Raw genomic sequence first — 55,423 nt, 5'->3', positions numbered from 1 at the left:
GGTCGAAAAAGTCCTGACGGACTGCGAGCCCGGTGCTGCCGCTGCGAGCGGCATCGACGAACAGCGTGGCGAGCGCGGCCAGATGCTCCGCGCCGACCTTGATGGTATCAACCCAGCGCCGTTCGCGCTCGCCCAGCTCCGAGGTCGCGAGCAGCGAGCTGATCGCCAGAATGCCGGTCAGCGGCGTGCGGACTTCATGGGCGAAAGCGGCAAGCGCAGCTTCGACGATCCGGGCCTCGGACGGCGGACGCTTTGCGCGGGACGGACTACGTGGTCGCTTCACGATCTTTTTCGGCACGCGCTTTTTCGGCGCCGGCCTTTTGGCCGCGCGTTCCGATCCCGTTTTCCGGCGTTTTGCAGGCGATTTCGCCGCCATGATTCCCCGACCCATCCCCGCATCAACATGGCATGTCAGGGCATCGAGAGTCACGCCACTACGGATTTAAGGCAGGTTAATACCGACAAGACGCCGCACGTCGGCCGGCGTCATCCCGCCGGCCCGCAGTTCGCGGAGCGCTGTCGAACGGGTCGATTTCGACAGCTTTTGCCCGGCCTCGTCCAGCACAAGGGCATGATGACGGTAAAGGGGTTGAGGCAGGCCGAGCAATTCCTGAAGCAGGCGATGCACGCCGGTCGCCCAGAACAGGTCCTGCCCGCGGACCACATGGGTCACGCCCTGCAAGGCATCATCAATCGCAACCGACAGGTGATAGCTCGTCGGCGTATCCTTGCGGGCCAGGATGACATCGCCCCATTGTTCGGGCCGCGCCGGCACCTCGCCACTCTCACCCCGCGGCCCGGCACCCTGCTCTGCCCACGACAACCTGCCCGCGCGCGCGATCGCCGCAGCCATGTCGAGCCGCAGCGCATAGGGCGCGCCAGAGGATAATTTCTGGTCGCGCTCCGCATCCGGCAATTGCTTGCCAATCCCCGGGTAGACCGGAGCGCCATCGGGATCGCGCAGCCACGCGCCGGTCCGGTCCTGCTCCGCGACCAGCCGGGCAATCTCCGCGCGGCTCTCGAACGCCGGATACAGCAGTTTACCGCGCGCAAGACGATCGACGGCTTCACCGTAGAGCGCGAGATGTTCGGACTGCCGCCGCACCGGCTGTTCCCACACGATGCCGAGCCATGCGAGATCATCGTAGATCGCTTGCTCATAGTCCGGCCGGCAGCGAGCCGCGTCGATGTCCTCGATGCGCAACAGCAGCCGCCCGCCGCCTTGCTGCGCCAGATCGAAATTCAGCAACGCCGAACGCGCATGTCCGAGATGGAGAAATCCGTTCGGGCTCGGGGCAAATCGGAAAACGGGTGGCGGCATGGTTCGACTTTGCTCGACGCGCTGTTATTGTCCTGATCTGACGTTCGCTTCATTCGCAGCGCCTGACACGGAACACGCGTGAAATTAATGACAGTCCACCTCAACACGCAAGCCGACCTTGAAGACGCGATCCACGCGCTGGTGCGTTTAGATCCAAGGCTCGGGCCTGTTCTCGATGCCGCCGGGATGCCGACGCTGCGGCGGCGTGAGCCGGGCTTCGCGGGACTGGCAGCCATCGTGTGCGGCCAGCAACTATCGACCAAGGCCGCCGCCGCGATCTGGGGCCGCGTCAGCACGTCGTTCGATCCTTTCCATCACGACGCACTCAAAAGCGCGCGCGCCGACAGGCTTGGGCGTCTCGGCCTGTCCGCGGCGAAAATCAAGTCGCTGAAATTCATCGCGCGCGAGTTAAGCGCGGAGCGGCTCAATCTCGAGGTGCTGGCTGAAGAAGACGCGGATGCCGCGCACGCGACATTGACAAAGCTGCACGGCATCGGCCCGTGGACCGCCGACATCTATCTTCTGTTTTGCCTTGGCCACGGCGACGCGTGGCCTGCAGGCGATCTTGCGATCCAGGAAGCCATGCGGATCGGCCTCGGACTGAAATCGCGGCCGACAGTGAAGGAAATGCAGCCGCTGGCGGAGCCATGGCGGCCATTGCGGGGCGCGGCCGCGCATTTGTGGTGGTCGTACTATCACGCCGTCAAGAAACGCGAAGGCGTGATCGCAGGAACATCAAAGCCGCCGACGAACGCGGCAAAGAAAAAGGCATCGAAACCGAAACCCGTTTCAAACACCAAACCCGTTTTAAACAAATCCCGCGTCGCAAAAGCGTCAGCCAATACGGCGAAGAATGCGCTACGAAAGAAAGCAGCGACAAAATCGGGAGCTCGCAAATGACATCGTCCACTCAGTTCATTGTGGATCGCAACGATCTTGCAAAATTCAAGGTGATCGAAACGCCGTTGCCGAGCGTGATGCAACTGCCGGAAGACGGCCTGCTGGTGAAAGTCGATCGCTTTGCATTCACTGCGAACAACATCACCTACGCAATGCTCGGCGATCAGATGAAATACTGGCACCTGTTTCCGGCGCCCGATGGGTTCGGCAACATTCCTGTGTGGGGATTTGGGCGGGTGATCGAGTCGCGCCATCCGGATATCGCCAAAGGAGAAGTGTTGTTCGGTTACCTGCCGATGGCGACCCATCTGGTGATCGAAGCCGCCGACGTGAAGAAAACGAGTTTTCGCGACGCCGCCGCGCATCGCCAGAGCGTGTCGCCGGTCTACAACGCCTATTCGCGCGTCACTGGTCACCCGGCCTTTGAAGGCCGCGAGGGCGATTATCAGGCGCTGCTGCGGCCGCTGTTCATGCTCTCGTTCATGGTGGACGACTTCCTCGCCGACCAGGATTTCTTCGGCGCGAAAAGCGTGATCCTCTCCAGCGCATCAAGCAAGACGGCGTTCGGCCTCGCGTGGCTGTTGCATACCCACCGCAAGCCCGTGCGGGTGATCGGCCTGACCTCGGCCGGGAACCTGGGTTTCGTCACATCGCTCGGCTGCTACGACGAGGTCGTGACTTACGACAAGATCGAATCGATGCCGGACCAACCCGTCGCGTTTGTGGACATGGCAGGCAACCCGGATCTGCGCACCCGGCTGCACAGGCATTTCGGAGACCGGATGGTTTACAGCGGGCGGGTCGGCCTCACCCATCAGGATGCGGCGCCCGACGACGACACCCTGCCCGGCGCCAGGCCGACATGGTTCTTCGCGCCGGACCAGATCCGCAAGCGCGCCAAGGAATGGGGGCCGGGAGGAGTCGATCAACGATTCGGCGCGGTCTGGTCTGCCTTCACGGCGGCGATGGGACCGAAGCTGGAGGTGGTGGAAAGCCGGGGTTCCGACTCCGTCCAGCGAATCTACCTGGATACGCTGAAAGGCCGCGTAAAACCGGCCCAGGCTCACATGCTCTCCATGGGTGACTGAGGCGAAACGGACACCATCAGGTGAGCGGAAACGCTCTTCACAATCCCGTCACGCTGCCTGTAGTATGTCATCCCAAGCTGCTTCGCAGCCAATTGGGGTTGGGGCCAGGAGCGTTACTTGAACGCACATGTGTCACAAGGCGGTTGGCCGGTGTTGGTGTTGAACGCGGACTTCCGGCCGCTGAGCTATTATCCGCTGTCACTGTGGTCGTGGCAGGATGCCGTCAAGGCGGTGTTCCTCGACCGCGTCAATATTGTTGCCAATTACGATCACGCAGTTCACAGCCCGACATTCGAGATGCAGCTTCCGAGCGTGGTCTCGCTCAAGTCGTTCGTGAAGCCGACGACGCATCCCGCTTTCACACGGTTCAACGTCTTCCTGCGCGACCGGTTCTCCTGCCAGTACTGCACCTCGCAGGATGACCTGACCTTCGATCACATCATCCCGCGCTCCCGCGGCGGCCAGACCACCTGGGAAAACGTCGTCGCCGCATGCTCCCCGTGCAACCTGCGCAAGGGCAACATGACGATGGCGCAGGCGCGGATGCATCCGCGCCAGATGCCATTCGCGCCGACCGTCCACCAGCTTCATCGCAACGGCCGGTTGTTTCCGCCGAACTACCTGCACGAGAGCTGGCTCGACTATCTCTACTGGGACACCGAACTCGATCCGTAGCCGGTCCTGCGCCTCGTCTTCATCCCGGATGCCGCTACTTTGCCGGTGCCGATACCAAAGCATCGCCCATGGCACCCATGATCGAATAGCGGCTGCGCGTTGATTGCTGCTGGACAGGCAACAATGGGAACACCAGTTCCGCGAACCGGTGCGCTTCCTCGAGATGCGGCAGCCCCGACAGAATGAAATATTCGATCCCGAGATCGGCGTATTCTCGTAAGCGCTCCGCGACATTCTCGGGGCTTCCCACAAGCGCCGTGCCGATCCCGCCCCGCACGAGGCCGAATCCTGCCCACAGGTTCGGGCCAACACGCAGTCGTCGGCGATCACCCTGGTGCAATTCGTTCATGCGGCGTTGCCCCTCCGAATCAAATCGCCGCAGCGTGTTCTGAGCCGCAGCGATCGTGTCGTCGGTGACATGGTCGAGCAGCTTGTCGGCCGCCGCCCATGCCTCATCTTCGGTTTCCCTCACAATTGTCTGCAGCCGGATGCCGAAACGCACCGTGCGCCCCAGAGCGTTCGCGCGCCGGCGCATGTCGGCGATCTTCTCCCTGACAGCCTCCAGCGGCTCACCCCAGGTCAGATAGACGTCGATATGCTCCGCAATGAACGCGTGACCGGCGGATGACGAGCCACCGGCCCACAGCGGAGGAAATTTTTCGACAGGCTCACGCTCGGGAAACAGATAAAGCTGTGCGCCTTCGACCCGGACATGCTTGCCCTGAAAGTCGACACGCTCGCCTTGCTGGAGGCGTCGCCAAACCTCCAAGAACTCTGCGCCCAGTTCATAACGCTCATCGTGCCTGGCGAAGACGCCGTCTCCACCAAGTTCTTCAGGATCGCCTCCGACCACGACATTCAGCAGCAGCCGTCCATCCGACAGACGATTGATGGTGTTCGCCATGCGCGCTGCGACCGTGGGCGAAATCGTCCCCGGCCGCAGCGCCACGAGGAATTGCAGGTGTGTCGTAACCTGCGCCAGCGCAGCGGCGACACTCCATCCGTCCTCACAACTCCGGCCGGATGGGATCAGCACCCCGCGATAGCCAAGATCGTCACACGCCTCCGATATCTGCCGCAGATAGGAGAACGTCACAGGGCGCGAGCCGATGTCCGTTCCGAGATAGCGGCCGTCCCCAAATGTCGGCAGAAACCAGAAGATGTTCATGACGGCTTTAAAATCCCGCGGCCGGAACGGCCTCCTTGATGAGGATAGGCTTCGGGATCAGACCTTCTTTCAGGAAGGTATCCGCAAGGCGCTGCTGACTGGCGGCAATTTCGGCACTCAGCGGCTTCACGCCATAGCCCATGCGCCCCAAGGCGAGCGACACAGCCTCCTCTTTGATCCCGGTCGACTGAGTGAGCGTTTTGATGACAGGCTTCAGGTCGGCCAGCGCCTGCTGGTCGATCTTCGCGATCTCCTCGAGGATGATCTTCACCAGCGCCGGGTGCTTTTCGGCAATCGCACGCGTTGCGAGATAGAACTGATAGTTCGCCACATCCGCATATGTGCCGTCCGCGATGACGCGAACCTTCAGATCGGTCTGCACAGCGGCGAGGAACGGGTCCCAAACGGCCCAGGCATCGATCTTGCCCGACTCAAACGCGGGCCGCGCATCGGCCGGAAACAACCATGACCATTCTACATCCTTCGATGAGAGACCGGCCTTGGAAAGCGTCTGCAACGACAGGTAGTGGACATTGCCGCCCTTGCTCGACGCAATCCGTTTCCCCTTCAGGTCGGCCGCAGAGCGGATCGGCGAATCGTCCTTCACAATGATCGCCTCGCCGGCCGGTGCCGGGGGCTCCACACCCACATAGACAAAATTTGCGCCGGCAGCCTGAGCCACAATCGGTGGCGCGTCGCCGGTGCTGCCGAAATCGACCGCGCCGACATTCAACGCTTCGAGCAGTTTTACGCCGCCTTGAAACTCAGACCACGTCACTTTGATGCCGTTCGCACTCAGACGTTTTTCAAGCTCACCATTGGCCTTGAGTAGCACCAGCGTTCCATATTTCTGATAGCCGATACGCAGTTCGGTAAGCTCACTTGCATGAGACGGACTTGCCGCCGTTCCGAGAAAGGCCGCCAGCACCGTTGCACCGGCCAAGGCAGCGCGACGGATCGAAGAAAAGGAAAACGACATCGCGAACATTGCTCCATGATGTGCGACGAGATCCGAGATCAGGTCGTCGCGTGACAGCAGGCGTTGTCCCACACATCCGGCAAAATGAATTTTCGTACTTTCGCTTGGAGTTGAACATTTCATCCACCACGACCGCCGCACGGAGAAACGACGTCCGATAACACGCAGTGAAATCCTCAACGCAACAGCAGCGTGGCCGCCAGCGGCACCAGCAATGACGTCACCAGCGCATTGAGTCCCATCGCGATGCCCGCAAACACGCCCGCGACTTCATCGACCTGAAACGCCCGCGCGGTGCCAATGCCGTGCGACGCAAGCCCCGCTGCGAAGCCCCGCGCGCGAAAATCGGTGATCCCGAGCCGGTTCATCGCGGGCGTCACCACGATGGCGCCCATGATGCCGGTCAGCACCGTTGCAATCACGGTGATGGCCGGATTGGCGCCCAGCGTCTCAGAGATGCCCATGGCGACGCCGGCCGTGACCGACTTCGGCGCGAGCGCCAAAACTATATCGCGCGGCAGACCGGCGGCTTCGGCGAACAGCACCACCGAAACGATCGCCGTCGCCGAGCCGACCAGCAACGCAGCCAGCATCGGCAGGATCGCGGCAGCGACGAGTTTGCGATTTTCATAAAGCGGCACCGCAAGCGCCACCGTCGCCGGGCCGAGCAGGAAATGCACGAACTGCGCGCCGCCGAAATACGTCGTGTAGCTGGTGCCGGTGAAATACAAAAACACACCGATGATCCAGATCGAATGCAGCACCGGATTCATCAGCGGATTGCGATGGGTCGCGAGCGACACCGCATCGGCCACCGCATAGACCGACAGCGTGACCGTCAGCCACAGCAACGGCGTCTGGGACAGATACACCCATAACGAGAATGGATTGGCGGTCATATTAGCCGTCATGGCGATTTGCGCGTCCGTTCCATCGCCCGGTTGATGATCAGGAAGGTTCCGGCAGTGACCAGCAGCGTCACGACCACCGAGGCCGCAAGAACCGCGGCAATCGCAACGCCACGCTGCGCAAGGAGGTCCAGGTTCTGAACGACGCCGACACCGGCCGGCACGAACAGCAGTGACAAATGCGCCAACATGCCTTTCGAGGTGCCCTCCACCGTGCCGTCACGCAGCGGCCCGCGCGCCAACACCGCGAAACGATCCCGCGCGATGAGCGCTACGAACAGAAGCGCCAGCCCGAGCACCGGTCCCGGCACAGGCACCCGCAAACTGCGGACGACCACTTCACCGATCAACTGGCAGATCAGGATGACACTCAGGCTCGCGATCATGGGATGCTCCGCAATAATGAGCGCTTCATATCACATGATGCGCGTCACTGCTGCGTGCGCTGATAAAGACCCGAAACAGCCTTCCAGATCGTATCCTTCAGTTCGGTGACCGCCGGGCCCTCAAGAACCAGCGGCGGTGCGACGCGCCGGACGCAATCCTCGACCAGCCGCAGTACCCACACCTCACCGTCCGTGTAATAGAGATCGCCCTCGCCGTTGCGGCCGCGCAAGGTGGGACCGATTCCCGCAACCTTGTAGCGGGCTTCGACCATTCCCGCGGCCTGCAAGCCTGCCTCGATCAACTGCCGCTCGGCGTCGATGTCAGGCGCTGTGTGATGGGTGACGGCGCCGGTGTAGCGGCTGAACCCGACGCTGCGATCGAACGTCGCCGCGCCAAGCCAGACCGGCCGCTTTTCCTCTCCATCTTTCAGAACCATCCACAAACGGATGTGATGCCGCTGGTCTGCGCTCTTGCCGACCGGCTTCTCGAAGGCGAAGTCTTCCGGGTGTCCGTCGTAGATCAGCGTGCTGACCGGCGCGTTCGGATAGGGCTGATCCAGCAGCACGCTGCCGGATATTTCGAGGGAGGACCGCCATGTGATGGGATCGGCGGCATACCAGCCCGCCGCGCGCATGGCGCATAGAATATCTTTTGCCGATCCGACCATGCCGACATTGATCGGATCGGCGGGAATGCCTTGCGGCGTCGCCGTCACCATGGTCATGCCGTCGAGCTTCTTCTGATGCTCGTAATGCCGCCAGAGCGACGGAAGAAGAAGATAGGCGATCGCGCCATACACGATGAGACCGGACGCAAGCACCATGAGCGTTCGCTTCATGGTGCGCGATACCCGCCGCGCCGGACCAGACGGACCGGCGCCCGGCTGGTTCATTGCGTTACGACCGAGATCAGCCTTTCAGCCGCTTGGTGCATTCGCTGTAATAGCCGCCGCCCTTTTGAATCCACTTCAGGCCACCGTTGGCATTCGCAGCCTTGTTAGCGTTGTACTGATCGACGCAGGTGTGCATGCGCGCCTTGCCCGCGGTCTCGCTCGAATATTTCGGCGCAACGGCGGTCGGGAACACGGCGGCTCCTGCGGCAGCGGGAGCGGCGGCAGGAGCAGCGGCCGCCTTCGGCGTTTCCTTTGGAGCGGCAGCCGCCTTTGGTGCTTCCTTGGCAGCAGCCTTTGGCGCCTCCTTGGGAGTTGCCGTTGTCGCTGCGGCCGGCGTCGCGTCGGCGCCGCACTGCGCCTTGCGGAAGTCATTCCACTTCTGGTCGCCGAGCGTCCCGGCGGTCTTCGCAGCCTGATACTTGGCGCTGCATTCCTGCGCGGTCAAAGCTTGCGCTGGCATCGTCGCAAGGGTGGCCGCGCCGGCCAGCAACACGGAGCAAAACAGATTGGCTCGGATTGTCATCGAACTCTCCTGAAAAAGGGCTTCGAAAGCATCACATCCTAGCTCAGGCCGGTTGCGGTTCAACGCGCTGCAGCCCCGGACAATCAAAAAATAATGAGCGACCACGTTTATCCCGCGCTGCGTCGTTCACCGCCGGTTCATCCTGACGGGCAAAGGCTCGTGCCCATCTGCAACGCGAGACCCCAGCCATGATCACTCTCTCCTCACGCGCCCTTGCCGTCGCTTTCGCCTCACTCATGCTGGCCGGTTCGGCCTTCGCCCAAACCGCTGCGCCCACCGCTCCGGCTGCGCCGGCCGCCAAGACGGCGCCCGCCGCCAAACCAGCACCCGCGGCCAAGACGGCCGCCCCCAAAGCCGAACGTACCGCGGCTTCGCTCGAATGCTCGAAGCAGGCCGATGCCAAGGGATTGCACGGCAAGGAGCGCAAGAAATTCCGCTCCGAGTGCAAGCGGGGCGCCAGCAAGCCCAACTGATCCAGCGAACCTGAAGAGGGGCCGGTCATGACCGGCTCTTCTTCCTTGCGTTGTTGATTGCATTGCATGGCGCACGCAGAATTGTCGTGCGACCCATGCTCACTGCGCATTTGCGGGTGATGTCCGGATTTGTGATAACGGACCTCGCGCATCACATCCCGCTGCATCACACTCGCCTTCGGAACCTGTCGCGAATGCTTCGCCACATCACAGCGCGCGACGTCCTGCATACGCTTGAAACACTTCTGATCGGTCTGGCGGGAGGGCTGTTGTTTCAATGGCTGCAACTTCCGGGAGGCCTGATCTCCGGCGCCATGATTGCCGTCGGCGCCGCCGCCATCGCGGGACAGCCGATGGGACTGCCGCCGCTGATGGCGCACGTCATCCTCATGACGCTCGGTCTATCGCTCGGCTCGATGGTTTCGCCGCAAATGCTGACGAACATGGCCGCCTATCCGGTCAGCATCGCCATTCTCGCCGCGTCCACCTTCTGCGCCACGCTCGGCAGCAGCTTCTATCTTCAGCACGTCCATCAATGGGACCGCACGTCGGCCCTGCTTGCGGGCAGCCCCGGCGCGCTGTCCCAGATCATCATGCTTGCCAACGAGCGGCGCGCCGATGTCGCCGGAATCGCGGTGGTGCAAACCATGCGCGTGATCATTCTGACGGCGGCGCTGCCGCTGATCCTCGCCGCGTCCGGACTGGCGCAGCATGCGGGCGGGCCGTTGCGTGCAGCCCCGGCAACACCGCTCGCGCTCACCGTCCTCATTGTGGTCTGCGTGGCGACGTCGGTGCTGCTAAGGGTCCTGAAATTTCCCGCAAGCTGGATGTTCGGCGCGATGCTGGGATCGAGCGTGCTGCACGGCACAGGCTCAATCGAGGGCGGATTGCCGGCCTGGGCCTATGCCGCGGCCTTGATTGGCATCGGCGCGCTGATCGGCACGCGTTTTGCGCGAATTTCACCACGCACCCTGCTGAGCTACATGACGGCCGCGATCGGATCGTTCACCGTGGCGATCGTCATCTCGGCGATCTTTGTCGTCCTCGCGATGCTGACGACGCACGCGCGGTTCGGCGACATCATTGTCGCGTTCGCACCGGGGGCGATGGACGCCATGCTGGCGCTGGCCCTCACATTGCATATCGATCCGATTTTTGTCGGCGCGCATCATCTGGCGCGTTTTGTGTTCGTGTCGCTCGCAACGCCGGGCATCGTCCACCTGTTCGGACGGCCGCAGGTCGACGCCGACGATTAGATTGCCCTATCGGACCGACTTACCGATGCCCCATGCGGCGAGCGCCGCCATGGCCAGCGAGATCAGCGCGTTGTAACCGGCCAACGACAACCCGAGAAAGCGCCACTGCACCTCGTCGCAGCGGATCACCTTCACCTTGTTGAGGCCATCCAGCAAATTGCCCGTGTTGCCGAAATCGACGATCGGCCCGCTGCAATCCGTCGGCCCCTGCCAGAAACCCCATTCCACACCGGCGTGATAGGCGCCGAGCCCGGCATTGGCGAGCAAAGCGAGCGCCAGTACCACAAGACCGGCGACCAGCAGGCGGCGCGAAACACCCTTTGAAGCGCCAAGCGCGATCAAGGCCGCGAGCGGAATGGCGAGGTAATAGGCGTAGCGCTGCTCGAGGCAGAGCGGGCAAGGCCGGATATCGAGCACAAGCTCAAAGAACCACGCGCCCGCGATGGTCGCGGCGGCAATGACGGCCACGCCCGCGCCCGCGGCGAACACCGCGTCCCGCGAACTCTCCGAGCCTTTTGTGACAATGGTGCCGCTCGCCACGTGATCTTCTCCGGTTCGGAACGGGTCCTAGCTTGCCCGCCGCCCGCTGTCGACATATGGCACGATCACAGGCGGTTGACCGCGCGCGCGCGCGGGCTATATTCCGCCCGCTTCGCGATCCCTGCCCTCGGGCAGCGGTCCGTTGGCCCCTGTGGCGGAATTGGTAGACGCGCTCGACTCAAAATCGAGTTCCGCAAGGAGTGCTGGTTCGATTCCGGCCAGGGGCACCAGGACTTTCAGGCACCGTTATCTTTTCCAGAACGGCTATCTTTTCAGGACGGCCCTTAAGATCTTTTCCAGAAACTATTCGTGAGCAGGCAAGGCATCCGGCTTGCGGGTCGTGCCGATCTGCGGCAATCTTGTCGTGCGACGACCTCGGAAAAATCAATCAAACTTTCTCAATTCTTCTTTCGCCGGATGCATCATATCGCGGCGACGCATGTTCTGATATCGTGTGCTTGCGTCATGCCCGTCGCGACGTTGCGGCTTCATCTCGCATTCGGCGCATGACCCGCCTGATCTCGGGGCAATACCAGGCAAGCAATACCGGAATGACAACCCATGCGACACCAAGCCAACCGGCAGCCGGCTGAACGCTCCGACGGGGCAACGCATGCCGAGATTCCGCCCTTTAAAGGTTTGTACAAGGTCGAGTTCGAGACGCCGCGCGGAAAGGCGTTCGGTGTGATTCATGCGGACAACGGCAAAATCTGGGGCGGAAGCTCGGCATTCGCCTATGTCGGATCCTACACGCAGGACGGCCATTCCTTGAACGGGAATGTATCCAGCCTGCGGCATACATCGGACTCAGAACATCCCTCAGTGTTCGGGTTCGACGAAGTCACCATCACGTTTCAGGGCGCCGTCAAAGGCGACTTCGCGACCTGCGAAGGGACCGCAGCGGAATTTCCAAGTCTCGCCTTCAAGGCGGTGCTGACGCGGGTCGCCGGGTGACCCTTTAGGTGGGGTCGACATTCGAAGCGAGACAGTCTCACCCGGTCCCCAACGGCATTTCATCCCGCCCTTGAATTCTTTATCAGCGCGGCTCGATGACCAGACACTGAACCGCCCGGCCGAAATATCCCTGAGCGTCGCCGAGACGCGAGACGGCGATGCCCGCGCCGTCGGTCCCTAGCGTCATTTCGGAATTCAGCAGGATCCAGTCGCCGACGGGTTGCCGTGCAAATGTCACCGTAAGGTCGGCGTTGATGAAACTCCAGCGGTGAAAATCCAGCACCGACGAGACGCCATTGGAGCAATCCGCCGCCAGCGCGGCCTTCATCGCCTGCGAGATCGGCGCACCCTCGACGATCGGGCGGTTCGGCCTGAACCAGATGGCCGAAGGACCGGGTTTGAGGAAGCCGCCCTTGACCGCGCGCAACGTAACGCCGGCCAGAAAATTATTGAGCCCTTGCGGCTCCTCTCGCCCCGCTTCCTGACCCGGAACGTCGATCGGCATCTCGGGGATCACATCGCCGGGCAGAGTCACGGCCTGCGTCCTGACCTTGAGAACGGTCGCGCGCACGACCTCAACGCCCTCAGCCAGAAGACGGACCGCACAAAGCTGAATTTTGCGGCCCTCCCGCACAACCTCGGTCTCAAGGGTGAGCGGCGCTACCGGCACCGGGCGCATCAGATCCACGGTCAGCCGCGCGACATGCATCGGCTCCGGGGTGGGAATGCGTTCGGCTGCCCATACGATCAGCGACGACGGCGCGCCGCCGTGCTGCATGCGGGGATCCCACGGACCCGCGGCATGTTCGCTTGTGAACACACGATTGCCTTCAACGCGAAAGACGGCTTCCATAATTTGTGCCAACGGCTAGAGCGGCGCGTCGATCGCAGCGTCGTATTCCTTTTTGAAGCGTGCCACCAGTTCGGCGACCGGCAGAACCTCATCGACGCTGCCGATGCCCTGTCCGCTACCCCAGATTTCCTTCCAGGCCTTGGGCTTGTTGCGCTCGCCGCTGGCGTCGGTGCCGAAATTCATTTTCGACGGATCGGATACCGGCAGATTCTCGGGGTCCATGCCTGCCGCTACGATCGAGGGCTTGAGGTAGTTGCCGTGAACGCCCGTGAAGAGGTTCGAATAGACGATGTCATCGGCGGACGATGATGCGATCATCGCCTTGTAGTTTTCCGGAGCGTTGGCCTCCTTCGTGGCGATAAACGCCGAGCCGATATAGGCGAAATCGGCGCCGAGAACGCGCGCCGCGCGAATGGCGCGGCCGTGTCCGATTGCGCCGGACAGCGCGATGGGACCGTCAAACCACTGGCGAGTCTCGGCGACAAATGCGAACGGCGAAATCGCACCGGCATGACCGCCGGCGCCCGCGGCCACAAGCACCAGACCGTCCGCGCCTTTCTCGATCGCCTTGCGGGCGAACTTCTGGTTGATGACGTCGTGAAAGGTGATGCCGCCCCAGGCATGCACGGCCTGGTTCAACTCCTCGCGCGCACCAAGCGACGTGATGACCATCGGCACTTTGTGCTTTTCGCAGACAGCAAGATCCTGATCGAGCCGGTTGTTGGATTTGTGCACGATCTGATTCACCGCGAACGGCGCGGACGGACGATCCGGGTGCGCCTTGTCGTGCGCCGCCAGCTCTTCCTTGATCCGGTGCAGCCACTCGTCCAGCAGCGCGGCGGGGCGAGCGTTCAATGCCGGAAACGATCCGACGATCCCGGCCTTGCATTGGGCGATGACGAGATCTGGCCCCGACACGATAAACAGCGGCGAGCCGATCGCCGGAATCGAAAGGCGACCCTTGAACAAGGCAGGCATCGACATCAGAAAATTCCTCTTCCGCAGAATGAAACAGCGGCGCCGGGGCCGCAGCAATTACGCTACGGTCATAGGGGCTACATGCATTTCTTGAAAGAGGCTTGCGTCTACTGGCAAACGGCCCGGGTGACGAAATTCTCCGTCCGGCACGCGCCCTGGCCCGAAAAATACGCCTTTGCAGAGCATTTCTGGGTCGATTCCACATCGACGCTGTTGCCAGCCGCGTAACCTTTCTCCTTGCAGAGCAGCTCTGCCGCGACCTTGCAATCAGGAGCGCCATTGGCGGCGGCTGGGCAAAGGGTTCGGCCGGTGGCCATCGACTGGCCGGACATCGGCGCGATCCGTCGCAGGCTGTCGGTGGCCCCCTTGGCGCTCGAGTTCAATCCATCGAGCGCCTCGCTCGGACTGGGCAGCGTTGACCTCAGACCGGACGCCGAATCCTTCAAGAGCTTGCCGAGTTCTTCGACCAGTCCCGGATTACTGCGCTCAGGGGCTGGCGGTGGTTCGGCCACGGGAGCGGACTGTTGCGATGGCGCGACCTGAAGCTGCGGCTGGATCTGCTGCGGCCATGCCGCCGTCGCTGCTCCCAGCGCAATCGAGAGGACGGCCATCAGGACCACGCCTCCCCGCACATCCACGAACAGATCGCCGGTGTAATTGGACATGCCTTGAGAGTATCCCCGCGCGACGACGGCGAAAAGACTTTAAGTCAGACGCATTTTCCTCGCGCGAGCCGGCCCGAGGAGATGTCTCGCGTCCTAAAACAGCCGGAAGGCGACGATGAAGCCGATCACCAGCACACCCGCGGCGATGGCGACCCAAAGCCCAAGGCGCTTCTCGATGACCTCGCGAATCCACGTCCCGTAGCGATTAAGCAGAATGGCGACGATAAAAAACCGCCCGCCGCGCGCGACGATCGAGAAGATCACGAACAACAGCAAATTATAGTTGGCGAAACCGGACGTGATCGTGACCAGTTTGTAGGGGATCGGCGTAAGACCCTTCAACAGGATGATCCACGCACCGTATTCAGCATAGGACGCGCGGAACGCCTCAACCTTGTCGCCGTAACCGTAAAGATTGATCAGCCACTGTCCGACGCTGTCGTAGAGCAACGCGCCAATGGCATAGCCGACGACACCGCCGGCCACCGAGGTCATCGTGCAGATCAGCGCGTAGAGCCACGCCTTCTGCGGCCGCGCCAGCGACATCGGGATCAGCATGACGTCAGGAGGAATGGGAAAGAACGAGCTTTCCGCGAAAGACACCGCGCCCATCAACCAGAGGGCATACGGCTTGTCGGCGGCGGCAATGCACCAATCATACATTCGTCTCAGCATGGCGCGATGAACCACCGTCCGGCGGATTTGTCCATGCGTGGAAATGAGGAATGTTAGCGGCTATTCAGCGCCGTTTCTTCAGCCGGCCGCCCTGGAGCGCGACAATTGGTCGCCGGGCTACATTTTCGGCGCCCCGCGTCTCGGTCATCGAAGGCTTCTGTACCGAAGGTTTGGGGATCTTCGGCAGGGCTTTTGCGGCTGCGGAAGTCCTGTCGCCGGACTTCTGCGGAACAGGCTTGTTCGCGAAGCTCTTGGGTAATTTTTCAGCAATCCCCTGGGCCCGTTCGCGCCGGTCCATCTCGTCCCAGACGTCCTGCGGGCGGACACCTGCCGCGACCCACAGCACCGACAGGTTGTAAAGAAGGTCGGCGCTTTCGCGGATCACCGCATCCGATTTTCCGTTGACGGCATCGATAACGACTTCGATGGCTTCTTCGGCGAGTTTCTTGGCCATCTTGGCCGGCCCGCGCTGATACAGCCGTGCCGTACGCGACGTCGCCGGATCGAGATCCTTGGCCGCAACGATGGCGTGATAAAGCCGTTCTAGCGAATCACTCATGCTTCAACCTTAAACTAAATCTCTCGCCAGCGAGTTAACAACCCGCCCAACAGCCTGAAAACGCTCCCAAAACGCAAATTCGCCGGGATTTCTCCCGGCGAACTCGCGGCTTGGAGATACGACGGGCTCAATAGCCGTAGTAACCGCCGCCGTAATAGGGCTGCGCGCCGTAGTAGCGGTTACCGTAATAGGGGTTGCCGCCGTAATAATAGTTGTCGCGGTAGTAATCGCGGCGACGCTGCTCGGCGACGATGGCGCCGACGGTGCCAAGCGCCAGACCCATGAAGGCCAGTCCCGCGGCATTTCCGCCTCCACGATAACCGCGGCGCACGGCGCGACGGCGGGCACTGAAATCGGTGGCGTCGCTGGCGGCTTCCGGGCCGGCTGAGACGGCTTTGGTGACCGGCGCGGCTGAACGTGCCTGAGCGACCGGCGGCGGAACGGCCGCGGTCAAGACCAGCGCTGCAGCCGTCGCCAGAACCACAGCTCGGCTGAAGGGAGAAGGCGAAGTCTTACGATTGAACATTTCAACGTCCTCATAGGTCATCCTGGCCTGAACAGGCCAGTTGGGAGATAACCCTAGTCTTTACATTAAGTTTCCCAATCCGAACGCAGGATGAACGGCAAAAGGCGAAATGGCGGCAATCTTCGCTGCAAAAGGCGAAAAGGTGACGAAACCGGCGTTGTGTGCTTGTCATCATCCCAACACAGCGAGTGCTCAAAAGCCGCGTCTTGCTGCCCCGAACTGCTGCTGCCCAAGACTGCACCTCAAGACTGCAACCTCAAGACTGCCTACCGAAGACCAAGTGCCGCTCATGTTCAAAAGTCCGGATCGTATTCTCCGCAAGATCCTGCTGTCGCTGACCGTGCTGGTCTGCGCGGTAAGCTTCCGCGCGACGCCGGGGCTCGCGGCGACAGCGCTGCACTTCTCTCTCGACCGCGCACTCGACGGCACGGCCGCGCCTTTCGTGCTGGCTTCCAGCAAGGGATTGTATCGCGCGGAAGGCCTCACCGTCACAACCAGCTCGGCGGCCAGTTCGCCGGACGCCATCGCGCGCGTGGCATCGGGCGCCAGCGACATGGCGCTGGCCGACATCAACGCGCTGATCCGCTATCGCGACAAGGACGGCGCCGTTCCGGTCAAAGCCGTGTTCGTGCTCTACAACAAGGCGCCCTATGCGATCATCGCCCGCAAGAGCCGCGGCATCGCAACCATGTCGGACGTCGAAGACAAGACCATCGGCATCGTGGACGGCGATCTCGCGGCGCGGCTGTGGCCCGCCGTCGCGCGCAGCAACAGCATTCGACTGGGCAAGGTCAAGAAAGAAAAAATCAGCGCGGCGGTGCGCGGGCCGATGCTGTCGGCCGGTCAGGTCGATGCGGTGACAGGCCTCTCGTTTCTCACCGGCATCGACCTGCGCAACCGCGGCGTTCCGGCGAACGATCTCGCGGTGCTGCGCTTCTCCGAGTTCGGCAGCGAAGTTTACGGACACGCGCTGATCGTCAATCCGAAATTCGCCGCCGACAATCCCGACGCGGTGAAATCATTCGTGCGCGCGACGGTCGCGGGTATTCACCTTGCCATCAAGGATCCCGGCCGCGCGGTCGACGAGGTCCTCACGCAAATGAGCGGCGGCTCGCGCGAGGTCGAACTGGAGCGGCTGCGCGCCGCCATTCAGGACAACATCGTCACCGACGACGTGAAGCGAAACGGCCTCGGCGGAATCGACGACAACCGCTTCGCTGCGGGCGTCAGTCAGATCGCGGAAGATTACGAATTCCGCAAGCGGCCGCTGCCGGCCGACATTTTCGACGATACGTTCCTGCCGCCAGTGAACGCGCGCAAGATCAACTGAGCCGCGTCACGCTCAGGTTGAGATTTGTTGGCAACGTTGGAGTCCGAGAAGCACCGACAAAGAATCATCAGCCGCGCGCGCTTTGCTTCATCGCCGCCGGCAGCCACCGCGTCGACGAAGATTTACTGTTTCTGAAGTTTCGTGACTGTTCTCACCCCACCCATTTCCGTGATGGAAAAGGTGACCTTGTCGCCAACATGCACGGTATCCAGCGACGCGCGATCTTGTGCTTTAAGCCCTTCTGCGGCACCGCCGGTATTCGCTCCAACAGTCTCGCTTTGCTCCTGTTGAATCACGATCGTGCCATTGATCCGGTTAATTTGGGTCACCGTCCCTTTAAGGGCTTGTTGGGCCAAAGCTGCCGAGCTGATGATGGTGAACGCCGCAGCGCCAGCCAAAACGATTTTTGCGGTTTTCATGGCAGTCTCCGGTTTTTGGAACATGCATGACAAGCCACGGCGGGTCCGGTTGGTTCCTCCGTGCGCCTTGCTGCCGCGGCCACTCGTTATCTAGACCGGCTCCAGGCCGAGCGACTTCGCACTCTCCAGCCAGACCGGCAATTCGCGCTGATACAGCGCATTGGTTTCCTTGAATCCAAGCGCCGGTTCCAGCACGAATGTCGCGAGAACTTCTTTCACTTTCGGATCGCTGTTCGCCGCCACGCAGAGTTGCGCCAGCCGGTCGACGATCGGCTGCGGCGTCTTCTTCGGCAACGCCCATCCGGTGAACCCGCTCACGGTGAAGAACTTCGACGTCGCTCCCTGTTCGGGCAGAGTCTTCACGTTCGGGAGCGCATCGACCTTCTTGGAATGCACCGCGAATACAGTGCCGCGATCGCTTTGCAGCACGGGTTGCGCGGCCGTGTAGCTGCCCATCGCGACATCGAGCGTGCCTTCCAGCAGTCCCGTCCACATCGGCGCTTCGCCACGGTAGTGGACCGGCTCGATGTTGAGGCCGTACTGCTTGTTGAGTTCATTGATCGTCATGTGCGGAGCAGAGCCCGCGCTGTACGTACCGAAATTCACCTTGCCGCTCTTGCGCGCGAAAGCGACGAAATCATCCAGCGTCTTGACGCCGGACTTCAGGCTCGCGACCAGCAGCAGCCCCGCGCCGGGAATGATGCTGACAAGCGTCAGGTCCTTGTCCATGTCGTAGCCGGGGGTTTTCATCATCACCCTGTTCATCACGTAGGTTGTCGAGATGGAACAGATGATGGTGTGGCCGTCCGGCTCCGCGCGCGCGACCTCCGCCGTGCCGATCGAACCGGCCGCGCCCGCCTTGTTTTCGATGACGACGGTCTGCCCCACTTGCTTGGAAATGAACTCGCCGAAGGCGCGCGCGAGGAGATCCGTCTGCCCGCCCGCCGGATAACTGCAAACCATCCGGATTTGCCGCGACGGCCACGCGGCTTGCGCCGACGCCCCGCGCAGGAGAAAGGGTGTCGCGGCAGCGGCCGTACCGGTGGCGATGAAGTGACGGCGATTCAATTTGTTTGACATCGTTCCCTCCCTCAATTTTCCACGAGGCTATCTCATCGCCCCGCTTCCGCCAGTGCGGCAAGCGAGACAGATTGGCGCAACGTGAACGGCATTTTCGGCGAATGCGCGCAAAATCAAGGAGGTGCATAACGCCGTCCGTCGGCCTGTATTCGCCGGTCGTCCCCGGTTAGGATGCATGTCCCTTCGCTGAAGTCAGACCTGTAAGGCCGTCCCTTGATCCGTCTTTATGTCCGCGTTCTCGAATTGCTCGGCAAGGAAGCCCGGCTCGGCTGGCTTCTCGCGGGAGCCAATCTTCTGCTGGCCGTCGCGCAGTTCGCGGAGCCGGTTCTGTTCGGACGTATCATCGATGTCCTCTCCGGCACGGTGAACCCCGCGGCAGCCGCGTTCGCGACGGCTGTCGGCGCGGCACCCAACTCGCCCTGGCCGCTGCTTGGCGCCTGGGTTGCCTTCGGGCTCTTCACGATCGTGATCAGCGCCTATGTCGCATTGCAGGCCGACCGGCTGGCGCACCGGCAACGTCAGGCGGTTCTCACCGGTTACTTCGAACACATCATGCAGCTGCCGCTGACATTCCACACCGGCACCCATTCCGGCCGCCTGATGAAGGTGATGCTGCAAGGCACGGACGCGCTGTGGCGGCTGTGGCTGAGTTTCTTCCGCGAACATTTCGCGTCCATCGTCTCTCTCGTCGTGCTGCTGCCGCTGTCGCTCTACATCAACTGGCGGCTGGCGATCCTGCTGTTCATTCTCTGCGTGGTCTTCACGGTGCTGACCACGCTTGTGGTGCGCAAGACCTACACCCTGCAGGAGCAGGTCGAAAACTATTACGGCGACCTCGCCGCGCGCGCGTCGGACGCACTTGGCAACGTGGCCCTCGTGCAAAGTTTCGTTCGCGTCGACGCCGAGGTGCAAGGCCTGCGCGGAATCGCCAACAACCTGCTGTCGGCGCAGCTTCCGGTGCTGTCATGGTGGGCGCTCGTGGTCGTGATGACCCGCGCCTCCACCACCATCACCATCCTTGCGATCTTCGTGGTCGGCATCATCCTGCACGGACAGGGACAGGCGAGCGTCGGCGAGATCGTGATGTTCGTGAGCTTCGCGACCATGCTGATCCAGAAGCTTGAACAGGTCGTGAGCTTCATCAACAGCGTGTTCATGGAAGCGCCGCGGCTGCGGGAATTTTTCGACGTGCTCGATGCCGTCCCGGCGGTGCGCGACATGCCGAACGCCATCGACCCCGGCCGCCTGCAGGGCCTCGTGGAATTCAACGACGTCTCGTTTTCCTATGACGGCAAGCGGCCCGCGGTCGAGGACGTCTCGTTCACGGCGCTGCCGGGGCAGACCTTCGCGCTGGTCGGCGAAACCGGCGCGGGCAAATCCACCGCCATCGCGCTGCTGCATCGCGCGTTCGATCCTCAATCGGGCATCATCAAGATCGACGGCATGGACGTGCGCGGCATGACGCTCGCGGCGTTGCGCCGGAACATCGGCGTGGTGTTTCAGGAAGCGCTGCTGTTCAACCGCTCCATCGCGGAGAACCTGCGCGTCGGCAAGCCGGACGCCACCGACGAAGAGTTGCGCGCGGCCGCAGAAGGCGCGCAGGCGCTCGACTTCATCGAGCGCGCCGATCTCAAGTTCGACACCAACGCCGGCGAGCGCGGGCGCATGTTGTCCGGCGGCGAGCGGCAGCGGCTGTCCATCGCGCGCGCGCTCCTGAAAAATCCGCCGATCCTGATCCTCGATGAAGCCACCAGCGCGCTCGACGCGGTTACCGAGGCGAAGGTGAACGCCGCTCTCGATACTGTGATGAAGGGCCGCACCACCTTCGTGATCGCCCACCGGCTGTCCACCATCCGCAACGCCACCAAGATTCTTGTCTTCAACAACGGCAAGGTGATCGAGAGTGGAACTTTCGATGAACTCGTCGAAAGAGGCGGCTATTTCGCCAGCCTGGCGAGGGCGCAGTTCATGGTTCAGGAAACCGCCCGCGCTGAATCACCCGGGCCGGCGGCAACTGTTGCCGCGAAGAGCGGAAGTTAACTGGCGGAAGTGTGGGTATCGCCGAATTTTGGCCCATTTCATGCTTGATTGAGCTGCCAACCCCCTGTTCCGAAGCGGGTCCTTCGGTATAAGTATTGATCCATCGCTTTATCCGATTTGGGCGACGTAGACCGTTCTCAAACCGTACCGTCGAGGAGGCCATGTTTTCATTCGCCGCTGGCCTGCTGTCAGACATCGGAAACGGATAGTGGCATCGCTTCCCGCCCCGTTCCGGATCCTCGCGCTGCGATTGCTCGCCGCCGTTGCGGCGATGATGATTGTGGCCGCCGCGCCGCGCGCCGCGCAGGCGGAAGCGCTGCTGCTAATCGAAGCCGACACCGGCAAGGTTCTTCAGGCGGAGAACGCGACCTATCCCTGGTATCCGGCGTCGGTCACCAAGATCATGACGGCCTATGTCGCGCTGAAAGCCGTGAAGGAAGGGCGCATGACGCTCGACTCGCTGCTGACGGTGTCACCCACCGCCGCGGCGCAGTCGCCTTCGAAAATGGGCTTCAAGCCCGGCACGCAGGTCACCCTCGATAACGCGCTCAAGATGATGATGGTGAAATCCGCCAACGACATCGCCGTCGTGATCGCGGAAGGCGTTGGCGGATCGATCGACGGTTTCTCCGCCGAGATGAACAAGAACGCGCAGCGCCTCGGTATGACGCAGACGAGCTACGTCAACCCCAACGGCCTGCCTGCCGAAGGACAGATCACCTCGGCGCGCGATCTCGGCATTCTGGCGCGCGCGATCCTTCGCGATTTTCCCGAATACGAATATTTCATGCACATCCCGGCCATCAAGTTCGGACGCCGCGTGACGGTGAACTACAACAAGCTGATCGGCCGCTATCCGGGCGCGGACGGCATGAAGACCGGCTTCATCTGCGCGTCGGGCTTCAACCTTGTCGCCACCGCGACGCGCAACAACAAGCGCCTGATCGCCGTCGTGCTCGGCGCGCAATCCTCCGCGCAACGCGCGGTCCGCGCCGCCCAGCTGCTCGAGCGCGGCTTCGGCAGCAACAAGCTCTCATGGCTCAAGCCATCGCTCGGCACGGTCAATGCGCTGGCGCCGATCGACGCCTCGCCGCCGAATTTGCGCGACGAGATGTGCGGACCGAAACGCAAGCGGCCGGCCGCCGAGGATGAAGACGACGATGTCAGCATCAGCGCGGACAACAGCGACTCGGGCAGCATGCAGATGTTCGCAGCCGGATTGCAGCCGCCCAACATGAAGGCGTCCGAGATGCTGGCGCAGCCGGCGATAGCCGCCACGCCCGTGATCGTCTACACCGGTCCGGCGCGGACGGGTGCTGCCGTTCTCGAGGCCGATGCCGCCGAAACCGCGGCTCAGGCGGCGAACGTCGCCAAGCGGAAGAAGACCGCCAAGCCGAAAGTCGCGGCCAAGCCGGCCGGGGAAGACGCGAAGTCCGACAAGAAGCCGGACCCGAAATCCGCAGCCAAGCCCGACGCCAAACTTGACGCGAAGCCAAAGGCGGCGGCCAGGCCGGCTCCGAAAGCCGACGCCAAGCAGGCCGCGGCGGTGAAGCCCGAGACGGCCAAGCCTGCTGCTGCAAAGCCAGCAGCCGCGAAGCCTGCGGCGAAACCCGCAGCGGCCAAACCGGCGGCAGCGCCTCCAAAAGATGCAGCCAAGGGCGCTAAACCCGCGGACCAGCAGAAATCCGCCGCCGCGCCCCGCGGTTAATTCGTCCCGTTACATCACCCGGCTGATTGTGCTTTGCGGAATCCGCAGGGGCCGACGACCGCAAGCCCGCATACAAAGCCTCTAAAGTGCGTCGTTACCACGCACAGGCTTGCTATGGCCCATGGCTTCGCTCAATACTTATTTCAATACTTGAGAACATCAACCGAGCACCCCGCCAAAAGACGGGGGCCGTGAGGAAACAGCTGAGGGGAATTTGCCATGGAACGTATCTGGCTCAAGCAATATCCGGCCGGGGTGCCCGCGGACATCGACGTCAATCAATATCCGTCGCTGGTCGAACTGCTCGAGGAGAGCTTCAAGAAATTCGCCGACCGCAAATCGTTCATCTGCATGGACAAGTCGATCACCTACGGCGAACTCGACGAGATGTCAGCCGCGATCGGCGCGTATCTGCAAAGCAAGGGCCTGAAGAAGGGCGCGCGCGTCGCCATCATGATGCCGAACGTCTTACAGAACCCGGTGGCCTCCGCCGCGATCCTGCGCGCCGGCTTCACCGTGGTGAATGTCAACCCGCTCTACACCCCGCGCGAGCTTGAGCACCAGCTCAAGGATTCCGGCGCCGAGGCGATCATCCTGCTGGAGAATTTCGCGAGCACTCTTGAGAAGGTGATCGCCAAGACCAACGTCAAGCACGTCATCATGGGATCGATGGGCGACCTGCTCGGCTTCAAGGGCGTGATCGTCAATTTCGTGGTGCGCAAGGTCAAGAAGATGGTGCCGGCGTTCTCCATTCCGGGCGCCGTGCCGTTCAACGACGCGCTGGCGGCGGGACGCAAGCTGAAGCTGAGCAAGCCGACGCTGACCGGCGACGATATCGCGTTCCTGCAATATACCGGCGGCACCACCGGCGTCTCGAAAGGCGCGACGCTGCTCCACCGCAACATTCTCGCCAACGTCTTGCAGAACGACGCGTGGCTGCAACCCGCGCTGAAGAAGCCGCCGCATGTCGAGCAGCTCTTTATCGTTTGCGCGCTGCCGCTCTATCATATCTTCGCGCTGACCGCGTGCTTCCTGCTCGCGGTGCGCGCCGGGGGCGTGAACCTGCTGATCCCGAACCCGCGCGACATGGCGGGCTTCGTCAAGGAACTGTCGAAGTATCAGGTCAACAGCTTCCCGGCGGTCAACACGCTCTACAACGGCCTGCTCAACACGCCGGGCTTCGACAAGCTCGACTTCTCCAAGCTCAAGAGCTGCTTCGGCGGCGGCATGGCGGTGCAGAAGCCGGTGGCCGACAAGTGGACTGCCGTCACCGGCGTTGCGCTGTCGGAAGGTTACGGCCTGTCCGAAACCTCGCCGACGCTGACCTGCAATCCGGCGGACACCGACAAGTTCTCGGGCTCGATCGGCATTCCGGTGCCGTCGACCTGGCTCTCGATCCGCGACGACGACGGCAACGAAGTGCCGCTCGGCGAGCCCGGCGAAATCTGCGCCAAGGGTCCGCAGGTGATGGCGGGCTACTGGAACAGGCCGGAAGAAACCGCGAAGGTGATGACCGCCGACGGTTATTTCCGCACCGGCGACATCGGCATCATGTCGGCGGACGGCTACACCAAGATCGTGGACCGCAAGAAGGACATGATCCTCGTCTCCGGCTTCAACGTCTATCCGAACGAAGTCGAGGAAGTGATCGCGAGCCATCCGGGCGTGCTCGAATGTGCCGTGATCGGCGTCCCGGATGCGAAGTCGACCGAAGCCGTGAAGGCCTTCGTGGTGAAGAAGGACCCCAACCTCACCGCGCAGGACATCATCAAGTTCGCCTCGACCGAACTGACCGGCTACAAGGTGCCGAAGCACGTCGAGTTCAGGACCGATCTGCCGAAGACCAACGTCGGCAAGATTCTCCGCCGCGAACTGCGCGACGAGAAGCCGAAGGCGGCAGCTGCGGCGGCGAGCTGAGGCAGAGATGACCCTTCACCTCTCCCCGCCTGCGGGGAGAGGTCGGATCGTAAAACGATCCGGGTGAGGGGCAGCCCGCTTGCGCGGACCGGATCACAAAACCACCTATATCGCTCGCAAATTGCGAGGCCTGCAAACAGACGCCGAAACAAACTATGGCGTCACTTGCGGAATCGACAGATCTCCGGCGCCAAGTTCGTTCGTCAGGAGCCTGTTGATCGGTACGTTTGCGATTTCGTCTGCCGCGAACTGAAATTAATCGTAGAAGCGGACGGCGGCCAGCACCTCGAATCCGGCACAGACGCGGTACGAGATCACAATCTTTCTGAAATCGGGTATTGCGTGTTGCGATTCTGGAACAACGATATTCTTCAAAACATTGAAGGTGTCGTGCAGACGATCGAATCCGCTATTCAAGATGCCCCTCACCCCAACCCTCTCCCCGCAAGCGGGGAGAGGGAGTAAACGAGAACGATGACCGATATTCTTCCTTCCCCCACCGACATACTCGATTTCTGGCGCAAGGCCGGACCTGACCGCTGGTACAAAAAAGACGACGCGTTCGATCAGGAACTGCGCGACCGTTTCATGGCGGCGTGGGAATCCGCGCGCGACGGCAAGCTCGGCGCGTGGCAGGACACCGACGATGGCGCTCTGGCGCTGGTGATCGTGCTCGACCAGTTTCCCCGCAACATGTTCCGCAACGATCCGCGCGCGTTTTCGACGGACGCTCTCGCCCGCAAGGTCGCGAGCCGGGCCATTGCCGAAGGCCGCGACCGGCGCATCGATCCTGCGTTAGGTGCGTTTCTTTATCTGCCGTTCGAACATTCCGAAGAAATGGCGGATCAGGAGCGGAGCCTCGCGCTGTTCAGGCAACTCGGCGACGAGAACAATCTGAACTACGCCATCACCCACGCCGACATCATCCGCAAGTTCGGCCGCTTTCCTCATCGCAATGCCGTGCTGGGGCGAGCCACGACGCCGGAGGAAGCCGCGTTCCTGAAGGACGGCGGGTTTGCAGGGTAAGTGAATCTCCCTCTTCCCGTTTACGGGGCGAGGTCACAACCACCAAATCTTAACGAATCCTTGCTAAGGCGCATCCAGCCGCATGAAGCGGAATCTGGATCCAACCCGTGGCCGTCATGGAAGCTGAGAGCGCGTCTGAAGCGAAGCCCACGGGGCTGGTCGCGCGACTGCGCGAAGTCCTGACCGGCACCTCCGAAGCCTCGCTGACCAAGCGGCTGGCCGGCACCGTTTTCATCATCCGCGTCGTGAGCGCAGGCCTCGCGTATTTCTCTCAGGTGCTGCTCGCCCGCTGGATGGGCGGATCGGATTACGGCATCTACGTCTATGTCTGGACCTGGGTGCTGCTGCTCGGCAGCGTGCTGGACTTCGGCATCGCCGTCTCAGCGCAGAAAATCATCCCCGAATATCGCGCCGACGGACAGCTCTCGATGCTGCGCGGCTTTCTGTCGGGAAGCCGCTGGGTGACCTTCGCCGCATCGACCGCGATTGCGTTGCTGCTCGCGGGGCTCGTGACCATCCTGTCGCCATGGATCGATGCCCACACGATGCTGCCGCTCTATATCGGCTGTCTCACCCTGCCCGCCTTCGTGGTCGCCAACACGCAGGACGGCCTTGCGCGCTCGCACGACTGGATGCGGCTCGGCCTGATGCCGCAATTCATCGTGCGGCAGACGCTCATCATCGGCTTCACCGCAGGCGCGGTGGTGCTCGGCATGAATCTCGGCGCGACGGCGGCGATGATCGCCAGCGCCGCGGCGGTCTGGATCGCCATGATCGGCCAGATGATCGTGCTCAACCGCCGGCTCAATGCCAGCGTCGCGCCCGGCCCGAAGACCTACGATTTCCGGAGCTGGCTGAAAGTCTCGCTGCCGATCATGATGGTGGAAGGTTTCTATCTGCTGCTGTCCTACACCGACGTGCTGGTGCTGCAGCAGTTCCGCTCGTCCGAAGAAGTCGGCGTGTACTTCGCCGTGGTGAAGACGCTCGCGCTGGTGTCGTTCATCCATTACGCGATGTCGGCGACGACCGCCCACCGGTTCAGCGAGTATCACGCCTCCGGCGACAAGGAGCGCCTGGCGGCCTATATCGCCCACGCGATCAAGTGGACGTTCTGGCCGTCGGTCGCAGCCACCGCCGTTCTGCTCGCCATGGGAAAGCCGCTGCTCTGGCTGTTCGGGCCGCAGTTCACGTCAGGTTATGGAATCATGTTCGTCGCGGCGATCGGTTTGATCGTGCGCTCCGCCATCGGCCCGGTGGAGCGGCTGCTCAACATGCTGGGTCACCAGAACATGTGCGCGCTGGCCTATGCGCTGGCGTTTGTCGTCAACCTCGTGCTGTGCGTGCTGCTGGTGCCGCGCTTCGGGGGCTACGGCGCCGCTGCGGCGACGTCCGTGGCGCTGATCTTCGAGACCATCCTGCTGTTCTGGATCACCCGCAAACGTCTCGGGTTTCACGTGCTGGCGTTCGGGAAGCGCTGACTTCACCTCTCCCCGCCTGCGGGGAGAGGTAAAGAAGAACAACCAGCTATTCCGCCGTCCAGCCGCCGTCGATCGAGAGGTTCGCGCCGGTGATCTGCGCGGCATTGTCACCGCACAAAAACAGCGCCAGCGCCGCCACCTGCTCGACGGTCACGAACTCCTTGGTGGGCTGCGCATCGAGCATCACGTCGTTGATGACCTGTTCCTTGGTCAGCCCGCGCGTCTTCATGGTGTCGGGGATCTGCTTCTCCACCAGCGGCGTCCAGACATAGCCGGGCGAGATGCAGTTGGCGGTGATCTTATGGGTGGCAAGCTCCAGCGCCACCGTCTTGGTCAGGCCCGCGATGCCGTGCTTGGCGGAGACATAAGCCGACTTGAACGGCGACGCGACCAGCGAATGCGCCGACGCGGTATTGATGATGCGGCCCCAGCCGCGCTTCTTCATGCCCGGCACCGCGGCGCGAATGCTGTGAAACGCCGACGACAGGTTGATCGCGATGATCATGTTCCACTTGTCGATCGGGAATTCCTCGATCGGCGAGACGAACTGCACGCCGGCATTGTTGACGAGAACGTCCACCGAACCGTAGGTCTTTTCGCCGAGCGCGATCATCTCGGCAATTTCCTCGGGCTTGGTCATGTCGGCGGGTGAATGCACCGCCTTAACGCCAAAGTCCTTCTCGATGGCCAAACGCTCTTTCTCGATGTCGGCTGGCACGCCGAAGCCGTTGATGACGATGTTCGCGCCCGCGCCCGCGAACGCCCGCGCATAGGCGAGGCCGATACCGCTGGTCGAACCCGTCACAACTGCCGTCTTGCCGGAAAGAGTACCCATTATTCGCTCCTGTTTACCGTTTGATGTATTGCGACCCGCTTTCACACAGGTCGTAGGTGACCATGGTTTCATCGGACTGCGGCCGGTTCAGCCATTCCGGATGAGTCATGGACGCATAGACGTCGCGCTCGCCCGCAGCCCAGTGCTCGACCATCCCGAGCCGCGAGAAGTCGTAATCCTTCGACGAGGCTTCGTGGGTCTTGCTGCGATAGATCAGATGCACGACCGTGACCGTGTTTTCCTTCGCCGCTTCATTCAGCGTCGCGACCAGCGGATCGCCCTTGAAGCTGTCCGGCAGCTTGGCGATCAGTTCGCGCACGGCCTTCTTCGCGTCGTGAACCTTCTTGGCCTTGTCGGTGTTCATGCGGGTGCGGCTGGAATAGCGGATGTCTTTTTCGCGCTCCGCCGCCTCCAGAAGGGTGGCCGGCAAATCGCCCCGCGCGCTGAACAGATCGATCTGGAAGATCAGCAGATCGCGTCTGGTTTCGGCATCCAGCACATAGTCCAGCGGCGTATTCGACGCCACGCCGCCGTCCCAGTAATGCTCGCCCTCGATCTCGACAGACGGGAATCCCGGCGGCAGCGCCCCGGAAGCCATGATGTGCTCGGGGCCGATCTTCTTGCCGAGCTTCTTGAACTCGACATTGTCGAAATAGCGGAAGTTGCCGCTGGTGACGCCGACCGCACCGACGCTGAGGCGCACCTTCGCGTCGTTGATCATGTCGAAGTCCACCAGCCGCTCCAGCGTCGCGCGCAGCGGGGACGTGTCGTAATAGCTCTGCGACTGCGGGCTGCCCGCCGGCCAGACCGGCGCGGGCGGAAAGCGCGGCGTGAAAAATCCAGGCACACCGAAGGTCGCGATCAGCGCGGCACTGGTCTCGTTGAACAGCGACCGCGCGTGATCGCCCTGCACCAGCGGAGCCCACGGCATCGGCGAGCCCGACGACACCGTCTCCCAGAATTCCTTGAGTTTGCCGATCCGCTTTTCCCGCGGATTGCCGGCGATGATGGCGGCATTGATCGCGCCGATGGAAATGCCCGCGATCCATTCGGGCTCGAAATCATGATGGCACAGCGCCTGATAGGCCCCGGCCTGATAGGAGCCGAGCGCGCCGCCGCCCTGCAGCACCAGCACGCGCTGCGCCTGCGCCGGGATCGAGGTGGTCTGTCTGTCGGGGGAAAGCTGATCCATACGCCATCACGGGAGCTAGTGTCCCGTATCCGAGGTTCGCTTCGCTTTGCGGCGCTCTCCGAGCGAACCTCGGATACGAAAGGACACTATCAAATTATGATTCTAGTGATCCTTTGGTTCTGACATTCGTAAAAGTGCCCGCGAAGGATACAATACGAATGTCAGAACCGGATCACTAGCATCGCGTGTTGCGATGCGATGGCACGGTGGCCTCAGTTCGCAGCCGCGTCAATTGGCCAAAACGAGGGGAATGTCACAGAAGGTTTATCTTGGCCGCTTATCGCGCGTCCGGCGCGGCGAGGATCAGCGTCCAAAACACCTTGTATTTGGTATTCGGGGCGTAGGTCGCGGCGATGCCTATTTTTGTGACACCGCTCGCCAGCATGTTGGCCTTGTGGGGCGGTGAGTCCCGCCAGCCCGAGAAGGCCTCGGCCAGGGTGTGATAACCGGCGGAGACGTTTTCCACGGCCTTGGTGGCGTCGAACCCGGATGCCTTGATCCGCTTGTCGAGCGTGCCCGCCACGTTGTGATCGAGCTTGTTGCGGCTGGCCATGGCCTGCGACTGCGATTCCGCCGCCTTCATCAGCAAGGGATCGACCTGGACCGCGCCGAGGCCGTTGTTCTGCCGATAGCCGGAAATCATGGACGCCGCCGTGGCGGGATCGAGTTTTGCGCCGGCGCTGGCCATGCTGACATAGAACGCCGGCTGCTCGGTGGACGTGTCACCGCCCGTTCCGCAGCCACTCAGGATCGTCAGCGCCAGAATGGCGATAGCCGCGCGTATCATGATCGATGCCCCCACCCGTCGGTCGGCGTTTGTTGCACACCAACAGTGGCTGAAAGGTGAACGCGGCGTTGATTAGGAGGGGAACCAGACAAGGCTGCAACCACGATGCGCTTCCTCTCCCCGTCAGAACGGGGAGAGGTGAAGAACTTACGACTGCGCGGGAAACAGCCGATAGCGCCGGGGCTGGAGGCTGACCACGTCGCCGGGCTTGAGATCGCGGTCGCGCGGCGCGTCGATCTCGATCAGGGTTTCATTCGCGCCGTTATGCAGGACCACGTCGGCGCGCTGGGTCGGGCCGAACGCGCGCACATGCTTGACGTCGCCCTCGAGGATGCCGCTGCCGCTCGGCACGATCGACACATCATGACGGCGGATGAACAGATTCGACGGGCCGGACACCGCGTCGCGCGGCTCGATGTTGAGCACCTTGTCGCCGAGACGCACCTTGCCATCCGAGACCTGCACCGGCAGCACGATGGATTCGCCGATGAAGCCGTGAACGAAGGCGGTCGCCGGATTGTCGTAAACGTCACCGGGCGTGCCGATCTGTTCGATCTTGCCCTTGTCCATCACCACCACGCGGTTGGCGACTTCGAGCGCTTCTTCCTGATCGTGGGTGACGAAAATCGACGTCACATGAATCTCGTCATGAAGCTGGCGCAGCCAGCGGCGCAATTCCTTGCGCACCTTGGCGTCAAGCGCGCCGAACGGCTCATCCAGCAGCAGGATGCGCGGCTCGATGGCAAGCGCACGCGCAAGCGCGATGCGCTGGCGCTGGCCGCCGGACAACTGGCTCGGATAGCGATCCGCCAGCCAGTCGAGCTGCACGAGATCGAGCAGTTCCTTCACGCGCTTCCTGATGTGCGCCTCGTCCTTGCGGATGGCGCGCGGCTGCACCCGCAGGCCGAACGCGACATTCTCGAACACGCTCATATGGCGGAACAGCGCGTAATGCTGGAACACGAAGCCGACATGACGCTCACCGGCGCCGCGCTCCAGCGCGTTCTCGCCGTCGAAAATCACCGAGCCTTCATCGGGCCAGTCGAGGCCGGCGATGATGCGCAGCAGCGAGGTCTTGCCGGAGCCCGACGGGCCCAGCAGCGCCACCAGTTCGCCGGTGGCGACCTTGAGATCGACATGGTCGAGCGCGGCGAAAGAGCCGAACTTTTTCACGATGTTGCGGACTTCAATCGTCACTTGCGGTCTGTCCTTCTTCGAGATGGCTTTCGAGAACGGTCTTCACGATCAGCGTCACCAGCGCCAGGAATGCCAGCAGCGACGCGATCGCGAACGAAGCCACGAACTGGTACTCATTGTACAGGATTTCGACCAGCAGCGGCATGGTGTTGGTTTCGCCGCGGATATGGCCGGATACCACCGAAACCGCGCCGAATTCGCCCATGGCGCGGGCATTGCACAGCAGAACGCCGTACAGGATGCCCCATTTGATGTTCGGGATGGTCACGCGCAGGAAGGTGCGCAGGCCGGATGCGCCGAGCGAAATCGCCGCCTCCTCTTCCTGCGTGCCCTGCTCCTGCATCAGCGGGATCAATTCGCGCGCCACGAACGGGAATGTCACGAAGGTGGTCGCCAGCGCGATGCCGGGCACCGCGAACAGGATCTGCACATTGTTGGCGATCAGCCATGTGCCGAAATAGCCCTGCGCGCCGAACAGCAGCACGAACACCAGACCCGAGATCACCGGGCTGACCGAGAACGGCAGGTCGATCAGGGTAATCAGGAAGACCTTGCCGCGGAATTCAAACTTGGCAATCGCCCAGGCCGCGATCACGCCGAACACAAGATTGAGTCCGACGGAGATCACCGCGACGGTCAGCGTCAGCCGGATCGCGGACAATGCTTCAGGCTCGGCGAGCGCACCGAGATATGTCGCGACGCCCCGCGAAAAAGCTTCGGTGAACACCACCACCAGCGGCAGCACCACGAAGACCGTCAGAAACGCAATCGCGATGGTGATGAGAATCCAGCGAACCCAGGCAGGTTCGGTCCTGACCTGATACGCGGGCGCGGTGGGGCGTGTGGTGACCATGACCGCTCAGACCTGAACCGCGACGCCGCGCGTCTGCGCCCAGCGTTGAATGCGGTTGATGGTGAAAATGATGAGAAACGACACGACCAGCATGATGACCGCAATCGCGGTCGCGTCCGCGTATCGAAACTCCGACAGCCGGATCACGATCAGCAGCGGCGCGATTTCAGAGACGTTCGGCAGGTTGCCGGCGATGAAGATCACCGAGCCGTATTCACCGACAGCGCGCGCGAAGGCGAGCGCAAAGCCGGTCAGGATCGCCGGCGTGAGGCTGGGCACGATCACCTTGGTGATGATGTCCCAGCGCGACGCGCCGAGACTGGCCGCGGCTTCCTCAACCTCCACTTCCAGATCGAGCAGCACCGGCTGAACCGTGCGCACCACGAACGGGAAGCCGATGAAGATCATCGCGATAAAAATTCCGATCGGCGTGAACGCGACCTTGATGCCCATTTCAGCCAGCGGCGCGCCGAGCCAGCCCTTCTGCGCGAACAGCGCCGTCAGCGCCACGCCCGCGACCGCGGTCGGCAGCGCGAACGGAATATCGACGATGGCATCGAAAATCCGCCGGCCGGGAAAACGATAACGCACCAGCACCCACACGATCACCATGCCCATCACGAGATTGACGATGGCGGCGAGGAACGCGAGGCCGAAGGAAATCTTCAGCGCGTTCAGCGTGCGGCGGCTGGTGAGGATGTCCCAGAACTGAAAGAGGCTGAGTTCGGCGGTCTTCAGGAAAAGACCCGCGAGCGGAATCAGGATGATGATCGACAGCCATGTCAGCGTCAGTCCCATGGTGAGACCAAAGCCCGGCAGTGCCCGTCGTCGTCCTGTTCCTCCGCTCACGATGCCCCCATCAATCCGCGTTCAGATCAGTTCTTGTAGATCTGATCAAAAACGCCGCCTTCGCCGAAGTGTTCCTTCTGCGCCTTGGTCCAGCCGCCGAACACATCGTCGATGGTGAAAAGGTCAACCTTTGCAAAGGAGGCCTCGTACTTCTTGGCCACTTCCGGATCACGCGGGCGATAGGAATTGCGCGCCGCAATGTCCTGGCCTTCCTTGGTGTACCAGTACTTCAGGTATGCCTCGGCGGCAGCACGGGTGCCCTTCTTGTCGACGACCGTATCGACAATGGTGACGGGAGGTTCGGCGAGGATCGACAGCGGCGGCGCCACGATCTCGAACTTGTCCTTGCCGAATTCCTTCACGGCGAGAAACGCCTCGTTTTCCCATGCCAGCAGCACGTCGCCGACGCCGCGCTCCACGAAGGTCACGGTCGAGCCGCGCGCGCCGGTGTCCAGCACCGGGACGTTCTTGAAGACATCGCCAACGAATTTCTTGGCCTTGTCCTCGGAGCCGTACTTCTTCAGCGCATAACCCCAGGCCGCGAGGTAATTCCAGCGTGCGCCGCCCGAGGTTTTCGGATTCGGCGTGATCACCTGAACGCCGTTCTTGATCAGGTCGTCCCAGTCCTTGATGCCCTTCGGATTTCCCTTGCGGACCAGAAACACGATGGTCGAGGTGTAAGGCGACGAATTCTGCGTCAGGCGCTTCTGCCAGTCCTTGTTGACGAGACCCTTGTTGGCAATCGCGTCGATGTCGTAGGCGAGCGCCAGCGTCACCACGTCCGCCTGCAGGCCGTCGATCACCGAGCGCGCCTGCGAGCCCGAGCCGCCATGCGACTGCTTGATCTCGATGCTCTTGCCGGTGTCCTTCTGATAGGCGACGGCGAAAGCCTTGTTGAATTCAGCATAAAGCTCGCGCGTCGGATCATACGACACGTTGAGCAGCGAGACATCCGCGGCGAGCGCTGAGCCCGCCCACAGGACGCCTGCAAGGACGATTAAACTACGGCGAACCATTTCAATCTCCATTCGAACTGACGACATCATCGCCATCAGGGAAGGCGTGAAACTCTGGAACTCGCGTGGTTCTGTCAACGAAACCCGATTTCGTTCTTTGCAAATTTATGGAACGAACGTTCTATGAAAGCGCGCTTCGCAAGCATGCAAGATTTTACAGAAATATTTTATGACGCTTTGGTCATTTACGAAGTCTTGGTGACGTGAATGCCGCATTCCGTCTTGCCTCTGTCGCGCCAGCGGCCGGCGCGCGGGTCTTCGCCGGGCAGCGTCCGGCTCGTGCATGGCATACACCCGATCGAGGTGAAGCCGGATGCGACCAATGGATGCGGCGGAAGATCCATCGAAGCATACAGCGCCTTCAGTTCATCCAGCGACACGTTCGCCAGCGGATTGAACTTCAGCCGCTCGCCGTCGGCTTCGACAACGGGAATGGCGGCGCGGTCGCCACCCTGAAAACGCTTGCGGCCGTTGATCCATGCGTCGAACGGCTTGAGCGCGCGCGCCAGCGGCTCGACCTTGCGGATGAAGCAGCACTGATCTGGATTCGAGAACCACAGGTCGCGGTCCTTGTCCTCGCGTTCAAGCGTATCGGGCAGCGGATGAATCGTGCGCACATCGGTGAGACCGAGCAGCCCCGTCAGCGTGTCGCGATAGGCCAGCGTTTCCTCGAACAGCCAGCCGGTATCGAGAAACACCACCGGGATCGCCGGATCGACATCCGCCGCGATCTTCAGCAGCGCCGCCGACTCGGTGCCGAACGACGACACCACGGCAAGCTTGTCGCGGCCGACTTTCCTGATGGCGGCGGCGATGATCTCCGCCGGCGACGCATTGGCCAGCACGCGATCGAGTTCGGCGGCTTCCGTCACGATCAGCGACGACGACGGATTTGCAGGAGCCTGCGACAGAAAGGACGGGGCGGCGGTACTCATGATCCAGCACCTTCCGACATGTGCATCAGACGCCGCCGGAACGCCGGAATGCGGCCGTCGCCAACGGGCTGATAGAACACGGAGTAACGATGCGCGACATCGGTGAATGCCTTCGCGTCGCTGTCCTTCTTCACCTCGAACGCATCGAAGCCGGCGCGCATCATGAACACGAACTGGTCGCGCAGGACCTGACCGGTGGCGCGCAACTCGCCACGGAAGCCATGACGCTCGCGCAGCAGACGCGCCTGCGTGTAGGCGCGCCCGTCGCGAAAAATCGGAAACACCAGTCCGACCGCAGCCAGCCTGCCGAGATACGGCACCAGATGGTCGACGTCCCGATTGTTCGGCCAGATCACGCCGGTCTTCACGTTGTCCTTGCCGCTCCGCGACAACACCGCTTCGGGATCGGCGAGGAATCGCTCAGCCGAAACCAGCACCGCGCCATTGGCGGGAATCTCCGCGTCATCCTCGAGATGCAGAAATTCGTCTGCGACGATGGCATTGCCCTTAACGAGTGGCATAGACGCGCTCCTTGAATGGCGCCACGCCGAGACGTTTCACCGCATCGATAAACAGTTCATCGGGCCGCTGGCGCAGCGCCAGATAGGCCTCGACAATATCCTCGATGACATCGGCCACCTGATCGTAGGGCACCGCCGGACCAACCAGCGTGCCGAGTTCGGCATGCTCGTCGGCGCGGCCGCCGATCGTGATCTGGTAGAATTCCTCGCCGTTCTTCTCGACGCCGAGAATGCCGATGTGGCCGACGTGATGATGGCCGCAGGCGTTGATGCAGCCCGAAATGTTGATGTGCAACCGGCCAATGAGATTCGCCGTATCGGGATTGGCGAAACGCCGCGTCAACTCCTGCGCGATCGGAATCGAGCGCGCATTGGCGAGCGAGCAATAGTCGAGGCCCGGGCACGCAATGATGTCGGAGACCAGATTGACGTTCGGCGTCGCGACGCCGGCCTGATCGAGGGCGCGCCACAGCGCCGGCAGGTCGCGCTTGGCGACATGCGGCAGCGCCAGGTTCTGCTCATGGCCGACCCTGATTTCGCCGAACGAATACTTGTCGGCGAGATCCGCGATCTGGTCCATCTGCTTGGCCGACGCATCGCCCGGCGTTCCGCCGACCGGCTTCAGCGACAGGGTGACGATTGCGTAGCCGGGCACCTTGTGGGGCGCGACGGAATTCTTGTGCCAGGCCGCGAAGTTCGGATTCTGCTCGGCCTTGCGCAACTCGTCGGGCGTGTCGGACAGCTTCTCGTAGTCCGGATATTTGAAGCGCGAGCGGATTTCCTCGACTTCCGATGGGTCGAGCGCGAGCACGCCATCGCGCACCTGACGCCACTCCTCCTCGACCTCCTGCTTGAACTTCTCGATGCCAAGCTCGTGGACAAGGATCTTGATGCGCGCCTTGTAGATGTTGTCGCGGCGTCCGTACTGGTTGTAGACGCGCAGGATCGACTCGACGTAGCTCAGGATGTCGCGGTGGCTGACAAACTCGTTAATGGTCTTGGCGAGGAACGGCGTGCGGCCAAGTCCGCCACCGACCAGCACCTCGAAACCGACTTCGCCGGCGTCGTTCTTGTAGATGCGCAGGCCGATGTCGTGAACCTTGATCGCCGCCCGGTCATGCTCGGATGCTGTGATCGCGAACTTGAACTTGCGCGGCAGGAACGAGAATTCCGGATGCAGCGTCGAATACTGCCGGATGATTTCCGCCCAGACGCGTGGGTCTTCGATCTCACCGGGCACGACGCCCGCCCACTGGTCCGCCGTCACGTTGCGCGTGCAGTTGCCGCTGGTCTGCATTCCGTGGATGCCGACCTCGGCCAGATCCGCCATCGCGTCGGGCAGATCGGCGAGCTTGATCCAGTGGAACTGGATGTTCTGCCGCGTGGTGAAATGGCCATAGCCGCGGTCGTACTTGCGCGCGACATGGGCCAGCGCGCGCATCTGCTTCGATGACAGCGTGCCGTAGGGAATCGCGATCCGCAGCATGTAGGCATGCAGTTGCAGATAGACGCCGTTCATCAGGCGCAGCGATTTGAATTCGTCTTCGGTCAATTCGCCGGAAAGACGACGCGCAACCTGGTCGCGGAATTCCACAACGCGTTCGTTGACAATCGTGCGGTCGAGTTCGTCGTAAGCGTACATATTGAAGCGCCTTAAGCGGAGAGCAGCAGCGGAAAGGTCACGCCCTGCTGGCGGATTTTCTCGCGCAGGTTGCCGGGGGCGACACCCTGATCTGTGACGTCGACGGGCGCGATGTAAGACCCCACCGCGCCGACATCGTCAGCAACGGACTCGGCGAGCAACGCGCGCGCCTCATCGGCGGTCCGCACAATGGCGGCGTCCGACAGGTCGACCGACCAGCCATGAGACGCCGTGCGGTAAATCACGGCGCCGTCGCCCGTCCGGTTGGCGGTGACGATGGAGGGGCCGGTGATCCTGATTTTCTTTTGTTCGAGAGGTGATGTCATTCTGCAGCCATTAAAAGTTCGGAGATGAGGTCATCGGGGGTGGTGTGTTGCAAACCCTGTGCTCGCCAGGGTGCGGAGCGGGCGACGACGTCGCCGATAATCAGAATCGCGGGACCGTTCTCGACCTGTTCGGCGAGAGACGGCAAATCATCCAGCACGCCGACCACGGCCTTGGCGTCGCGGCGCGTCGCGCGCGCGAACACGCCGACCGGCGTTTGCGGCGAGCGGCCCGCAGCAAGCAAACCTTCGCGAATGGTCGCGGCGGCCGTGATGCCCATGTAGACGACCACGGTCATTTTGGTGTCCGTCAGCGCCGACCAGTCGACGTTGCCTGCGTCCTTGGCCTTGTGCGCCGTAAGGAACGTGATGCGCAGCGCTTCTTGACGATAAGTGAGCGGCACTTCGGATTCCGCAGCGGCACCAAGACCAGCCGTAATGCCGGGGATCACCGCATAGGCCACGCCTGCCGCGCGCAAAGCGGCGATCTCTTCGCCGCCGCGCCCGAAGATAAACGGATCGCCGCCCTTGAGACGCACCGCGCGCCGGCCGGATTGCGCGGCCTCGATGAGAAGACGATGAATCGCATCCTGCCCGATGCCCGGCTTGCCGATGCGCCTGCCGACCGGCACCAGCGCCGCATCGCGGCGCGCGCGGTCGAGAATTTCCGGTGAGACCAGATCGTCGTAGAAAACCACGTCGGCGTCCTGCAACGCGCGCAGCGCCTTGACCGTCAGCAGGTCCGGATCGCCCGGCCCCGCGCCGACCAGCGTGACAAGGCCTTCGCCGCCGCTGGCTGCGAACGCGACCGGATCGTGAATTGATGTCAGCTTGCGTTCTGCGTCGCCGAGCCGCCCGGCGAGAACGTCCGCGCCGATGGAGCCGTCGATCACGCGCTCCCAGAACAGGCGGCGCATCGGCATGTCGGGAAGCCGCGCCTTGATCGCGCTGCGCCACTGTCCGACGAAAGCGGCAAGATCGCCGATCCGCGCAGGCAGCAACGCCTCGATGCGTTCGCGCACACGCCGTGCGACCACAGGCGACGCGCCGCCGGTGCCGACGGCAACCACGACATCGCCGCGATCGACAATCGCCGGGAAAATGAATGTGGAGTGCGCGACCTCGTCCATCACGTTGACTGGAATGCCGACGGCGCGCGCACGCGCGGCCATGGCGTGGCCGGTTTCACCGGCGCCCGCGCACACGATCGCAATGACATGAGAGAGATCGGCGGTCAGTGGATCGCCCGTCGCCTGTTCGATACGCGCCGCAGATGCGGAATCGAATCCCGAAACGTCGTGACTGCCGTCAGTCGCGAACCAGCGCACGCGCGCATCGGCCGCCAACAGCAGGCGTAATTTCGCCTGCGCAAAGGCGCCTTCACCCACCAGAACGATGGGTCCGGCCTGCAAATCCAGGAATACCGGCAAAAACCGCATACGAAACTCCGCTTCCCCATTTGCGGGGTTGACTGGAATTATTTTCTATATATGTATCTTGCAAGCCGCGCAAAGAGAAAATTATTCCTTCTACGCTGCGCCGCAAACTTAGAATTTTGCACCACAAACACAGCGCAAAAGAGATGCATTTTCTCGTGACACATCTGGATGGCAAAGCCCTCCGTCTGAGCGTCGCTGCATCTTTTGACAGCACCGGCCTGCGGGCACTGCCTGCAACCGCGACGGAGTAATCCATGGCGAACTCTTCGGCCCCCTCGTTGGTGAACACGACCGCATCCAAATCTGCCGCGCCACTGATCACATCCACGCCGTCGATGGATCACCTCGACGAACTGGAAGCGCAGAGCATCTACATTTTCCGCGAGGCCTTCGCGCGGCTGAAAAAGCTCGCGCTGCTGTGGTCGCTCGGCAAAGATTCGAACGTGATGATCTGGCTGGCGCGCAAGGCATTCTTCGGCAAGGTGCCGTTCCCCGCGCTGCATGTCGACACGCAGAAGAAATTTCCGGAGATGTATGCGTTCCGGGATCGCTATTCGAAGGAATGGGGTCTCGATCTCAAGGTCGATTACTGCCCGCCGATCGAGGACATCGACCCGACGCTGCCGCCGGCCGCTCGCTCGGCCGCGCGCAAGACCGAAGGCCTCAAGCTTGCACTGGCCAAATACGGCTTCGATGGACTGATCGCCGGCATCCGCCGCGACGAGGAAGCCACCCGCGCGAAAGAGCGCGTGTTCTCGCCGCGCGGCATCGAGGGCGGCTGGGACGTGCGCGATCAGCCGCCGGAATTCTGGGATCACTTCAACGCCTCGCCGCCGCAGGGCGCGCATTTGCGTATTCATCCGATCCTGCATTGGACCGAGGCGGACATCTGGGCCTACACCCAGCGCGAAAACATTCCAATCATTCCGCTGTACCTGTCGAACAACGGCAAGCGCTATCGCTCGCTGGGCGATCAGGACATCACCAATCCGGTCGTGTCCAATGCCTCGAACATCGATGAAATCCTGATCGAACTGAACGCGACGAAAATTCCCGAGCGCGCCGGCCGCGCGCTTGACCATGAAACCGAAGATGCTTTCGAGCGGCTGCGCGTCGCCGGATATCTCTGACGCCAGATGGACGCCGCCATGAACATCGCTGTCACGAAGACCTCTCTCGCCACGCCGAACGGCACCACCCGTCCGCAAGTGCGCATCGTCATTGTCGGTCATGTCGATCACGGCAAGTCCACGCTGGTCGGCCGCCTGCTGCATGAAACCGGCAGCCTCCCGGACGGCAAGCTGGAAATGCTCAAGGCCGTCAGCGCGCGGCGCGGCATGCCGTTCGAATGGTCTTTCCTTCTGGACGCGCTGCAAACCGAGCGCGACCAGGGCATCACCATCGACACCACGCAGATCCGCTTCCGGACCAAATCGCGCGACGTCGTGCTGATCGACGCGCCGGGCCACGCGGAATTCCTGCGCAATATGATCACCGGCGCATCGCAGGCCGACGGCGCGGTGCTCATCATCGACGCGCTGGAAGGCGTGCGCGACCAGACACGGCGTCACGGCTATCTGCTGCATCTGCTCGGCGTCAAACAGGTCGCCGTCGTGGTCAACAAGATGGACCGCGTCGATTTCAGCGAATCTCGTTTCAGGGACATCAGCGACGAGATCACCGCGCATCTGGTCGGCCTCGGCGTCACGCCGACGGCCGTCATTCCGATTTCCGCGCGCGACGGCGACGGCGTCGCCGAGCGCACCCCGAACATCAAGTGGTACAGCGGACCCACGGTCGTTGAGGCGCTGGACGCGCTGACGCCCGCGCGCGCGCTCGATGAATTGGCATTACGGTTGCCGGTGCAGGCGATCTACAAGTTCGACGACCGGCGCATTGTCGCGGGCCGTGTCGAATCCGGCGCCATCGGCGCCGGCGACGAAATCGTCATCATGCCCGCGGGCAAGATCGCCAAGGTGAAATCGGTCGAAGGCTGGCCGGTCACGCCGGTGTTCGGGCGGCAAGGCGCCGGACGCTCCGTCGGCATCACGCTCGACCGCGAACTGTTTCTGGAACGCGGCGACATCATCGCCCACATCGCCGCCGCGCCGCGCGACACCCGCCGCCTGCGTGCCCGCATCTTCTGGCTGCACGACGCGCCGCTGAAAGCCGGCGCATCGGTTCTGGTGCGGCTCGGCACCATGGAATCCCGCGCGACCATCGTTGCCATCGACAAGGCGGTCGATCCGGGCGAACTCGCCAGCGTCGAGACGTCTGCGATCGCGCGCAATCATGTGGGCGAAATCGACATTTCACTGGCGAAGCCTGTTGCCGCCGATCCCTATACCGAGAATTCGCGCACCGGACGTCTTGTCATCGAGGTCAACGGACGCATTGCCGGCGGCGGCCTCGTGCTGAGCGTCGATTCCGGCCAGCGCGCCGTTCCTGTCGACATCGTGCCGGTGGAATCCGCGCTGCGGCCGGACGAACGCTCCGCGCGCTACGGCCATGGCGGCGCGGTGGTCTGGCTGACGGGCCTGCCCGGCTCCGGCAAATCGACGCTGGCGCGCGCGCTGGAACGCAAGCTGTTCACGCGCGGCGGCTCACCGATCCTTCTGGACGGGGACACCGTTCGCGCAGGCCTCAACAGCGATCTCGGCTTCTCGCCCGAAAGCCGCGCCGAGAACATCCGCCGCCTCGCCGAAGTGGCGACGCATCTTGCGCGCAACGGCCACATCGCCATCGTCGCCGCCGTGTCGCCCGCCATCGACGACCGCGCCAACGCGCGGCGCATCGCCGACGACCTGTTCCGCGAGATTTACGTCGCGACGCCCGCAGAGGTTTGCGAAAGCCGCGACCCCAAGGGTCACTACGCCAAGGCGCGCGCCGGAAACCTGCCGAGCTTCACCGGGATCGCCAACGATTACCAGCCGCCCGCCAATGCCGAGCTGACCATCGATACGTCGACGCGCTCCGTCACCGAGGCCGCCGACGCGATCGAACGGCTGCTCGCAAACACCGGTGTGCTGTTCGGCGATCTCGACGATCTCGCCGCCAATATCTAAGTCATACGAATCCAGTTAGGAGAGATACTTTGCGCAAGATTCTCATCGCCCTCGCCGCCAGCGTCGGCATCGTATCCGCCGCGCAGGCGCAGACGCCGGCCACGCTGCTCAACGTATCGTACGACATTTCGCGCGAACTGTTCGCAGCGATCAATCCCGAGTTCGCCAAACACTGGAAGGCCAAGACCGGCCAGGACATCACCATCAATCAGTCCCATGCCGGATCGACGCGTCAGGCGCGCGCGATTCTTGAAGGGCTGGAAGCCGACGTCGTGACCTTCAATCAGGTGCCCGACGTGCAGGTGCTCGCCGACAAGGGCAAGCTGATCCCCGCCGACTGGCAGAAGCGTCTGCCGAACAATTCGTCTCCGTACTATTCGCTGCCGGCGTTCCTGGTGCGCGCTGGCAACCCGAAGAACATCAAGGACTGGGACGATCTGGTCCGCGCCGACGTCAAGGTGATCTTCCCCAACCCGAAGACCTCCGGAAACGCCAAGTACACCTATCTGGCCGCCTATGCCTACGCCAAGAGCAAGTACGACAGCGCCGAGAAGGCCGACGACTTCATCAAGAAGCTGTTCGCCAACGTTCCGGTGTTCGACACCGGCGGACGCGGCGCGACCACGACCTTCGTCGAGCGCCAGACGGGCGACGTGCTGATCACCTTCGAGGCCGAGACCAACGGCATCCGCGACATCGCCGGCAAGGACAAGTATCAGGTCGTGGTGCCGTCGCAGAGCCTGCTCGCGGAATTCCCCGTCACTGTCGTCGACAAGTTTGCCGAGAAGCACGGCACGCAGGCGCTCGCCAAGGCCTATCTCGAGTATCTCTACACGCCGGAAGGCCAGACCATTCTCGCCCAGCAGTACAACCGGGTGAACGACAAGGCTGTGGCCGAGAAGTTCAAGGGCCAATTCCCGGCGGTGAAGCTCGTCACCATCGAGAAGGAATTCGGCGGCTGGGACAAGGTCAATGCAGAACACCTGAACCCCGGCGCGAAGCTGGATCAGTTGTTTGGCGGCGCGAACAAGTAAGTTCGCAGATGTAACCGCAGATAGATAAAGGGTGTCATGCGCGGGCTTGACCCGCGCATCCATCCTTTGGAGACGATGCTCTAAAAAGATGGATTGCCGGATCAAACCCGGCAATGACGGCCCAAAGCGGAACTGGTAGCAGCGCTTTGCCTGAATCTCAGAAGTGGATGATTTGATTTGCGACGCCGGGTCATCCCAGGTTTCGGATTGGCGCTGGGAACGACCGTTCTCTATCTCGGGGCAATCGTGCTGCTGCCGCTGTGCGCGCTGCTGCTGAAAGCCTCGGGCATCGGCCTCGCACAGTTCTGGGACATCCTGTCGTCGCCGCGCACGCTGTCAGCCATTCGCGTCACCGTGACGATGGCTTTCGCCGCCACCATCTTCAACGCCATTTACGGCCTGCTGCTGGCATGGGTGCTGGCGCGGTACAGTTTCCCCGGCAAGCGCATTCTCGACGCGCTGGTCGACATTCCGTTCGCGTTGCCGACCGCAGTCGCGGGTCTCGCGCTCACCGCGCTGTTCGCCAAGAACGGCTGGTTCGGCGCGCCGCTCGACAAGATCGGAATCGCGGTCGCCTACACGCCGCTCGGCATCGCCATCGCCATGGCCTTCACCAGCATTCCCTTCGTGGTGCGAACCGTGCAGCCGGTGATCGAAGACATGGGCTCGGAGGTGGAGGAAGCCGGACGTTCGCTCGGCGCCAACGACTTTCAGATCCTGTGGAAGATCATCTTCCCGGCGATCTTTCCGGCGTTCCTCGCCGGCTGCTCGCTGTCCTTCGCGCGCAGCCTCGGCGAATTCGGCGCGGTGATCTTCATCGCAGGCAACCAGCCGATGAAGACCGAGATCGTCGCGCTGCTGACCTATATCCGGCTTGACGAATACAACTATCAAGCCGCCGCCGCGATCTCCGCGATCATGCTGCTGATGGCGTTCGCGATGCTGATCTTCACCAATATCGTGCAGGCCTGGCATCTGCGTTACGTCGGCCGCGGAGAGGTCTGATGTCCATTGCATCGGAACGCGACAGCGAACAGGCCGAATGGATGCAGCATCCGGTCGGCGGCGGCAAGGTCACGCGGCGGATCGTGCTGTGGACCGTGCTGGTGATGACCGCGGTGTTTCTGGTGGCGCCGCTGGTGCTGATCGTGACGTCGGGGCTGTCGTCAGGTGTCGGCGTTTTCATGCGCAATCTCACCGAACCCGCAACGATGCACGCCATCGGACTGACGCTGCTGACGGCGCTGATCGTGGTGCCCATCAACATCCTGTTCGGACTGGCAGCGGCATGGACGGTGACCAAGTTCGACTTCAGGGGCAGGACGCTGCTGATCTCGCTGATCGAACTGCCCTACTCGATCTCGCCCATCGTCGCCGGTGTGGCCTATCTCTTTGTCTACGGCTCGCAGGGCTTGTTCGGGCCGCTGCTTGAGTCGCTGGGCATCAAGGTGATGTTCGCGCTGCCGGCGATCTTTCTGGCGAGCCTGTTCGTCACCGCGCCCTTCGTCGCCCGCGAACTGATTCCGCTGATGCAGGTGCAGGGCACCGACGAGGAAGAAGCCGCGGTGACGCTCGGCGCGGGCGGCTTCATCACCTTCTGGCGCGTCACGTTGCCGAACGTAAAATGGGCGGTGGTCTATGGGGCCATCCTCTGCAACGCGCGCGTGATGGGCGAATTCGGCGCGGTGACGGTGGTATCCGGCAACATTCGCGGCCAGACCACGACGCTGCCGCTTCAGATCGAACTGCTTTATCAGGACTACAATGTCGCCGGCGCGTTTGCCGCGGCGACCGTGCTGACCGCCGTGGCGCTTGTCACCATTCTGGTCAAGGTGACGCTGGAGCGGTATGGCAAGACGTCATCCGCAGGCCCCGGCCACTAGATCGGCGCTCCGCGCCTCGAAAAGCGGTGTCGCACCGGCCATTTGCAAGCCCGTGGTATACGTCTTTCGGACCGGGAAAGGGCCTTCTCATTGGCCCGCCTTTGGCGCTAAAACCTTCCTCACGACGCCACTTTCCGTGGCCATCATCACCTTACCTGAAGCTTCAAAACAGCGTTTGAAACGCTGTTTTCCGTGGGATTTATCATGAAACGTATCGACGCCAGCGGCCTCAAGATCGCGCCCGTTCTGTTCGACTTTATCGCCAAGGAAGCAACTCCCGACACCGGCGTTTCGCCCGATGCCTTCTGGGCCGGGCTCGCCGCCATCGTGAACGACCTCGCGCCCCGCAACCGCGACCTGCTGGCCGCGCGCGACAAGCTTCAGGCCAAGATCGACGAATGGCACAAGGCGAACAAGGGCAAGGCGTTCAACATGGACGCCTACACGGCGTTCCTGAAAGAAATCGGCTACCTGCTGCCGGAGCCCGCCGCGAAGGACGTGCAAACCGCGAACGTCGATGAAGAACTCGCGACCATGTTCGGGCCGCAACTCGTCGTGCCGCTGACCAATGCGCGTTACGCGCTGAACGCCGCCAACGCGCGCTGGGGCAGTCTCTATGACGCCCTGTATGGCACCGACGCCATTCCGCACGATCCGTCGGAGACCGGCAAGGGCTACAACAAGGCGCGCGGCGACAAGGTGATCGCCAAGGCCAAGGCGTTCCTCGATCAGGCCGCGCCGCTCGCGACCGGCAATCACAGCGACGTCACCGCCTATCACATCGAGCACGGCCAGCTCGCCGCCAAGCTCAAGAGCGGCAACGCCACCGCGCTGAAGAACAAGACCCAGCTTGTGGGCTATCAGGGCGACGCGGCCTCGCCGACCGCGATCCTGCTGGTCAACAACGGCATGCACATCGACGTGCAGATCGACCGCAGCAACACCATCGGCAAGGACGATCCCGCCGGCGTTTCCGACATGATCCTGGAATCGGCGGTCTCGACCATTCTCGACATGGAAGACTCTGTTGCGGCGGTGGACGCCGACGACAAGGTTCTGGTCTACCGCAACGTGCTCGGCCTCATGAACGGCACGCTGTCGGCGGATTTCGAGAAGGGCGGCAAGACGCTTCAGCGCAAGCTCAATGCCGACCGCGTCTACACGGCGCCGGACGGCAAGGGCAAGGTGACGCTGCACGGCCGCAGCATGATGCTGGTCCGCAACGTCGGCCATCACATGTTCACCGACGCGGTGCTCGACAGCAAGGGCGAGGAGCTTCCGGAAGGCATCCTCGATGCCGCCGTCACCGGCCTGCTTGCGCTGCATGACATCAAGGGCAAGACCAAACTCAAGAACAGCCGCAAGGGCTCGGTCTATATCGTCAAGCCGAAGATGCACGGCCCGGACGAAGTCGCGCTCACGGTCGAACTTTTCGGCCGCGTGGAAAAGATACTCGGCCTGCCTGCAAACACCCTCAAGGTCGGCATCATGGACGAGGAACGCCGCACCACGGTGAACCTGCAGGCCTGTATCCAGAACGCCGCGCAGCGCATCTGCTTCATCAACACGGGCTTCCTCGACCGCACCGGCGATGAGATCCATACGTCGATGGAAGCGGGCCCGATGATCCGCAAGAACGACATGAAGGCGCAGCCCTGGATCAAGGCCTATGAAGACTGGAACGTCGACACGGGTCTCGCCAACGGCCTGCCGGGTCACGCGCAGGTCGGCAAGGGCATGTGGGCGGCTCCCGACAAGATGGCCGACATGCTGGTGCAGAAGGTCGCGCATCCGCAGGCCGGCGCCTCCACCGCGTGGGTGCCCTCGCCTACCGCGGCGACGCTGCACGCGCTGCATTATCACCAGGTCGATGTCGGCGCGCGCCAGAAGGAACTGAAGTCACGCGCGAAGGCGAAACTCTCCGACATCCTCACCATTCCAGTGTCGCAGTCGAACTGGGCGCCGGACGACGTCAAGCAGGAGATCGACAACAACTGTCAGGGCATCCTCGGCTATGTGGTGCGCTGGATCGATCAGGGCGTCGGCTGCTCCAAGGTGCCGGACATTCACGATGTCGGGTTGATGGAAGACCGCGCGACGCTACGCATCTCCGCGCAGCATCTCGCCAACTGGCTGCATCAGGGCGTCGTCACCAAGGATCAGGTGATGGAATCCTTAAAGCGCATGGCGGTAATCGTGGACAAGCAGAACGCCGGCGACGCGCTGTACCGGCCGATGGCACCGAAGTTCGACGGCGTCGCGTTCCAGGCCGCCTGCGACCTGATCTTCAAGGGCCGCGAGCAGCCGAACGGCTACACCGAGTTCATCCTGCACGCACGCCGCAAGGAAGCGAAGGCGGCGGGCTGATCTACCGGTGAATTGAAGTGATACGAAAACCCCGGCGCATGCGCCGGGGTTTTTGATTCAAATGGTTATCGTTGCTCTCTATCGAATGACGCCATTTCGCCGCAGTTCCGGCAGGAACGATCGCATCGTCCCATCGTTATCGGGCATTCCAACACAGGAGGAAGCCGATGGACTGGAACCGCGTTGAAGGGAACTGGAAACAATTCAAGGGCGCTGCGAAGGAAAAATGGGGCAAGCTCACCGATGACGATCTCGACGTCATCGAAGGCCGCCGAGAGCAACTCGAAGGCAAGCTCCAGCAGCGTTATGGTTTCGCCAAGGATCAGATCCACAAGGACGTGGACGACTGGTTCAAGACGCTGAAGTAGCGAGACGCAAAAAGTGCGTCGTTCCAAAACAAAAGCCCCGGCGCAATGCCGGGGCTTTTTTCGTACAGGCCTTCGCTCAAATCCGGCGCGGCCTAGAACACCGCCAAAACTCTCAACAGCGAGATGATGCCAATGATGATGACGATAACGCGGACGATCTGCTTGGCGCGACCATCGATCGGAAGCAAATTGACCAGATAAAGAACAAGGATGACGACGAGAAATGTGATCAGCGCGCTGATAAGCAAAGACATGGTGACCCCTCATGAAATCGGTTCGACAGGGTCACGAGACAGCATCCCGCATCCCTCCTCACCAACGATCCCATTCAGGATTGGTTCCGTTTCTGGAACAGCGTTATTGCGTTGAGACCGACGACACCCGCTCGTACTGCGCACGCACAGACTTCGGCGCGGGCGAGAAATTGAGCGCCGCGCTGCGGTTCTTCTTGCTGCCGCCAGCGACCATCAAACCGTTCGGACCGGCAACAATGTCACCCTTGCGCAAGGTCGGATCGTCCTCGACGTCGATCCTGGCGAGCCCCGCAGAATCCTTGCCGTTGCAGGTGCAGCCGGCGACAAGCTCGGTGCGATACTTGAATGCGTTCGGCAATGCCGAATACGGCTTGCCGCTTTCGGTCGCCGCGCTGTCGATGTCTCTGCCCAACACCACCTTCGTGTCGCTGGCCGGACAGAAACTCTTGCACGCCTCGGCGCGGCTCTGGCCGCCTGTCGCGGTCAATGGGAAGTAGCGGCCATCACAGGTCCGCACGCAATAGGCCGAGCCTCCGCCGCTGTAACGTCCGCCGTAGATGTTTACGCGCCTCGACGGCGCGGGGGCCTCACCAGGATCAGCCGCGTAACCGAACGACTGATGGGGAGACGCCCGGTCGTTGCAACCGCCGAAGAGGGCCGCGAACGGATCGCACGCCGATGCGGTCGACGCCGACAGACAGCCGACAACAACGATGATTGCAAAAGCAAGGCATCCGGAAGCGACGGAGCGCGCTGACTTGAACGAAGCTGATATGGACTGAGTTGACTTACGCATCGTGAACCTCTTGGCGGGCACTTATGCCTCAACTGGCGGACACCTCGTTAAGCAGCACTTCCAAACAGGCGTTTAATATAATCCCGACATCCGGATGTTTTGTGACATCCGCCGGTCGGGCCGCGCGTTCGGTGAATTTTCATTGCTACGATGAATGGCCTTTGCCTCAATTTGCACCGATCTCGTCTTCGGCCACACCACAACCTTCGTGCCGACGGTGACGCGGCTGGCCAGATCCTGCACATCCTCATTGGTCAGACGGATGCAGCCGCTGGAGACGAACTTGCCGATGGTCGACGGATCGTTGGTGCCGTGAATGCGATAGGTGCTGGAGCCGAGATACATCGCGGCGGCGCCCAGCGGATTTCCCGGACCGCCTGCCACGAACCGCGGCAGGTAAGGCTGGCGCGCGATCATCTCCGTCGGCGGCGTCCAGTCCGGCCACGAGGCCTTGCGCGAAACCGTTTGTACGCCCGACCAGGTGAAGCCCTCACGGCCAACGCCGACGCCGTAGCGGATGGCGCGGCCCTGACCGAGCACATAGTAAAGCGTGGTGTTGCCGGTATCGATCACGATGGTGCCGGGCGCTTCGCGGCTCTCGAACGAGACGACCTTGCGCTGAAGACGCTCAGGCAGAATTGCCGATTCGTCTCCCTCGTCCTCGGTCACGCCGGGCTGTGGCAGCGCCTGCCGATCCGACCAGAACGAGCCCTGAGCATTCAGGCTTTGGGAATCTCCAGCATAGCCAAGCGTTTGAGCAGCCAGCGGAGTCGCCAGCGCGACCGGAAGAACGATCGCCGCCACCGCTAAGCCGAGAAGAGACTGGGGGAAAATACGGAATGAAGAACTGCGAGACGCCGCTTGCGCTGAATGACTCATGACCAGCCCCGTTTTTACAATCGCACCCGGTGAGTGCGGATACAGAGCGAACGCCGTCCTGCGTCATTTAGTTCCCGCGCCGGCCCTGCAACACGAATTTGTCTGGCTGGCATCGGGCTGCGTTCAAGTCCGGACGGCGGAACCTTGGGACCCTCCGACGGTTAGCGGTGCCGGAAGCCGGCGCACGGTAGGCGGCTGGCCAAGCACGTTGAGGATCATTGCCATGTCACTCGGGACCATTCTCGTCATCATTCTGATTTTGATATTGCTCGGCGTCATTCCAAGCTGGGGCTACAGCGGGAGCTGGGGTTACGGCCCATCCGGCATCGTCGGCACCATCCTTGTGATCGTTGTCATTCTCCTGCTGCTCGGCAGAATCTGACAATGGCCGAGGTGCGCCGCGAGGTGCACGCTGCGAAAAGTCCGGAGGTGAAATCATCTCCAGACGAGCGAAAAAGCGAGCGACCTCCGACCGTTCGACGGGCCGATGTCGTTTCCTTTTCGCTGGTGGCATTGCTGATCATCGCCCTCGTCGCCGTACTGTATTTTGCGCGCGCGTTCTTCCTGCCTACCGTCACGGCGCTTGTAATCGGCACGATGCTGTCTCCCGCCGCAAAGGTTCTGGAACGCTACGGCATTCCCCGCTCCATCTCGGCGGTCCTGATCGTCTCCGCGACCTTCGCGGGGATCGTCTTCATGGTCGCGCTGATTTCCGCGCCCCTGATGGAATGGACGGCGCGGCTGCCCGAGCTTGGACCGCAACTGAAAGACAAGTTTCACGTCTTCGACCGGCCGATCGCGCTCTGGCACCAACTGCAAGGCCTGTTCGGAGCGGCTCCGGCGGGCGAGACGAGCTTTTCATTTCCGAAAGTCGAATGGGTGCAGCCGACGCTCGAATTCCTGTCGCCGACGTTCACCGAGATCCTGTTGTTTTTCGCGGTTCTCGTGCTGTTCATCGCAAGCTGGCCGGATCTGCGCCGCGCGCTCGTGCTCAATTTCACCGACCATGATGCCCGGCTGCGCGCGCTGCGCATCCTGAACGAGATCGAGAGCAACCTCGGCGGCTATCTCCTGACGGTCACGCTGATCAACATGGGGCTCGGGGTTGCCACCGGATTGATTTGCGCCGTGACGGGAATGCCGAACCCCGCCGGTCTCGGCGCGCTCGCCGCGACGCTGAATTACATTCCGATCATCGGCCCGATCGTCACATTCGCCGTACTGGCGGTTGTCGGCATCATCACGTCGTCGACGCTTGGTGCAGGTCTCATGGCCGCCGCCGGTTTTGGCGTCGTGGCCTTTATTGAGGGCCATTTCATCACGCCAACGATTATCGGACGACGGCTCGAGCTGAACGCGCTCGCCGTGTTCGTCACCCTCGCCTTCTGGACGTGGCTGTGGGGACCGATGGGCGCGTTTCTGTCATCGCCGCTTCTCATCGTCGGGCTGGTCCTCAAGGAGCACCTGATGCCGGTCCAGGATACGCGGCTGCCCGACGAATGAGCAGCGATGGAACCTTCACATCCACCGGACGTTTCTGATCACACAAGCGGTTTCCAAGAGCTGCGGTTTTCCAGGAGCTTTCGATGTCAAGCACCGACGGTGAAGACGCGATGAGGAACATGACTGACAAAGCCACATCCGAACGCCTTAAGAAGGATATAGACGCCGTGAAGAACGATATTTCAGCACTCGCAGACCAGATCTCGGACGTACTCGAAGCGTTCAAGGTCGACGCCCGCAAGCAGGCCAAGCGGACCTACAAGCAGGCCCGCTCCAACGTCGATTCCATGATGTCAGACGTCAGCAAGCATGGCAGCGAGGCTCTCGACGCCGCGCAGGATTACGCCAGCACGCTGGAGGATTCGCTCGAAGACGCGATCGTGCAGCGCCCGCTGGCCGCTGTCGGGCTTGCCGTCGGGCTCGGCTTCCTGATCGGCGTCACGTGGCGGCGCTGATCCGGCTATTTGAAAAGCGCTGCCGGCATAACGCCGGCGGCGCAGCCATGTCGTTTTATTGACGCATAGTGAGATCGGATTTTCGATGTTTCAGAAGTTCATGGATGACGTCCGGGACCGTGCCGGCGGCGCGTTGCGGCTGACATCGCTTGCGGCCGCCGTCGCGGTTTCCCTGTTCATCACCGCAGCGTTTCTCTGCGCCGCAGCCTTTGTCGTCGTGCTTCAGAACTACGGATTGCTGCAGGCCTGCCTCGCAGGCGCCGGCGTCTTCTTCGTGGCGGCGCTGCTGGCCGCGATCTGCTATTCCGTCAGCAAGCGGCAGGCTAAAAAGCGGCCCGTTGAACCCAGCAAACCCGGCAAATCGGCCATGCAGTCCGCGTTGAGCGATCCGATGGTGCTGGCTGCCGGATTGCAGATCGTCCGCACCGTCGGACTGAAACGCATCATCCCGCTGGTCGCGATCGGCGGTATCGCGCTCGGCCTGATGGCGAGCCGGCGCACGGCCGATGACGGCACCACAGAGGAACCGGCGGACGAATAGGCCGGTGCAGGATAGCAAAAAAGAGCGCCGACCCGGCGCTCTTTTTCTTTGCCTCGGATCTCTATAGCGATCAGGTGATGCAGCGCCCGGGCGCGAGCTGCTTCGCCACAGCGGTCAGCACGCTTACAACGGGTTCGCACGCGATGGTGCGTGACGGTGCGGCAGATCCCCCTTTCAAGCCTGTGGTTGCGGCCGGAGGCTTGCGGAGCGCATCGGCAGCCTCACCGGCCGGGACACGCACCAGCACCGATGTATCGGGCATGTTTGGCGCGGGCACGGATATGGTCATGCCTCCGGCAGGCTTCACCGCTGTCTCGCGGTCACCCTTCGCCGCGCGATCGACATTCATTGCAGTCGCGTCATCGACCGCCCGCGCCGGAAGGGTCATGCGCGCGTCGCTGCGCTGGGTCGGACCAAGCAGATCGTTTCCTGCCGACACTTCGAGATGCACGGCGCCCAGCGCCAGCACACCCGCCACCACTCCCAGAGTTCCTGAAGCCATGTACGACATTTGCGGCCTCGACACGTTGTCCTGCCGCACGATCACGGCTTCTGGATAACGTGGCTTGTCGGGCTTCGTTCCGGGCCTGCCGGCGGGGAAAGCTCCGCAGACGGCGAATCAGGTCAGAATATTTTTTTGCCCTGGGAACGCTTTCGTGAGTCCGGCGTCTGTCTCAAAGCCGGTCATCCCCCTGCCCCTAATCGACCGGCTTTCGGGGGTGTGGCTGTGGTGATGCCGGCCGCACCCCTTTTCTCTTTGCCGGACACGCGACCATGCAAAAAACCGGACCGGGCTTTACCCCGGTCCGGCTTTTTGATTACAGCGCCGTGTTCAGGACGCGGCAGCTTTGGGCCGGCTGCGCGAATTGCGCTGGAAAAACAGCGCCTGGCTCGCCACCGCCGACACCATGGCCGGCTGGAACGGCTTCGAGATCAGGAACGCCGGCTCAGGCCGCTCCCCGGTGAGGAAACGCTCGGGGTAGGCTGTGATGAACACCACCGGCACCTCGAACGTCTTGAGCAGTTCGTTGACCGCATCGAGCCCCGAACTTCCGTCCGCGAGCTGGATGTCCGCCAGGATAAGGCCGGGCCTCTTGGTTTTCGCCAACGAGATGGCGTCGGTATGGGTTCGCGCCACGCCGATGACGTTGTGACCCAGATTCTTGACCAGGCTTTCAAGATCCATCGCGATGAACGTTTCATCCTCGATGATCAGGACGTCGGTCGCGATCTCAGCTGCAAGTTCGCGTCCCGCTGTATCGGCGAGGTCACGAACCTGTGTCACGTCGGTATCCAGAATGTGAGCGACCTCTTCTTCCGAAAAGCCCTCGAGCGACAGCAGCAGGAAGGCCTGGCGTGCGAGCGCCGTGAGGCTAGACAAGCGCTGTTCGGACGCCGGCGCCGGGCCCTTGTCGGTGCTCTCGTTCAGCGAGACCGAATTCCAGATCTGCGTGAACAGCCGGAACAGGCCGGTGCGCGGCCCCATTTTTTCTTCCAGCAAGGACGGGTCCTGCAACAGGGCTTCCAGCATGGCCGCGACATAGGCATCGCCCGATGCCTGGCTTCCGGTGAGCGCACGGGCATAACGCCGCAGCAGCGGCAGATGTTCAGCAACGAGCTGAGAACGAGACATACCCCCTCCAATCAATTGGTCTGATTTCGGCCTGGGACCTGCAACATGGTGATGCCGGCGCCCCGCTTCCGACTATCTACGCATAAATCCCAGAAAAGTTCCTCGACGCCGGAACTTTCTGGCGATCCCCTCGTTTAAGACGTGATCTCGGGGGCTGAAAGGCTTCAAAGAAACAAAAAACTCTTTTATTCCTAGCTAGTTAGCTAAATGGGGACAACGGATCGGGCCAATGAAAGAATTGAAGCCTCAAGTTAACAGGGCAGCCACCGGAGCTGGCAAGCAAGGTGGCTTGAACTCCGAAATTCAATCACGGATCGGGCACCAGCTTCGCGCCATGTACGATGATGTGGTTCGCCAAGGCGTGCCGGACCGTTTTGCAGATCTGATCCGCCAGCTTGACTCACAAGATGCGGCTTCACAGATAAGCGGAGATACGACCAAAGATGGGAGGGACTGATGCCTCTCACAGATTCACTTCGTGACGACATTCTCGCAACCGTACCGAGCCTTCGCGCGTTCGCTATTTCGCTTAGCGGCAACGCCGACCGTGCGGACGATCTCGTTCAGGAAACGCTGTTACGGGCGCTCGCGCATATCGACTCGTTCCAGCCGGGCTCGAACCTTCCGGCATGGCTGTTCACCATCCTGCGCAACCTGTTCCGCTCGGACTATCGCAAGCGGCGGCGGGAGGTCGAGGATGCCGATGGCAGCTACGCCAAGACGCTGAAGTCGCAGCCGGCGCAAAGCGCGCACCTCGAGTTCGAGGAGTTTCGCGGGGCGCTTGAGAAGCTGCCGCAGGATCAGCGCGAAGCGCTCATTCTGGTCGGCGCGTCAGGCTTCTCCTATGAAGATGCCGCCGCCATCTGCGGATGCGCGGTCGGCACCATCAAGAGCCGGGTCAATCGCGCGCGATCGAAACTGAGCGCCCTGCTCTACGTCGATGGCGCCGAGGACTTCGGACCCGACGACACGATCCGCGCCGTGATCAGCGGAAGCGGCGGCTAAACCGCGCCCTTCAGACAAAACAAAAAGCGGCCACTCACACGTGGCCGCTTTTTATTTCTTCTTGTTTCTTCGACGGTCCGCGGCGCAATCCTCATCCGCCGATGTCAACGCCTCGTCACCGGAGCGCCGATGCGTTCGGTGCGGTCCATTTCGATCTCGTCCACCACAGTGGCCATCGGCGCCGTGAGTTCGTAGACGTAGCTGACATCCGTGAAATATCGCTTCGATGTGCCGCCGAGCGCTTCGGGTGCGACGCGATCCAGCAGCACCAGCCCGAACTCGCTGTCAGTCCGGCGGGTAGCGGCGCTGGTATTGAACTCCTCCCAACGGAAATGAAACACGGGATCCTGCTGGTCGTCCGAGACGCTCCACGCCGCGACGATATGCGGATGCTTGCCGACCAGCGACAGGCCCTCGTCCGCATGGGACGCCAGCTCAAAGAACAGCAGCGACAGGCTCTGCGCCGCGCGGGCGCTGACGATAATGTCTGGGCCGGTGAGCGCGATGCGATCCGCGTGGGGAATTGCGCGCGGCTCAAACAGGCCCTTGAGCCTGACACCCTGCCACTGGCTTTCACTCAGCAGCGACACGACATGCGACATGGCGTGAATGCGGCCGATCAGAAGCTCGCGCGCGACATCGATATCCGCGCCGTGCCGCATCGTCCGGGTCACGATCGACTGGATCACCGCCAGGATGTTTTTCACGCGGTGATTGAGTTCGTCGATCACCG

At 62.2% G+C, this 55,423-nt stretch carries 61 protein-coding genes and 1 tRNA gene (2 of these 62 only partly in view); 27 read left to right on the top strand and 35 right to left on the bottom strand.

Going from position 1 to position 55,423, the window contains the following annotated elements; translation table 11 throughout:
• Both AC07UB_RS14150 and gluQRS read right to left on the bottom strand, forming a co-directional pair.
• Positions 1–376, bottom strand: the start of a protein-coding gene (locus AC07UB_RS14150) for an ATP-binding protein (RefSeq protein ID WP_492790885.1). 875 nt of this gene lie to the left of the window's left edge; 376 of the gene's 1,251 nt are visible here — the first part of the coding sequence; the start codon lies at positions 374–376; its stop codon lies off the left edge, out of view.
• A gap of 66 nt (positions 377–442) precedes the next feature.
• A complete protein-coding gene (gluQRS, locus tag AC07UB_RS14145; RefSeq protein WP_492790886.1) occupies positions 443–1,321 on the bottom strand; it encodes a tRNA glutamyl-Q(34) synthetase GluQRS in 879 nt (292 codons plus the stop codon).
• Positions 1,322–1,408: 87 nt separating this feature from the next.
• Between gluQRS and AC07UB_RS14140 the strand changes: the two genes are divergently transcribed.
• From AC07UB_RS14140 to AC07UB_RS14130, 3 genes are all read left to right on the top strand, one after another.
• Positions 1,409–2,221: a DNA-3-methyladenine glycosylase family protein gene (locus AC07UB_RS14140; protein WP_492790887.1), complete on the top strand. Its 813-nt coding sequence runs from the start codon at positions 1,409–1,411 to the stop codon at positions 2,219–2,221.
• Entirely contained in the window at positions 2,218–3,309 is a 1,092-nt protein-coding gene (locus tag AC07UB_RS14135; RefSeq protein ID WP_492792703.1) for a DUF2855 family protein, read from the top strand. The genes AC07UB_RS14140 and AC07UB_RS14135 overlap by 4 nt, the downstream gene beginning before the upstream one ends.
• A gap of 117 nt (positions 3,310–3,426) precedes the next feature.
• The gene (locus AC07UB_RS14130; protein WP_019199958.1) at positions 3,427–3,984 is read left to right on the top strand and encodes an HNH endonuclease; all 558 of its coding nucleotides are present in this window, start codon (positions 3,427–3,429) and stop codon (positions 3,982–3,984) included.
• Positions 3,985–4,018: 34 nt separating this feature from the next.
• On the opposite strand, the gene ssuD is transcribed toward AC07UB_RS14130, so the two are convergent.
• The 6 genes from ssuD to AC07UB_RS14100 form a co-directional block, all read right to left on the bottom strand.
• Positions 4,019–5,152 carry an FMNH2-dependent alkanesulfonate monooxygenase gene (gene ssuD / locus AC07UB_RS14125; protein ID WP_492790888.1) on the bottom strand — a complete coding sequence of 378 codons (1,134 nt, stop codon included), beginning with the start codon at positions 5,150–5,152 and terminating at the stop codon, positions 4,019–4,021.
• A 7-nt stretch (positions 5,153–5,159) separates the two neighbouring features.
• Positions 5,160–6,203 (bottom strand): sulfonate ABC transporter substrate-binding protein, encoded by a 1,044-nt coding sequence (locus tag AC07UB_RS14120; protein WP_494653551.1) that lies wholly within the window; start codon positions 6,201–6,203, stop codon positions 5,160–5,162.
• A gap of 104 nt (positions 6,204–6,307) precedes the next feature.
• The gene (locus AC07UB_RS14115; protein WP_492792704.1) at positions 6,308–7,030 is read right to left on the bottom strand and encodes an LrgB family protein; all 723 of its coding nucleotides are present in this window, start codon (positions 7,028–7,030) and stop codon (positions 6,308–6,310) included.
• A gap of 8 nt (positions 7,031–7,038) precedes the next feature.
• Positions 7,039–7,425 (bottom strand): CidA/LrgA family protein, encoded by a 387-nt coding sequence (locus AC07UB_RS14110; RefSeq protein WP_492790890.1) that lies wholly within the window; start codon positions 7,423–7,425, stop codon positions 7,039–7,041.
• 44 nt (positions 7,426–7,469) lie between these two features.
• A complete protein-coding gene (locus AC07UB_RS14105) occupies positions 7,470–8,264 on the bottom strand; it encodes an LssY C-terminal domain-containing protein (protein WP_492790891.1) in 795 nt (264 codons plus the stop codon).
• Between the two features lie 70 nt (positions 8,265–8,334).
• A complete protein-coding gene (locus AC07UB_RS14100) occupies positions 8,335–8,841 on the bottom strand; it encodes a hypothetical protein (RefSeq protein ID WP_492790892.1) in 507 nt (168 codons plus the stop codon).
• A 188-nt stretch (positions 8,842–9,029) separates the two neighbouring features.
• Between AC07UB_RS14100 and AC07UB_RS14095 the strand changes: the two genes are divergently transcribed.
• Both AC07UB_RS14095 and AC07UB_RS14090 read left to right on the top strand, forming a co-directional pair.
• A complete protein-coding gene (locus AC07UB_RS14095) occupies positions 9,030–9,314 on the top strand; it encodes a PsiF family protein (protein WP_492790893.1) in 285 nt (94 codons plus the stop codon).
• 194 nt (positions 9,315–9,508) lie between these two features.
• On the top strand, positions 9,509–10,570 hold the full coding sequence (locus AC07UB_RS14090) for an AbrB family transcriptional regulator (protein ID WP_492790894.1): 1,062 nt from the start codon (positions 9,509–9,511) through the stop codon (positions 10,568–10,570).
• Between the two features lie 6 nt (positions 10,571–10,576).
• Here the strand turns inward: AC07UB_RS14090 and AC07UB_RS14085 are convergent, their stop codons facing one another.
• Entirely contained in the window at positions 10,577–11,110 is a 534-nt protein-coding gene (locus AC07UB_RS14085; protein WP_492790895.1) for a disulfide bond formation protein B, read from the bottom strand.
• A 145-nt stretch (positions 11,111–11,255) separates the two neighbouring features.
• Between AC07UB_RS14085 and AC07UB_RS14080 the strand changes: the two genes are divergently transcribed.
• Together AC07UB_RS14080 and AC07UB_RS14075 are read left to right on the top strand one after the other, a co-directional pair.
• Positions 11,256–11,340: transfer RNA gene (locus tag AC07UB_RS14080), tRNA-Leu, on the top strand.
• Positions 11,341–11,671: 331 nt separating this feature from the next.
• Complete coding sequence (locus tag AC07UB_RS14075; RefSeq protein ID WP_492790900.1) at positions 11,672–12,064, top strand: GrlR family regulatory protein; 393 nt, start codon at positions 11,672–11,674, stop codon at positions 12,062–12,064.
• 82 nt (positions 12,065–12,146) lie between these two features.
• Here the strand turns inward: AC07UB_RS14075 and AC07UB_RS14070 are convergent, their stop codons facing one another.
• The 6 genes from AC07UB_RS14070 to AC07UB_RS14045 form a co-directional block, all read right to left on the bottom strand.
• The gene (locus AC07UB_RS14070; protein WP_492790901.1) at positions 12,147–12,917 is read right to left on the bottom strand and encodes a thioesterase family protein; all 771 of its coding nucleotides are present in this window, start codon (positions 12,915–12,917) and stop codon (positions 12,147–12,149) included.
• Positions 12,918–12,932: 15 nt separating this feature from the next.
• Entirely contained in the window at positions 12,933–13,901 is a 969-nt protein-coding gene (locus AC07UB_RS14065) for an NAD(P)H-dependent flavin oxidoreductase (protein WP_492790902.1), read from the bottom strand.
• A 101-nt stretch (positions 13,902–14,002) separates the two neighbouring features.
• A complete protein-coding gene (locus AC07UB_RS14060; RefSeq protein WP_492790903.1) occupies positions 14,003–14,560 on the bottom strand; it encodes a hypothetical protein in 558 nt (185 codons plus the stop codon).
• Positions 14,561–14,653: 93 nt separating this feature from the next.
• Positions 14,654–15,235 carry a YqaA family protein gene (locus AC07UB_RS14055; RefSeq protein WP_494653545.1) on the bottom strand — a complete coding sequence of 194 codons (582 nt, stop codon included), beginning with the start codon at positions 15,233–15,235 and terminating at the stop codon, positions 14,654–14,656.
• Between the two features lie 64 nt (positions 15,236–15,299).
• Positions 15,300–15,794: a phosphoribosyl-ATP diphosphatase gene (gene hisE / locus AC07UB_RS14050; protein ID WP_494653543.1), complete on the bottom strand. Its 495-nt coding sequence runs from the start codon at positions 15,792–15,794 to the stop codon at positions 15,300–15,302.
• A gap of 127 nt (positions 15,795–15,921) precedes the next feature.
• Positions 15,922–16,320 (bottom strand): hypothetical protein, encoded by a 399-nt coding sequence (locus AC07UB_RS14045; protein ID WP_494653541.1) that lies wholly within the window; start codon positions 16,318–16,320, stop codon positions 15,922–15,924.
• Between the two features lie 289 nt (positions 16,321–16,609).
• Here AC07UB_RS14045 and AC07UB_RS14040 point away from each other — a divergent pair, with 289 nt between their 5' ends.
• Positions 16,610–17,650 (top strand): ABC transporter substrate-binding protein, encoded by a 1,041-nt coding sequence (locus tag AC07UB_RS14040; protein WP_494653539.1) that lies wholly within the window; start codon positions 16,610–16,612, stop codon positions 17,648–17,650.
• 122 nt (positions 17,651–17,772) lie between these two features.
• Here AC07UB_RS14040 and AC07UB_RS14035 read toward each other — a convergent pair whose 3' ends face one another.
• A complete protein-coding gene (locus AC07UB_RS14035; RefSeq protein ID WP_492790908.1) occupies positions 17,773–18,069 on the bottom strand; it encodes a copper-binding protein in 297 nt (98 codons plus the stop codon).
• A gap of 90 nt (positions 18,070–18,159) precedes the next feature.
• Positions 18,160–19,149: a Bug family tripartite tricarboxylate transporter substrate binding protein gene (locus AC07UB_RS14030; protein ID WP_492790909.1), complete on the bottom strand. Its 990-nt coding sequence runs from the start codon at positions 19,147–19,149 to the stop codon at positions 18,160–18,162.
• A gap of 213 nt (positions 19,150–19,362) precedes the next feature.
• On the opposite strand from AC07UB_RS14030, the gene AC07UB_RS14025 reads away from it, so the two are divergent.
• The 6 genes from AC07UB_RS14025 to AC07UB_RS14000 all read left to right on the top strand — a co-directional run bounded on the left by AC07UB_RS14025 (position 19,363) and on the right by AC07UB_RS14000 (position 27,318).
• Entirely contained in the window at positions 19,363–21,189 is a 1,827-nt protein-coding gene (locus AC07UB_RS14025) for a glucan ABC transporter ATP-binding protein/ permease (protein ID WP_492790910.1), read from the top strand.
• A gap of 271 nt (positions 21,190–21,460) precedes the next feature.
• Complete coding sequence (locus AC07UB_RS14020) at positions 21,461–22,897, top strand: D-alanyl-D-alanine carboxypeptidase family protein (RefSeq protein ID WP_494653638.1); 1,437 nt, start codon at positions 21,461–21,463, stop codon at positions 22,895–22,897.
• 219 nt (positions 22,898–23,116) lie between these two features.
• Positions 23,117–24,814, top strand: a complete 1,698-nt coding sequence (locus AC07UB_RS14015) for a long-chain fatty acid--CoA ligase (protein ID WP_492790912.1) — start codon at positions 23,117–23,119, stop codon at positions 24,812–24,814.
• Positions 24,815–24,877: 63 nt separating this feature from the next.
• A complete protein-coding gene (locus tag AC07UB_RS14010) occupies positions 24,878–25,279 on the top strand; it encodes an endonuclease domain-containing protein (RefSeq protein ID WP_494653535.1) in 402 nt (133 codons plus the stop codon).
• A gap of 9 nt (positions 25,280–25,288) precedes the next feature.
• Positions 25,289–25,840: a DUF924 family protein gene (locus tag AC07UB_RS14005; protein ID WP_494653533.1), complete on the top strand. Its 552-nt coding sequence runs from the start codon at positions 25,289–25,291 to the stop codon at positions 25,838–25,840.
• Between the two features lie 107 nt (positions 25,841–25,947).
• The gene (locus AC07UB_RS14000; protein WP_494653531.1) at positions 25,948–27,318 is read left to right on the top strand and encodes a lipopolysaccharide biosynthesis protein; all 1,371 of its coding nucleotides are present in this window, start codon (positions 25,948–25,950) and stop codon (positions 27,316–27,318) included.
• 46 nt (positions 27,319–27,364) lie between these two features.
• Here the strand turns inward: AC07UB_RS14000 and AC07UB_RS13995 are convergent, their stop codons facing one another.
• The 12 genes from AC07UB_RS13995 to cysG all read right to left on the bottom strand — a co-directional run bounded on the left by AC07UB_RS13995 (position 27,365) and on the right by cysG (position 38,907).
• Positions 27,365–28,153, bottom strand: a complete 789-nt coding sequence (locus AC07UB_RS13995) for a 3-hydroxybutyrate dehydrogenase (RefSeq protein WP_494653530.1) — start codon at positions 28,151–28,153, stop codon at positions 27,365–27,367.
• Between the two features lie 13 nt (positions 28,154–28,166).
• Positions 28,167–29,345 (bottom strand): DUF3734 domain-containing protein, encoded by a 1,179-nt coding sequence (locus AC07UB_RS13990; protein ID WP_492790916.1) that lies wholly within the window; start codon positions 29,343–29,345, stop codon positions 28,167–28,169.
• Between the two features lie 277 nt (positions 29,346–29,622).
• Complete coding sequence (locus AC07UB_RS13985) at positions 29,623–30,132, bottom strand: CAP domain-containing protein (RefSeq protein ID WP_492790917.1); 510 nt, start codon at positions 30,130–30,132, stop codon at positions 29,623–29,625.
• Between the two features lie 147 nt (positions 30,133–30,279).
• Complete coding sequence (locus AC07UB_RS13980; protein WP_492790918.1) at positions 30,280–31,329, bottom strand: sulfate/molybdate ABC transporter ATP-binding protein; 1,050 nt, start codon at positions 31,327–31,329, stop codon at positions 30,280–30,282.
• Positions 31,319–32,182: a sulfate ABC transporter permease subunit CysW gene (cysW, locus tag AC07UB_RS13975; protein WP_492790919.1), complete on the bottom strand. Its 864-nt coding sequence runs from the start codon at positions 32,180–32,182 to the stop codon at positions 31,319–31,321. The genes AC07UB_RS13980 and cysW (AC07UB_RS13975) overlap by 11 nt, the downstream gene beginning before the upstream one ends.
• A 6-nt stretch (positions 32,183–32,188) precedes the next feature.
• Complete coding sequence (gene cysT / locus AC07UB_RS13970; RefSeq protein ID WP_492790921.1) at positions 32,189–33,031, bottom strand: sulfate ABC transporter permease subunit CysT; 843 nt, start codon at positions 33,029–33,031, stop codon at positions 32,189–32,191.
• A 26-nt stretch (positions 33,032–33,057) separates the two neighbouring features.
• Entirely contained in the window at positions 33,058–34,047 is a 990-nt protein-coding gene (locus AC07UB_RS13965; protein WP_492790922.1) for a sulfate ABC transporter substrate-binding protein, read from the bottom strand.
• 185 nt (positions 34,048–34,232) lie between these two features.
• Entirely contained in the window at positions 34,233–34,982 is a 750-nt protein-coding gene (locus AC07UB_RS13960) for a phosphoadenylyl-sulfate reductase (RefSeq protein WP_494653528.1), read from the bottom strand.
• Complete coding sequence (locus AC07UB_RS13955; protein WP_494653526.1) at positions 34,979–35,503, bottom strand: DUF934 domain-containing protein; 525 nt, start codon at positions 35,501–35,503, stop codon at positions 34,979–34,981. The genes AC07UB_RS13960 and AC07UB_RS13955 overlap by 4 nt, the downstream gene beginning before the upstream one ends.
• Positions 35,490–37,145, bottom strand: a complete 1,656-nt coding sequence (locus AC07UB_RS13950) for a nitrite/sulfite reductase (protein ID WP_494653524.1) — start codon at positions 37,143–37,145, stop codon at positions 35,490–35,492. The genes AC07UB_RS13955 and AC07UB_RS13950 overlap by 14 nt, the downstream gene beginning before the upstream one ends.
• A gap of 11 nt (positions 37,146–37,156) precedes the next feature.
• Positions 37,157–37,471, bottom strand: coding sequence for a DUF2849 domain-containing protein (locus AC07UB_RS13945; RefSeq protein ID WP_494653522.1), 315 nt, complete (start codon positions 37,469–37,471; stop codon positions 37,157–37,159).
• On the bottom strand, positions 37,468–38,907 hold the full coding sequence (cysG, locus tag AC07UB_RS13940; protein WP_494653520.1) for a siroheme synthase CysG: 1,440 nt from the start codon (positions 38,905–38,907) through the stop codon (positions 37,468–37,470). The genes AC07UB_RS13945 and cysG overlap by 4 nt, the downstream gene beginning before the upstream one ends.
• 335 nt (positions 38,908–39,242) lie before the next feature.
• Here cysG and cysD point away from each other — a divergent pair, with 335 nt between their 5' ends.
• The 7 genes from cysD to AC07UB_RS13905 all read left to right on the top strand — a co-directional run bounded on the left by cysD (position 39,243) and on the right by AC07UB_RS13905 (position 47,624).
• The gene (gene cysD, locus AC07UB_RS13935; RefSeq protein WP_492792705.1) at positions 39,243–40,037 is read left to right on the top strand and encodes a sulfate adenylyltransferase subunit CysD; all 795 of its coding nucleotides are present in this window, start codon (positions 39,243–39,245) and stop codon (positions 40,035–40,037) included.
• Between the two features lie 18 nt (positions 40,038–40,055).
• On the top strand, positions 40,056–41,972 hold the full coding sequence (cysC, locus tag AC07UB_RS13930) for an adenylyl-sulfate kinase (RefSeq protein WP_494653518.1): 1,917 nt from the start codon (positions 40,056–40,058) through the stop codon (positions 41,970–41,972).
• A gap of 29 nt (positions 41,973–42,001) precedes the next feature.
• Entirely contained in the window at positions 42,002–43,006 is a 1,005-nt protein-coding gene (gene cysP, locus AC07UB_RS13925) for a thiosulfate ABC transporter substrate-binding protein CysP (RefSeq protein ID WP_494653516.1), read from the top strand.
• 177 nt (positions 43,007–43,183) lie between these two features.
• Positions 43,184–44,011 (top strand): sulfate ABC transporter permease subunit CysT, encoded by an 828-nt coding sequence (gene cysT / locus AC07UB_RS13920; RefSeq protein WP_494653514.1) that lies wholly within the window; start codon positions 43,184–43,186, stop codon positions 44,009–44,011.
• On the top strand, positions 44,011–44,889 hold the full coding sequence (gene cysW / locus AC07UB_RS13915; protein ID WP_492790932.1) for a sulfate ABC transporter permease subunit CysW: 879 nt from the start codon (positions 44,011–44,013) through the stop codon (positions 44,887–44,889). Before cysT (AC07UB_RS13920) ends, cysW (AC07UB_RS13915) begins: the two co-directional genes overlap by 1 nt.
• A 204-nt stretch (positions 44,890–45,093) precedes the next feature.
• Complete coding sequence (locus AC07UB_RS13910; protein ID WP_494653512.1) at positions 45,094–47,256, top strand: malate synthase G; 2,163 nt, start codon at positions 45,094–45,096, stop codon at positions 47,254–47,256.
• Between the two features lie 167 nt (positions 47,257–47,423).
• The gene (locus AC07UB_RS13905) at positions 47,424–47,624 is read left to right on the top strand and encodes a CsbD family protein (protein WP_019199909.1); all 201 of its coding nucleotides are present in this window, start codon (positions 47,424–47,426) and stop codon (positions 47,622–47,624) included.
• Between the two features lie 92 nt (positions 47,625–47,716).
• Here AC07UB_RS13905 and AC07UB_RS13900 read toward each other — a convergent pair whose 3' ends face one another.
• The 3 genes from AC07UB_RS13900 to AC07UB_RS13890 form a co-directional block, all read right to left on the bottom strand.
• Positions 47,717–47,878, bottom strand: a complete 162-nt coding sequence (locus AC07UB_RS13900; RefSeq protein ID WP_492790934.1) for a Thivi_2564 family membrane protein — start codon at positions 47,876–47,878, stop codon at positions 47,717–47,719.
• 103 nt (positions 47,879–47,981) lie between these two features.
• The gene (locus tag AC07UB_RS13895; RefSeq protein ID WP_494653509.1) at positions 47,982–48,674 is read right to left on the bottom strand and encodes a DUF2865 domain-containing protein; all 693 of its coding nucleotides are present in this window, start codon (positions 48,672–48,674) and stop codon (positions 47,982–47,984) included.
• 72 nt (positions 48,675–48,746) lie between these two features.
• Positions 48,747–49,553 carry a L,D-transpeptidase gene (locus AC07UB_RS13890; protein ID WP_494653507.1) on the bottom strand — a complete coding sequence of 269 codons (807 nt, stop codon included), beginning with the start codon at positions 49,551–49,553 and terminating at the stop codon, positions 48,747–48,749.
• Positions 49,554–49,776: 223 nt separating this feature from the next.
• Between AC07UB_RS13890 and AC07UB_RS13885 the strand changes: the two genes are divergently transcribed.
• The 4 genes from AC07UB_RS13885 (at position 49,777) to AC07UB_RS13870 (ending at position 52,052) form a co-directional block, all read left to right on the top strand.
• A complete protein-coding gene (locus AC07UB_RS13885; RefSeq protein WP_492790937.1) occupies positions 49,777–49,935 on the top strand; it encodes a DUF3309 family protein in 159 nt (52 codons plus the stop codon).
• Positions 49,936–49,937: 2 nt separating this feature from the next.
• Positions 49,938–51,056 (top strand): AI-2E family transporter, encoded by a 1,119-nt coding sequence (locus AC07UB_RS13880; RefSeq protein ID WP_494653505.1) that lies wholly within the window; start codon positions 49,938–49,940, stop codon positions 51,054–51,056.
• Positions 51,057–51,139: 83 nt separating this feature from the next.
• Positions 51,140–51,511, top strand: coding sequence for an ElaB/YgaM/YqjD family protein (locus tag AC07UB_RS13875; RefSeq protein ID WP_494653503.1), 372 nt, complete (start codon positions 51,140–51,142; stop codon positions 51,509–51,511).
• Between the two features lie 85 nt (positions 51,512–51,596).
• Positions 51,597–52,052 (top strand): hypothetical protein, encoded by a 456-nt coding sequence (locus AC07UB_RS13870; protein WP_494653501.1) that lies wholly within the window; start codon positions 51,597–51,599, stop codon positions 52,050–52,052.
• A 70-nt stretch (positions 52,053–52,122) separates the two neighbouring features.
• Here the strand turns inward: AC07UB_RS13870 and AC07UB_RS13865 are convergent, their stop codons facing one another.
• Entirely contained in the window at positions 52,123–52,563 is a 441-nt protein-coding gene (locus AC07UB_RS13865) for a hypothetical protein (RefSeq protein ID WP_494653499.1), read from the bottom strand.
• A 321-nt stretch (positions 52,564–52,884) separates the two neighbouring features.
• Complete coding sequence (locus tag AC07UB_RS13860) at positions 52,885–53,685, bottom strand: response regulator (RefSeq protein WP_494653497.1); 801 nt, start codon at positions 53,683–53,685, stop codon at positions 52,885–52,887.
• 229 nt (positions 53,686–53,914) lie between these two features.
• Here AC07UB_RS13860 and AC07UB_RS13855 point away from each other — a divergent pair, with 229 nt between their 5' ends.
• Positions 53,915–54,142 carry a NepR family anti-sigma factor gene (locus AC07UB_RS13855; RefSeq protein WP_492790943.1) on the top strand — a complete coding sequence of 76 codons (228 nt, stop codon included), beginning with the start codon at positions 53,915–53,917 and terminating at the stop codon, positions 54,140–54,142.
• Complete coding sequence (locus AC07UB_RS13850; protein WP_492790944.1) at positions 54,142–54,690, top strand: sigma-70 family RNA polymerase sigma factor; 549 nt, start codon at positions 54,142–54,144, stop codon at positions 54,688–54,690. The genes AC07UB_RS13855 and AC07UB_RS13850 overlap by 1 nt, the downstream gene beginning before the upstream one ends.
• Positions 54,691–54,794: 104 nt before the next feature.
• Here AC07UB_RS13850 and AC07UB_RS13845 read toward each other — a convergent pair whose 3' ends face one another.
• On the bottom strand, positions 54,795–55,423 hold the end of the coding sequence (locus AC07UB_RS13845) for a CHASE domain-containing protein (RefSeq protein ID WP_494653494.1). Its footprint extends 1,027 nt past the window's final position; 629 of the gene's 1,656 nt are visible here — the last part of the coding sequence; its start codon lies off the right edge, out of view — the gene reads right to left on this strand; the stop codon is at positions 54,795–54,797.

This window comes from Afipia sp. GW821-FHT04G03, from assembly GCF_059419985.1.
This window is presented reverse-complemented; position numbering and strand designations above follow the sequence as displayed.

Excerpts from the sequence above, each read along its gene's own strand:
- gluQRS (WP_492790886.1), bottom strand. The coding sequence starts at position 1,321 with ATGCCGCCACCCGTTTTCCGATTTGCCCCGAGCCCGAACGGATTTCTC.
- AC07UB_RS14140 (WP_492790887.1), top strand. The coding sequence starts at position 1,409 with ATGACAGTCCACCTCAACACGCAAGCCGACCTTGAAGACGCGATCCAC.
- AC07UB_RS14135 (WP_492792703.1), top strand. The coding sequence starts at position 2,218 with ATGACATCGTCCACTCAGTTCATTGTGGATCGCAACGATCTTGCAAAA.
- ssuD (WP_492790888.1), bottom strand. The coding sequence starts at position 5,152 with ATGAACATCTTCTGGTTTCTGCCGACATTTGGGGACGGCCGCTATCTC.
- AC07UB_RS14115 (WP_492792704.1), bottom strand. The coding sequence starts at position 7,030 with ATGACCGCCAATCCATTCTCGTTATGGGTGTATCTGTCCCAGACGCCG.
- AC07UB_RS14110 (WP_492790890.1), bottom strand. The coding sequence starts at position 7,425 with ATGATCGCGAGCCTGAGTGTCATCCTGATCTGCCAGTTGATCGGTGAA.
- AC07UB_RS14105 (WP_492790891.1), bottom strand. The coding sequence starts at position 8,264 with ATGAAGCGAACGCTCATGGTGCTTGCGTCCGGTCTCATCGTGTATGGC.
- AC07UB_RS14100 (WP_492790892.1), bottom strand. The coding sequence starts at position 8,841 with ATGACAATCCGAGCCAATCTGTTTTGCTCCGTGTTGCTGGCCGGCGCG.
- AC07UB_RS14095 (WP_492790893.1), top strand. The coding sequence starts at position 9,030 with ATGATCACTCTCTCCTCACGCGCCCTTGCCGTCGCTTTCGCCTCACTC.
- AC07UB_RS14090 (WP_492790894.1), top strand. The coding sequence starts at position 9,509 with ATGCTTCGCCACATCACAGCGCGCGACGTCCTGCATACGCTTGAAACA.
- AC07UB_RS14075 (WP_492790900.1), top strand. The coding sequence starts at position 11,672 with ATGCGACACCAAGCCAACCGGCAGCCGGCTGAACGCTCCGACGGGGCA.
- AC07UB_RS14070 (WP_492790901.1), bottom strand. The coding sequence starts at position 12,917 with ATGGAAGCCGTCTTTCGCGTTGAAGGCAATCGTGTGTTCACAAGCGAA.
- AC07UB_RS14065 (WP_492790902.1), bottom strand. The coding sequence starts at position 13,901 with ATGTCGATGCCTGCCTTGTTCAAGGGTCGCCTTTCGATTCCGGCGATC.
- AC07UB_RS14060 (WP_492790903.1), bottom strand. The coding sequence starts at position 14,560 with ATGTCCAATTACACCGGCGATCTGTTCGTGGATGTGCGGGGAGGCGTG.
- AC07UB_RS14055 (WP_494653545.1), bottom strand. The coding sequence starts at position 15,235 with ATGCTGAGACGAATGTATGATTGGTGCATTGCCGCCGCCGACAAGCCG.
- hisE (WP_494653543.1), bottom strand. The coding sequence starts at position 15,794 with ATGAGTGATTCGCTAGAACGGCTTTATCACGCCATCGTTGCGGCCAAG.
- AC07UB_RS14045 (WP_494653541.1), bottom strand. The coding sequence starts at position 16,320 with ATGTTCAATCGTAAGACTTCGCCTTCTCCCTTCAGCCGAGCTGTGGTT.
- AC07UB_RS14040 (WP_494653539.1), top strand. The coding sequence starts at position 16,610 with ATGTTCAAAAGTCCGGATCGTATTCTCCGCAAGATCCTGCTGTCGCTG.
- AC07UB_RS14035 (WP_492790908.1), bottom strand. The coding sequence starts at position 18,069 with ATGAAAACCGCAAAAATCGTTTTGGCTGGCGCTGCGGCGTTCACCATC.
- AC07UB_RS14030 (WP_492790909.1), bottom strand. The coding sequence starts at position 19,149 with ATGTCAAACAAATTGAATCGCCGTCACTTCATCGCCACCGGTACGGCC.
- AC07UB_RS14020 (WP_494653638.1), top strand. The coding sequence starts at position 21,461 with ATGATGATTGTGGCCGCCGCGCCGCGCGCCGCGCAGGCGGAAGCGCTG.
- AC07UB_RS14015 (WP_492790912.1), top strand. The coding sequence starts at position 23,117 with ATGGAACGTATCTGGCTCAAGCAATATCCGGCCGGGGTGCCCGCGGAC.
- AC07UB_RS14005 (WP_494653533.1), top strand. The coding sequence starts at position 25,289 with ATGACCGATATTCTTCCTTCCCCCACCGACATACTCGATTTCTGGCGC.
- AC07UB_RS13995 (WP_494653530.1), bottom strand. The coding sequence starts at position 28,153 with ATGGGTACTCTTTCCGGCAAGACGGCAGTTGTGACGGGTTCGACCAGC.
- AC07UB_RS13990 (WP_492790916.1), bottom strand. The coding sequence starts at position 29,345 with ATGGATCAGCTTTCCCCCGACAGACAGACCACCTCGATCCCGGCGCAG.
- AC07UB_RS13985 (WP_492790917.1), bottom strand. The coding sequence starts at position 30,132 with ATGATACGCGCGGCTATCGCCATTCTGGCGCTGACGATCCTGAGTGGC.
- cysW (WP_492790919.1), bottom strand. The coding sequence starts at position 32,182 with ATGGTCACCACACGCCCCACCGCGCCCGCGTATCAGGTCAGGACCGAA.
- AC07UB_RS13965 (WP_492790922.1), bottom strand. The coding sequence starts at position 34,047 with ATGGTTCGCCGTAGTTTAATCGTCCTTGCAGGCGTCCTGTGGGCGGGC.
- AC07UB_RS13960 (WP_494653528.1), bottom strand. The coding sequence starts at position 34,982 with ATGAGTACCGCCGCCCCGTCCTTTCTGTCGCAGGCTCCTGCAAATCCG.
- AC07UB_RS13955 (WP_494653526.1), bottom strand. The coding sequence starts at position 35,503 with ATGCCACTCGTTAAGGGCAATGCCATCGTCGCAGACGAATTTCTGCAT.
- AC07UB_RS13950 (WP_494653524.1), bottom strand. The coding sequence starts at position 37,145 with ATGTACGCTTACGACGAACTCGACCGCACGATTGTCAACGAACGCGTT.
- AC07UB_RS13945 (WP_494653522.1), bottom strand. The coding sequence starts at position 37,471 with ATGACATCACCTCTCGAACAAAAGAAAATCAGGATCACCGGCCCCTCC.
- cysG (WP_494653520.1), bottom strand. The coding sequence starts at position 38,907 with ATGCGGTTTTTGCCGGTATTCCTGGATTTGCAGGCCGGACCCATCGTT.
- cysD (WP_492792705.1), top strand. The coding sequence starts at position 39,243 with ATGGATCACCTCGACGAACTGGAAGCGCAGAGCATCTACATTTTCCGC.
- cysC (WP_494653518.1), top strand. The coding sequence starts at position 40,056 with ATGAACATCGCTGTCACGAAGACCTCTCTCGCCACGCCGAACGGCACC.
- cysW (WP_492790932.1), top strand. The coding sequence starts at position 44,011 with ATGTCCATTGCATCGGAACGCGACAGCGAACAGGCCGAATGGATGCAG.
- AC07UB_RS13910 (WP_494653512.1), top strand. The coding sequence starts at position 45,094 with ATGAAACGTATCGACGCCAGCGGCCTCAAGATCGCGCCCGTTCTGTTC.
- AC07UB_RS13905 (WP_019199909.1), top strand. The coding sequence starts at position 47,424 with ATGGACTGGAACCGCGTTGAAGGGAACTGGAAACAATTCAAGGGCGCT.
- AC07UB_RS13900 (WP_492790934.1), bottom strand. The coding sequence starts at position 47,878 with ATGTCTTTGCTTATCAGCGCGCTGATCACATTTCTCGTCGTCATCCTT.
- AC07UB_RS13895 (WP_494653509.1), bottom strand. The coding sequence starts at position 48,674 with ATGCGTAAGTCAACTCAGTCCATATCAGCTTCGTTCAAGTCAGCGCGC.
- AC07UB_RS13890 (WP_494653507.1), bottom strand. The coding sequence starts at position 49,553 with ATGAGTCATTCAGCGCAAGCGGCGTCTCGCAGTTCTTCATTCCGTATT.
- AC07UB_RS13885 (WP_492790937.1), top strand. The coding sequence starts at position 49,777 with ATGTCACTCGGGACCATTCTCGTCATCATTCTGATTTTGATATTGCTC.
- AC07UB_RS13880 (WP_494653505.1), top strand. The coding sequence starts at position 49,938 with ATGGCCGAGGTGCGCCGCGAGGTGCACGCTGCGAAAAGTCCGGAGGTG.
- AC07UB_RS13875 (WP_494653503.1), top strand. The coding sequence starts at position 51,140 with ATGTCAAGCACCGACGGTGAAGACGCGATGAGGAACATGACTGACAAA.
- AC07UB_RS13870 (WP_494653501.1), top strand. The coding sequence starts at position 51,597 with ATGTTTCAGAAGTTCATGGATGACGTCCGGGACCGTGCCGGCGGCGCG.
- AC07UB_RS13865 (WP_494653499.1), bottom strand. The coding sequence starts at position 52,563 with ATGTCGTACATGGCTTCAGGAACTCTGGGAGTGGTGGCGGGTGTGCTG.
- AC07UB_RS13860 (WP_494653497.1), bottom strand. The coding sequence starts at position 53,685 with ATGTCTCGTTCTCAGCTCGTTGCTGAACATCTGCCGCTGCTGCGGCGT.
- AC07UB_RS13855 (WP_492790943.1), top strand. The coding sequence starts at position 53,915 with ATGAAAGAATTGAAGCCTCAAGTTAACAGGGCAGCCACCGGAGCTGGC.
- AC07UB_RS13850 (WP_492790944.1), top strand. The coding sequence starts at position 54,142 with ATGCCTCTCACAGATTCACTTCGTGACGACATTCTCGCAACCGTACCG.